This is a genomic window from Saccharopolyspora sp. NPDC045941, from assembly GCF_056431445.1.
Genome location: NZ_JBWKKU010000008.1, coordinates 1 through 57,671 on the forward strand (window position 1 = coordinate 1; position 57,671 = coordinate 57,671).

The 57,671-nt window shown below is 67.4% G+C and carries 37 protein-coding genes (1 of these 37 running past the window's edge); 21 read left to right on the top strand and 16 right to left on the bottom strand.

What is annotated here, in order from left to right; translation table 11 throughout:
• The 6 genes from lepB to AC07FN_RS08375 form a co-directional block, all read right to left on the bottom strand.
• The coding region (gene lepB / locus AC07FN_RS08350; protein ID WP_478395009.1) for a signal peptidase I at positions 1-363 on the bottom strand (363 nt) is incomplete at its 3' end.
• Entirely contained in the window at positions 360-497 is a 138-nt protein-coding gene (locus AC07FN_RS08355) for a hypothetical protein (protein WP_478395010.1), read from the bottom strand. The genes lepB and AC07FN_RS08355, both read right to left, overlap by 4 nt.
• Before the next feature lie 412 nt (positions 498-909).
• On the bottom strand, positions 910-1,068 hold the full coding sequence (locus AC07FN_RS08360) for a hypothetical protein (RefSeq protein ID WP_010694616.1): 159 nt from the start codon (positions 1,066-1,068) through the stop codon (positions 910-912).
• A complete protein-coding gene (locus tag AC07FN_RS08365) occupies positions 1,069-1,899 on the bottom strand; it encodes a class E sortase (protein WP_478395011.1) in 831 nt (276 codons plus the stop codon). It abuts the gene before it with no gap.
• Positions 1,900-2,043: 144 nt separating this feature from the next.
• Positions 2,044-2,583: a DUF2020 domain-containing protein gene (locus AC07FN_RS08370; RefSeq protein ID WP_478395012.1), complete on the bottom strand. Its 540-nt coding sequence runs from the start codon at positions 2,581-2,583 to the stop codon at positions 2,044-2,046.
• A 230-nt stretch (positions 2,584-2,813) separates the two neighbouring features.
• Positions 2,814-3,965: a Dyp-type peroxidase gene (locus AC07FN_RS08375; RefSeq protein WP_478395013.1), complete on the bottom strand. Its 1,152-nt coding sequence runs from the start codon at positions 3,963-3,965 to the stop codon at positions 2,814-2,816.
• A gap of 60 nt (positions 3,966-4,025) precedes the next feature.
• On the opposite strand from AC07FN_RS08375, the gene AC07FN_RS08380 reads away from it, so the two are divergent.
• Positions 4,026-5,369, top strand: coding sequence for a right-handed parallel beta-helix repeat-containing protein (locus AC07FN_RS08380; RefSeq protein WP_478395014.1), 1,344 nt, complete (start codon positions 4,026-4,028; stop codon positions 5,367-5,369).
• A 7-nt stretch (positions 5,370-5,376) separates the two neighbouring features.
• On the opposite strand, the gene AC07FN_RS08385 is transcribed toward AC07FN_RS08380, so the two are convergent.
• On the bottom strand, positions 5,377-6,090 hold the full coding sequence (locus tag AC07FN_RS08385) for a hypothetical protein (protein WP_478395015.1): 714 nt from the start codon (positions 6,088-6,090) through the stop codon (positions 5,377-5,379).
• Positions 6,091-6,418: 328 nt separating this feature from the next.
• On the opposite strand from AC07FN_RS08385, the gene AC07FN_RS08390 reads away from it, so the two are divergent.
• Positions 6,419-8,845: an SdrD B-like domain-containing protein gene (locus tag AC07FN_RS08390; protein ID WP_478395016.1), complete on the top strand. Its 2,427-nt coding sequence runs from the start codon at positions 6,419-6,421 to the stop codon at positions 8,843-8,845.
• Positions 8,846-8,993: 148 nt separating this feature from the next.
• Here the strand turns inward: AC07FN_RS08390 and AC07FN_RS08395 are convergent, their stop codons facing one another.
• Positions 8,994-9,572, bottom strand: coding sequence for a DUF4232 domain-containing protein (locus tag AC07FN_RS08395; protein WP_478395017.1), 579 nt, complete (start codon positions 9,570-9,572; stop codon positions 8,994-8,996).
• 502 nt (positions 9,573-10,074) lie between these two features.
• On the opposite strand from AC07FN_RS08395, the gene AC07FN_RS08400 reads away from it, so the two are divergent.
• Positions 10,075-10,599, top strand: coding sequence for a hypothetical protein (locus AC07FN_RS08400; RefSeq protein ID WP_478395018.1), 525 nt, complete (start codon positions 10,075-10,077; stop codon positions 10,597-10,599).
• Positions 10,600-10,788: 189 nt separating this feature from the next.
• Here AC07FN_RS08400 and guaD read toward each other — a convergent pair whose 3' ends face one another.
• Positions 10,789-12,150 carry a guanine deaminase gene (gene guaD / locus AC07FN_RS08405; protein ID WP_478395019.1) on the bottom strand — a complete coding sequence of 454 codons (1,362 nt, stop codon included), beginning with the start codon at positions 12,148-12,150 and terminating at the stop codon, positions 10,789-10,791.
• A gap of 1,026 nt (positions 12,151-13,176) precedes the next feature.
• Between guaD and AC07FN_RS08410 the strand changes: the two genes are divergently transcribed.
• The 4 genes from AC07FN_RS08410 (at position 13,177) to AC07FN_RS08425 (ending at position 35,367) form a co-directional block, all read left to right on the top strand.
• Positions 13,177-13,500, top strand: coding sequence for a hypothetical protein (locus AC07FN_RS08410; RefSeq protein ID WP_478395020.1), 324 nt, complete (start codon positions 13,177-13,179; stop codon positions 13,498-13,500).
• Positions 13,501-13,596: 96 nt separating this feature from the next.
• Positions 13,597-33,546: a scabin-related ADP-ribosyltransferase gene (locus tag AC07FN_RS08415; RefSeq protein WP_478395021.1), complete on the top strand. Its 19,950-nt coding sequence runs from the start codon at positions 13,597-13,599 to the stop codon at positions 33,544-33,546.
• A 296-nt stretch (positions 33,547-33,842) separates the two neighbouring features.
• Positions 33,843-35,132: a YrhB domain-containing protein gene (locus AC07FN_RS08420; RefSeq protein WP_478395022.1), complete on the top strand. Its 1,290-nt coding sequence runs from the start codon at positions 33,843-33,845 to the stop codon at positions 35,130-35,132.
• Between the two features lie 70 nt (positions 35,133-35,202).
• The gene (locus AC07FN_RS08425; protein WP_478395023.1) at positions 35,203-35,367 is read left to right on the top strand and encodes a hypothetical protein; all 165 of its coding nucleotides are present in this window, start codon (positions 35,203-35,205) and stop codon (positions 35,365-35,367) included.
• Between the two features lie 36 nt (positions 35,368-35,403).
• Here AC07FN_RS08425 and AC07FN_RS08430 read toward each other — a convergent pair whose 3' ends face one another.
• Positions 35,404-36,159: a GntR family transcriptional regulator gene (locus AC07FN_RS08430; protein WP_478395024.1), complete on the bottom strand. Its 756-nt coding sequence runs from the start codon at positions 36,157-36,159 to the stop codon at positions 35,404-35,406.
• Here AC07FN_RS08430 and AC07FN_RS08435 point away from each other — a divergent pair.
• The 3 genes from AC07FN_RS08435 to AC07FN_RS08445 are packed head-to-tail and all read left to right on the top strand — an operon-like array spanning position 36,159 to position 40,289.
• Positions 36,159-37,484: an MFS transporter gene (locus AC07FN_RS08435; protein WP_478395025.1), complete on the top strand. Its 1,326-nt coding sequence runs from the start codon at positions 36,159-36,161 to the stop codon at positions 37,482-37,484. The two genes, AC07FN_RS08430 and AC07FN_RS08435, sit on opposite strands and share 1 nt — an antisense overlap.
• Positions 37,484-39,109 (top strand): N-acyl-D-amino-acid deacylase family protein, encoded by a 1,626-nt coding sequence (locus AC07FN_RS08440; RefSeq protein WP_478395026.1) that lies wholly within the window; start codon positions 37,484-37,486, stop codon positions 39,107-39,109. The genes AC07FN_RS08435 and AC07FN_RS08440 overlap by 1 nt, the downstream gene beginning before the upstream one ends.
• Before the next feature lie 40 nt (positions 39,110-39,149).
• On the top strand, positions 39,150-40,289 hold the full coding sequence (locus AC07FN_RS08445) for a mandelate racemase/muconate lactonizing enzyme family protein (RefSeq protein ID WP_478395027.1): 1,140 nt from the start codon (positions 39,150-39,152) through the stop codon (positions 40,287-40,289).
• Between the two features lie 339 nt (positions 40,290-40,628).
• Here AC07FN_RS08445 and AC07FN_RS08450 read toward each other — a convergent pair whose 3' ends face one another.
• The gene (locus tag AC07FN_RS08450; protein ID WP_478395028.1) at positions 40,629-41,549 is read right to left on the bottom strand and encodes a LysR family transcriptional regulator; all 921 of its coding nucleotides are present in this window, start codon (positions 41,547-41,549) and stop codon (positions 40,629-40,631) included.
• Positions 41,550-41,666: 117 nt separating this feature from the next.
• Here AC07FN_RS08450 and AC07FN_RS08455 point away from each other — a divergent pair, with 117 nt between their 5' ends.
• Complete coding sequence (locus tag AC07FN_RS08455) at positions 41,667-42,995, top strand: MFS transporter (protein WP_478395029.1); 1,329 nt, start codon at positions 41,667-41,669, stop codon at positions 42,993-42,995.
• Between the two features lie 200 nt (positions 42,996-43,195).
• Positions 43,196-44,707 carry an amidohydrolase gene (locus tag AC07FN_RS08460; RefSeq protein WP_478395030.1) on the top strand — a complete coding sequence of 504 codons (1,512 nt, stop codon included), beginning with the start codon at positions 43,196-43,198 and terminating at the stop codon, positions 44,705-44,707.
• Positions 44,708-44,978: 271 nt separating this feature from the next.
• Here AC07FN_RS08460 and AC07FN_RS08465 read toward each other — a convergent pair whose 3' ends face one another.
• Complete coding sequence (locus AC07FN_RS08465; protein WP_478395031.1) at positions 44,979-45,473, bottom strand: M23 family metallopeptidase; 495 nt, start codon at positions 45,471-45,473, stop codon at positions 44,979-44,981.
• 207 nt (positions 45,474-45,680) lie between these two features.
• Positions 45,681-46,271, bottom strand: a complete 591-nt coding sequence (locus AC07FN_RS08470; protein ID WP_478395032.1) for a M23 family metallopeptidase — start codon at positions 46,269-46,271, stop codon at positions 45,681-45,683.
• A gap of 335 nt (positions 46,272-46,606) precedes the next feature.
• On the opposite strand from AC07FN_RS08470, the gene AC07FN_RS08475 reads away from it, so the two are divergent.
• Together AC07FN_RS08475 and AC07FN_RS08480 are read left to right on the top strand one after the other, a co-directional pair.
• Positions 46,607-47,074, top strand: a complete 468-nt coding sequence (locus AC07FN_RS08475; RefSeq protein ID WP_478395033.1) for a hypothetical protein — start codon at positions 46,607-46,609, stop codon at positions 47,072-47,074.
• Entirely contained in the window at positions 47,074-47,970 is an 897-nt protein-coding gene (locus AC07FN_RS08480) for a TIGR01777 family oxidoreductase (RefSeq protein WP_478395169.1), read from the top strand. Before AC07FN_RS08475 ends, AC07FN_RS08480 begins: the two co-directional genes overlap by 1 nt.
• Before the next feature lie 196 nt (positions 47,971-48,166).
• Here AC07FN_RS08480 and AC07FN_RS08485 read toward each other — a convergent pair whose 3' ends face one another.
• Together AC07FN_RS08485 and AC07FN_RS08490 are read right to left on the bottom strand one after the other, a co-directional pair.
• Entirely contained in the window at positions 48,167-49,003 is an 837-nt protein-coding gene (locus AC07FN_RS08485) for an MBL fold metallo-hydrolase (protein ID WP_478395034.1), read from the bottom strand.
• 37 nt (positions 49,004-49,040) lie between these two features.
• A complete protein-coding gene (locus AC07FN_RS08490) occupies positions 49,041-50,375 on the bottom strand; it encodes an MFS transporter (protein ID WP_478395035.1) in 1,335 nt (444 codons plus the stop codon).
• 258 nt (positions 50,376-50,633) lie between these two features.
• On the opposite strand from AC07FN_RS08490, the gene AC07FN_RS08495 reads away from it, so the two are divergent.
• The 6 genes from AC07FN_RS08495 (at position 50,634) to AC07FN_RS08520 (ending at position 55,808) form a co-directional block, all read left to right on the top strand.
• Positions 50,634-52,109, top strand: a complete 1,476-nt coding sequence (locus tag AC07FN_RS08495) for a 2-hydroxymuconic semialdehyde dehydrogenase (RefSeq protein ID WP_478395036.1) — start codon at positions 50,634-50,636, stop codon at positions 52,107-52,109.
• Positions 52,106-52,918, top strand: coding sequence for a 2-keto-4-pentenoate hydratase (locus AC07FN_RS08500; protein ID WP_478395037.1), 813 nt, complete (start codon positions 52,106-52,108; stop codon positions 52,916-52,918). The genes AC07FN_RS08495 and AC07FN_RS08500 overlap by 4 nt, the downstream gene beginning before the upstream one ends.
• Before the next feature lie 156 nt (positions 52,919-53,074).
• Complete coding sequence (locus AC07FN_RS08505; protein WP_478395038.1) at positions 53,075-53,842, top strand: 2-keto-4-pentenoate hydratase; 768 nt, start codon at positions 53,075-53,077, stop codon at positions 53,840-53,842.
• Positions 53,839-54,252 (top strand): RidA family protein, encoded by a 414-nt coding sequence (locus AC07FN_RS08510; protein ID WP_478395039.1) that lies wholly within the window; start codon positions 53,839-53,841, stop codon positions 54,250-54,252. Before AC07FN_RS08505 ends, AC07FN_RS08510 begins: the two co-directional genes overlap by 4 nt.
• A gap of 12 nt (positions 54,253-54,264) precedes the next feature.
• Positions 54,265-54,786, top strand: a complete 522-nt coding sequence (locus tag AC07FN_RS08515; RefSeq protein ID WP_478395040.1) for a 3-hydroxyanthranilate 3,4-dioxygenase — start codon at positions 54,265-54,267, stop codon at positions 54,784-54,786.
• Between the two features lie 2 nt (positions 54,787-54,788).
• Positions 54,789-55,808: an amidohydrolase family protein gene (locus tag AC07FN_RS08520; RefSeq protein WP_478395041.1), complete on the top strand. Its 1,020-nt coding sequence runs from the start codon at positions 54,789-54,791 to the stop codon at positions 55,806-55,808.
• A 203-nt stretch (positions 55,809-56,011) separates the two neighbouring features.
• Here AC07FN_RS08520 and AC07FN_RS08525 read toward each other — a convergent pair whose 3' ends face one another.
• A complete protein-coding gene (locus AC07FN_RS08525) occupies positions 56,012-56,938 on the bottom strand; it encodes a LysR substrate-binding domain-containing protein (RefSeq protein ID WP_478395042.1) in 927 nt (308 codons plus the stop codon).
• Between the two features lie 628 nt (positions 56,939-57,566).
• On the opposite strand from AC07FN_RS08525, the gene AC07FN_RS08530 reads away from it, so the two are divergent.
• Positions 57,567-57,671, top strand: the beginning of a protein-coding gene (locus AC07FN_RS08530; protein WP_478395043.1) for a S8 family serine peptidase. Its footprint extends 2,148 nt past the window's final position; only the first 105 of its 2,253 coding nucleotides appear in the window; the start codon lies at positions 57,567-57,569; the stop codon falls past the right edge of the window.

The following is a 57,671-nucleotide window of genomic DNA, read 5'->3' on the forward strand; positions in this document are numbered from 1 at the left end:
ACGGTGGACTCGACGGCCAAACCCCCTATGAGAGACTTCGCCAGAAGACCCAAACCGAAGCCTCCGGGTGAAGCCGATCTTCGTCAGCCGCACATCCGCAAACGGCAACCGCCCGGCTTGGTCGCCCCAAGGGTCGTCGTGGCGGACGTAGTCTTCGGAGATCGACGTACCGTTCACCTGAATCCAGCCCTGCTGGTCACAACAGGACACCGTGTCTCCGGCGATCGCGACGACCCTCTTGATGAACGGCCCGTCAAGGGACCAGGACGACCCGTCGAAAACGATGATGTCGCCCCGCTGCACGTCGCGATCAGCGGTCACGGTGATGATCACATCGTCTCCGGACTGCACGGTGTTGCTCATGTCGGAGAAGAGACGGGGTAGATCTCGTAGTCGGCCCAGAACACGATCGATGCCCCGACGTAGACCAGCAGACCAACGGCCATGACCGTCGCAGCCGACGTCCACGAAACCCAGCGGGTGGTAGTGGACCTCATCGAGTGTCGATGGTCGTTCGCCTCGTCCGCCGCGGCCATGCTGACCCGCCTTCTCTCAAAAGCGCCGCACTGGCCGGATCCTCGGCAACCCGACCGCCAGTCGAAGGAAGCACCACGAGAGTGCCGGCCCTGGCGCGGATGACGAAGACGTGGTCTGCACCTGGCGTCTCTCGTAGCTGCGGAACGCCAGACTATCCAATGCCCTCTAGGCGCTTCCCTGCCACCGGAGATGGCTCCAGCGGGATCGGCGTTCTTCACGGCCGGAAGCCCGGAACCTGCTTCCACCTGCATGGATGAGGCATTCGGCAAGGGCAGGCGGAGCATGCCGCGAAGACCAGGGCTAACGCCGGCGGTGGCGGCGGGGCTCATTTCTGGTTCCCGGAGCGCAGGAGTGGCAACAGCCCGAACGCTCCTAGTTCGGGACCGAGACCTGGTTGAACGGGAGCATCGGTTCCAGCCAGGGGAAGACCACGAACAGCAGCAGTGCGATCACTCCCAGGGCCAGGAGCAGCGCGAGCACCAGCTTCGCGCCCAGCGGCCCGGGGAGGTGACGCCAGATCCAGCCGTACATCTATGCCTCCCCGATCGCCTGCAACAACTGGGCATACGTGGCGTCGGCCGTCTTCGGGAACTGGTTGGTCAGCACTGCGTGCACGATCAGCCGTTGCCGGTCGGAGAACTGCGGGTGGCACGTGGTCAGCGTGAGCAGTGCGACCTGCTGTGCGGGCGGCAGGATGTCGAGCGGTTCGTGTGGCACCGGCGCCACGACATCGCCCTCGTTCGGGTTGACGATCTCGCGGCCGTAGGTCTCGCCGTATGGGCCGCCGTCCGCCGCGTTCGTCCGCAGCGTGCCGACATGCGAGCACTGCGGTTGCGCGCCCTTCCCGGCCGACCAGTTCGCGATCTCGTCGGAGTGCGGCAGCACGCGGTAGACGAAGAAGTCGGTCTGCGTCTCCACTACGATCGCGTCGCAGGAGCTCAGCAGGTCCAGGTCGTTGAAGGGCGCACCCTTGCCGACCCGGTGCCCGGCGACCGCGAAGTTGCCTGGTTCGCCGGGCAGCGCGGTGCCCTTGTAGTGCCCCGGCCCGACCTCCAGCACCGCCGCTTCGGTGCCTTCCTGGATGGTGAAGTGGTAGTCGGCGCCGAAGCCCGGGATGTACAGCTTGGCGAACGCTTTGCCGTCGATCAGTTCGGGATGCGGCTGCCGGCCCTGTGCCCAGTCCCCGTCGAGCGTCGTCGTCGCGCCGGCCTGCTTCTTCGCCGAGAAGAAGTCGGTCACGTACAGCTCGTAGACGACGAACAGCAGGACGACCAGCCCAGCGGTGATCAGCAGCTCGCCGAAGGTTCGCACGATCTTCGCGCCGAGTCCCCCCGATGACTTCGGCGCTTCCAGAATCGCCACGTGTGCTCCTTCCTGGAACTCGCCTACGTTAACGTGCCAGATGTGGGGTGTCAGCCACGGATAGTTGTTTTTCTTCGCTTCGAGGTACACGGTCTGCTGCGGCGCTTGGCACACCGGACCCGGGTACTGGTCCTCCCGGCTTACCTAGAGTGCGAGAGCGGCAATCGCTTGCTCGGCAACGGTTCTCGCCTTCACGGTCAGCTTCTGGTTGGTCGTCACGATGATCGCCGCACCGCCTTTTACCACGGCATACACCGCGCCGCCCTCCGCCGGCTGGTAGCCGCCCTGCCAGCCTGCCTGGTCGGTCGCGGGGTTGCTCGTGTCCACCGGCGCCGCCTTGTCGACGAGTGCCTTCGCCACGGCTGGGTCGCCGGAATACACCCGAACGGTGAGTTGAAGCTCCCCGGTGAGCGCATAGAAGAAGCACGCCGGGTGTGGCTTGTCCGCCGAGATCTGGACCTTCGACACGCGCTGCCCGTTCGCGTCGGCCACGAAGGCGTTGGTCAGGTAGGGGCACGGCCCGGCGCCGGTGGGTTGCGGATCGGGCGGGAGTTGGACCGGTGTGGTCGTGGTGATCGGCGCAGTGCTGGTGGTCGGCGTGCTGGTGGGCGCGGACTGGCTTGTCTGCGAGCAGGCCGTTGTGAGGGCGGCTGTGATCCCGAGGGCAAGCATGGTTCGTCGCATGGCCCGCATTCTCCCGACCGAAGACGGGTTGTCGGGCGTGACCCCTCTAGCACTGCGTACCAGAGCCACCCGAGCATAAACGGGTTTCGGTGCCTCACCCGTGATCGCACACGAAATGCGGCGCCTCGATCGACGCCGTGTGCACCTCCGAGAACGCCGCCACGAACTCCCCGCGCCGAGCACCGGCACCTCGGACGAACTTGCACCACTGTCTACTGTGGTCGATCCGTTCAGTGGAACAGCGTGGCGCCAAGCGGGTGTTGTTGGTCGAAACCGGGGAGTATCAGGAAGGTTGCGCTGGCGGTAGTGGTGGTGAATTCCAGCAGTGCGTCGGAATGATCCATTCGGGTCAGGGTGTTGGTGAATGTTCGCATGTCGTTCTGGAAGCTGATGAAAAGCAGGCCGGGGGCGGGTTCGTCGGTGCTGTAGGAACGACGGAGCATGAGGCCGACGCCAACGACGTTGGAGTGCGCTCTGCGGACGTGGGCGTCCGCCGGGATGAGGTAGCGTCCGTCCGGCGTTTTGGCGCCGAGGTTCGGGTCCGAGGCGATGGTGCCACCGGAGAGAGGCACTCCGGTGGCTCGGTACCGACCGAAGACCGCCTCCTGGTCGGCAACGGACAGCTTGGCGAACCGCGGCAGATCGAGTTCCATGCGTCGCAGCACGGCAATGGTGCCGCCGGCGACTGGCGCCGGCCCGGCCAGCCACAGGTCTCGCTGTTCTTGGCCGGCGGTGTGCGGGCCCACGATGCCGTCGATGAAACCGAACAGGTTCCGCGGCGCGGCAAGACCCTGATCTACGGGGATGTTCGAGCCGCGGCGCCCGGACTGCCGCCAGCGTTCGTGCATCCGGTCACCCGCCTGGTCCAAGAGCGCGGCGGCGACCATCGGTAATACCAAGGCATCGCTGGCGCAGATCTGCATCAGCAGGTCACCGCCGCGTGCCTGCGGGGCGAGCTGCTCGCGGGAGAACTCTGGGAGATCCACGGCGCCGGGTAGGGAAGGATCGACCATGCGCACCAGTCGGGGGCCCACTCCGATCGTCACGGTGAGATCGCCCGGCGGTAGGCCCAGCAGTCGTGCATCGGTCCCCGCGGTGAGGGCCAGGATGGCCTGGCCGAGGTCGGCCAGCAATGGGCCGACAGCCACGGCATCGCCGAGGTCGGCCACCACGGCCAGCAGATTGGGCTGGGCCGGCTGCGGGAGCGTGATGCCCGCCTGGTGCTGGCCCGTCGGTGACACCGGCGTGGTTGACGCGGGGGCATCGTGTTGGCCCGACTGGGGGGAGCCCGGTTCGCACCCGGCGGCGAGGCCGGCGGCCATTGCGGTACCGGTGACACCGAGGAACGCGCGGCGTGACGGGCGATGATCGGCTCGGCTCACGTTATGGAGAGTGCCATATCCGCCCTCCCACAGGTGAATCGTCCATGCCAAACTGCGATCATGCCTCGTTTCGGTCTTCGCGTGACAGTCGCGGTGCTGGGTACGCTGCTACTCGTATTGGCCGGCTGCGGCGCCGGCGATGACGGATCGGGCCAGGGCCGACGACCGACCGGTGCGCACGTGACGATCCGAGTGCCGGCTGACGCCCCGACGATCTCGGCTGCGGTGTCCCTCGCTCAGCCCGGTGACCTCGTGTTGGTCGCGCCGGGCGTGTACCAGGAGTCCGTGAAGATCGCCACGGCTCAAATCACCCTTCGTGGCGAGTCTCGGGACAAGGTCATTATCGACGGGCGGTTGCAGCAGCCGAACGGCATCGTCGTCGCCGCACCCGGGGTGGCCGTGGAGAACCTGACCGTGGAGAACAACACGCAGAACGGGGTTCTGGTCACCGGTTCGGCGAAAGCGGTCGCCGGATTGCCGGGGACGAGCGGCGGTTACGACACCGGCGACGAGCCCGTCACCTTCCTGAAGTCGTTCTTGGTTTCCCATGTGACCGCGACCCGCAACGGGCTGTACGGCATCTACGCGTTCTCCGCGCAGAACGGCGTCATCGAGCACTCGTATACGTCAGGTTCGGCTGACTCGGGGATCTATGTCGGGCAGTGCAAGCCGTGCAACATCGTGGTGCGGGACAACATTGCCGAACTCAACGCGGTCGGTTACGAAGGCACCAACGCCAGTGGCGAGATGTACGTGGTCGGCAACCGCTTTGTCGGTAACCGCGTCGGACTCACCATCAACTCCGACCACCAGGAGAAGCTGCTCCCGCAGCGGGGTTCCGTCGTCGCCGGCAACCTGGTCGCGGACAACCAGCAGACGTCGACCCCCGAGCAGGCCGACGGCGGGTGGGGCATCGGCATCGGCATCGATGGCGGCAGCGAGAATCAGTTCAGCCGCAACCGAATCGCCGGCAATATCAACGCCGGGATGGTGATCACCGCAACCGCGGACCTACCACCGGACGGAAACCAGGTCGTGGAAAACACCTTTGCCGCCAACGGCATCGACGTCGGCTGGACGTTTCCCACCGCCACGCAGGGACGGGGTAACTGCCTGCACGCCAATGATCTGCGCACGACGGTGCCCGCTCAGCTCGTGACGACCGCGTCCTGCCCGGTTCCTGCCCAGTCGCCCACGCCGTCCGGCACGTGGGTGATGCCGAAGGCACCCGGCGGCATCCCGTTCACCGATGTGGCTGCGCCTGATGCACAGCCACAGTTCCCGAATGCCACCACGACCGGCGCCACGGCTGTTCCGGCCGTTCCGGCGCTACCGGACACCGCAAGCATCCCGCTGCCCTCAGCGTCACTGCTCGCAGGCAGTGCGCTGGTGCAGACATCCTGAGCGGCGGCTACGGTGGCGGGCTGACTCCGGGGACCGGCTGAACCGGAACATATTTCTCGGTGTCGAAATCGATGACCACCGGCTGCGGTTCGGAAGCCACCTTGACCTGAACCCGGTACATGGTGCCGTCCGAGCCGATCCAGTAGCGCACGGTGCCCGCCGTACCGGGCTTGGCGCCGGCGTCCGGCCCGGTCATGACATCCACCTGGTGGCCGTCCAGCTGGTCCTGGCCAATCCAGGTGGCGCCGTTCTGCGGCAGTAGTGCGGCGTTGTCAGGCCGGTCGCTGCCGAGACTGAGCGCGATGGCCAACGAGGTGTCCAGCGCACTGCCGGTCGTTTGCAGCGGACGGCCGTACCAATCCGACCCGGGCGGCGATGCCGGTGCTTCCGCCGGGGCGTTCGCCATCGGGTGGACGAGCACGGTCGCGGGCGTCCATTCGATCAGCCCGTCGCTGGACGTATCGCGCCCGGTGCCGTGCACCACGCCGTAACCGAGTTCGGTGCGGTAGTCGATGGATCCCGTGATGACCAGCCCGCCAGCGCTACTCGGCACGGTGATCGTCACCCCGCGGCCCCCCGCTTGGTAATTGCGAAACCGCGTGATCGCCAGCCGGTTCGCCTCATCCGAGGTCAATGCACGTGGACCGGTAGGCCCTGAACCGGGGCCGGTGATCAGAAACGCGACCACCGCGGCACCCGCGATGCCCAGGGCGGCCAGCACCCACCGCGGCCGCAGCCATCGGCGTCGGCCGGCCGCGCGCCGCGGGAGACCTTGCCGGATTCTCATGCTCCGCACGCGGCGCGACGCTAACAGGTCCGCCGATGCGTCGCTAAATCACCTATCTTGGCAGCCGCACGGCTTTCTGGTTATATATAGCAGTTCGGGATGATCTCTCGGGGTAGATCGGCTGTCACCTGGGCTATGAAGCGGTTGTTGGTTGTTCAGCCCGAAGAGGGCTTGTTCATCATGACAAGGGGCAGCGATAGCTATGAGCCGAGCCGGTAGAGGATCGGGCCGGACAGCCGGAAAGCGGCTGGTGCGGTTGGGCTTGAGCATTCTGTTGTTGGTAGCCAGCGCGACAGGTTCGATGGTGGGGGCGGCCGGGGCTTCGGCAAGTGACGGCACGCTGACGGTTCAGGTTCTGCGAGATTTCTTCGGCACGGGCGTGATCAACACGGCAATGGACGTGCCGCAGCAAGGGATGAAGGTTGATGTTGCCGACCCGGCCGGCCATCGCGTATCCGGCACCACGGATTCCACCGGAAAAGTCGTGGTGTCGCCGTCGACCGTGCTGACCGGCGGCCAGTACCGCGTCGATGTCACCATCCCTGCGCCGTTCAGCGATTATCTGCAGGCGGCACCGGCCTCGACGGCGCCGAACCACTTCGACAGCTTCACCACGTTCGTCGACGTGTCGGCCGGCAAGAACGCCTCGGTGATCACCGGGGTCTGGAACGCGGCCGACTACGCACTGCCGGATTCGCGGTACTTCGTGCCGATCCAGAATGGCGCTGGTGGCACGGACACCCGGTCTTTGGTGGCGTTCGGGACGAACCGCCGGGGCACGTGTCCCAGCGAGGTGGCGTGCCCGACCACGCTCACCACGCAATCCCAGGTGGGCACGACGTTCGGGCTGGCCTACGACAGGTACCGGCAGCGGCTGTTCCAGAGCGAGTTCGCCCGGCGGCACGCCCCGTACGGGCCGGATGGTGGTGGTGCGATCTACACCGTGCCGGCCGACGGTGGGGGCGCGCCAACCTTGTTCGCGAAGGTGCCGGGCGCCGTGGTGACGCCGCACGACACCGCCAACATGAACAAGGACGCCGGGTTCACCAACGCGCCGGGTAAAGAGAGCATCGGCAGCATCGCCCTGTCGGAGGACGGGTCGACTCTGTACGCGGTGAACCTGCTGACCCGGACCCTGGTGAGCTTCAACGCGACCGGGGCCACCGCATCGGTCCCCGAAGCGATGGTGCCGATTCCGGACCCGGGCTGCGCGGCGCCCACCGACTGGCGGCCGTTCGGCCTTGAAACGCACAACAACACGCTCTACGTCGGTGGCGTGTGTTCCGCGGAGAGCACGCAGAACCGGGCGGACCTGAAGGCTGTTGTCTACACCTACGACGGCAAGCGATTCACCACGGTGCTGACCCAGCCGCTTGCTGCCGAGCGCGGTGCCGTCTTCGCCGGTAGCCCGAGCGCGGGACAGAACAACCACTGGAACCCGTGGAACACCAACCTGTTGACCTGGGACGAATTCCGCCTGGGCGGCGCCTTCATCAATCCGCAGCCGGAGTTGGCCAGCCTCGCCTTCGCCCGGGACGGTTCGATGATCCTGGGTTTCCGCGACCGGTTCATGGACGTTCTCAGCGCGAGGGGGCTGGACCCTCGGCCGGGCAACAACACCCCGGAACTCGGCATGTCCGGTGGTGACATCAACATGGCCTGCGCCAATCCCGCCGGTGGATACTCGTGGGAAGGCACCGGGAACTGCCCCAACCACGCGAAAACCGCCACTGACGGAGGGCAGGGCGATGGTGTCGTCGAATACTTCCCGGGTGAATTCTTTTCCGGCGGGCACCAGGAAACCGCGCTGGGCTCGGTGGCCTACATTCCGCAGCAGCAATGGGTCATCAGCACGGAGTTCGACCCGACCGTCAACATCGAAACCAGCGGAACCGGTTACCACAACATCAGGACCGGTGAGGGTCCCGGCAACAACCCGGCCGCCAACGCCTACGAGTTCGTCGGTCGGGCGGAGAACGGATTCGGCAAGGCCGGTGGGCTCGGCGATATCGCGTATGCGGCGGCGAATGCGCCGATCCAGATCGGCAACCTGGTGTGGTTCGACGGCGAGCACAACGGGATCCAGGACCCCGGACAGGTGCCGCTGCCGGGTGCGACGATCAACCTGTTGGACGCCAGCGGCAAGCAGGTCGCCACGACCGAGACCGATGCCGCCGGCGAGTACTACTTCGGTGGGGTCGGCGCCGCCTACGAGCTCACGCCGGGTGCGAAGTACACGGTGCAGTTCGACGTGTGCACCGCGAACACCAGCAAGGTGCCAAGCCAGCCGCCGGCAACCGAGCTGCGGTTCACGCTCCCATTGGTCGGTGAGGACCGGGCACATGACTCCAATGTGATCCCGCCGACCACCGGGCAGCTGTGCAACGGATACGCACCTGTCACGGCGCCCGCCAACCCAGGAGGGGTCGATCACACGATCGACGCCGCCGTGTACATCCCACAGGAACCGCCGCCGACGCCGACGCCGCCGACAACGCCGACGCCGACGCCACCGGCCTCCACACCTCCGATGCCTACCACGCCGCCCTCATCCAACACGCGGACGGACTCGCTGGCCGACACCGGTGTTTCCAGCCTGCCTGAGATGATCTTCCTCGGTGTAGTGCTCCTCGGGGCGGGCGCGGCATTCGTGTTCATGAGCCGGAAGCGTCGCGCCAAGCGACACTGAAACACGGGTGGTCTGCCCGCCTGCGATCCACCACTGGTGCGGGCGGGCAGACCACACCTGGTTGAGCTCTGTCAGGCTCGGCCTTCGAACGGTGCACCCGGTGGACTGCCCGGTTCCGAGGAAGCGCCGCTCCGCGGGGCTTCGCGGGTCAGTCCTCCTGCCAGCTGCTGATCGTGGCCTCGCCGCCGCACAGGTCGAAGACTCCGTCGTTGGGCTCGATGGTCTTCGGCTCGCCGTTGTTCATCTTCAGGCTCACGGCCCAGACCCGGTTGCAGGCCGGCCCGTCGGGACCGCCCTGGTCGGCCGGCCACTCGACGTCCGCAGCGGCCGACTGACCGGGCTTGAGGATGACCGGGCCGCCCGTGCCCGGCTGGCCGTGGTTGATCTGGAGACCGTCGGACGGGGTTCCCTCCCGGTCCATGAACGTGATGTCCGGGAAGTCGTCGGTCAGGGTGCAGTCGGCCTCGCCGGCGTTCGTGACCTTCAGGTGGGCGTTCACGTGGCCGGTCGAAGAGAGCTCGAAAGACGGCGTCATGTTGTCGATTTCGCAGGGCCCCTGATCGTCAGGGCTTTCGCCGCCCTGCGAGTTCGAGCCGGCGGAGGTGCCACCCTGCGCACTGTCCAGGCGCGGGGCCGGCGGCGTCTGCTGGGCCGAGCCGCATGCGCTGAGAGAAAGTGCGAGGGCCGCGGCGGCGGTCAGGGTGGTCCCGATGGTGCGCAGGTTCATGTCACTGTCCTTAAAAGATCTGGTCTGCAACCTTTTTTCAATGACAGAGACGTGCGACCCCCCGGGTGGTTGCTTCTAACGAGTGTGACCGCAGACATACACGGACAACGTGGTCCCGGGGGGCGTGAGCGCTTCATGCCGTCGTGGTCCGGGGGCGGTACGTCCACTTCTTGGCGACCAGCCGACGGTGCCAGCGCAGGGCCGTGTCCGGTGTGGCCAGACGTGTTCACGCTGAACCGCCCATTGGACTTGCGCTGTCTGGTCCCGGAAGTTGGCCGCCTCGTGACCTGCGGTGATCGACGGGCGGCGGCAGAGTCTTTGTCCCGGACTGTCCCGGACGGCCGGAGATCTTGAAACGACGCTGATCAGACAGTTGCCTTGGTGACGCCGGCGAGAACCGACCGACCTGCGCAACCGCAGGCCCGCAAACGCCGATCTCGGTGTGGTCGTGCCAGAACGTCGAGCCGGCAATCCACTCACGACCAGGAACAGGAGCAATCCGATGCGAACCAGTCACCAGGACGACGAGATCTCCACCGAGCCGAAAACCTGGACAAGGCGCATTGCCGCGCCACTCATCGCTGCTGCTGCCGCACTGGCAGCCGCCGGACTCACCGCAGCACCCGCCAACGCCGATGCGCACGGTGTCGAACCGATCCCCGCCTTCACGATCGATGCCGGCAAAGAGGGCACCGGCCTGTCCTTCCCGGTGCCGGTTCCCTCCGGATACCTCGCACACAGCGTGGTGGGCGACGGGAACAAGATCTCCAGGGAGTTCGCTGCCTACTCGATCGCCACCGGAGCCGGCGGACTGCGCGGCCAGATCTGCAACTGGCGGATCGACTTCGAATACAAGGCCAAGGGAAAGAAGTACAAGACCATCAAGGGCAGGACGAACGCCAGCTGTGACCTGATCGGAAGTTCGGTCGTCGTGTCACCGGGCAAGGTCAAATACGGCGAGGCGTGCGCTGTCCTGTACGTCGAGGGGAAGCGACGCGGCGCGCAATGCCACCACATCACCAAGTGAGCCAAGAAGGCGGACAAGGCTGAGGCGGCCACCGTCGTCATGCGCAACCGCCCGGCCTTGTAGGCCCTTTGCGCGCAAGATCCCGTGAGTGCTTTTGGGCGTTGTCACGCCCGAAAGCACTCACGGGACGCACGGTGTCGTGTTACGAGCCCGAGCGTTGCACCAGTCCGCCCGGCACCACTCGGCGAATCAATTCGCGGGCAGGGAGATTTCGTTGATGCTGCTGTACTTCTGCTGGCCCAGCACGTAGGTCGCGCGGACCGTTCGCTCGTCACCGAGGGTCATGAGCGCGAACAGGCGCTCCTGGAAGTCCGCGGAGATCTCGGTCCGCCGCTTCAGCACCGGCGTGGCCGCCCAGTCCAGGACGACGAAGTCGGCTTCCTTGCCGGTCTGGAAGTTCCCGATGCGGTCTTCGAAGTACAGTGCCTCCGCGCCACCGAGAGTGGCGAGGTAGAAGCCGCGCATGGCGGACAGCTTCTGCTGTTGGAGGGCCAGAACCTTGTACGCCTCGTTCAACGTGGCCAGCATCGAGTAGCTGGTGCCCGCCCCGATGTCCGTGCCGAGCCCGACTCGAACCCCGGCGGCGCGCGCCGCGTCGAGGTTGAACAGGCCGCTGCCGAGGAACAGGTTCGACGTCGGGCAGAACGCGATGGTCGAGCCGCTCTGCGACAACCTCGTGCGATCCTGGTCGTCGATGTAGATGCTGTGCGCGTACAGCGACCGGTTCCCCAGCATCCCGAACCGGTCGTAGACGTCGATGTAGGAACGGCCGCCGAAGAGTTCCTTGACGGTCTCGACCTCCTCCTTGTTCTCCGCGGCGTGCGTCTGCAACCACAGGTCCGGAATCTCCTGGTAGACCCGGCCGACCATCTGCAGCAGGCCCTCCGTCGAAGACGGCGCGAACCGCGGCGTGATCGAGTAGGTCGACCGGCCCTTGCCGTGCCAGCGGCCGATGAGCTCGCGGGTGTCGGCCTCGGCCTGCTCGACGTTGGGATCCTTGAGGTCCGGCGGCGCGAAGGGCTCGCGGTCCATGAGGACCTTGCCGGAGAGCATCCGCATCGCTCGTTTCTCGGCCTCCTCGAAGAACGCGTCCACGGACGCCTTGTGCACTGTCGGATGCACGGTCGCCGTGGTGGTACCCGAGGCGAGTAACGTGTCCAAGAAGAGGCCCGAGATCATGCGGGAGTGGTCGATGTCGGCGAACGCCTTCTCGGCCGGGAAGACGTACTTCTCCAGCCATTGCAGCAACTGCTCGCCGTAGCTGGCGATCACGTCCACCTGGCTGGCGTGGATGTGCGTGTCCACGAATCCCGGCACGATCAGCTTGCCCCGGTGGTCGACGGGGGTGCCGTCGCCGAGTTCCGGCGGTACCTCGCCCTCCGGGCCGACCCATTCCACTCGGCCGTCGGCGCCGACGACCAAGGCACCGGGATCGAACAACTGCCAGGCGGCAGGATCCGGCTGCGTACCGGGATCGCGCAGGAAGTGGAGCACGGTCCCGTAGTGGATGCTCCGCCCTGGCGCGGCTTCCCTCGGCGTCGCGTACGCCACTGTTCTCGTTCCGACGCCAAGCGCCGCGGGTACCGCCACCGCACCCAGTCCGGCTAGGAAGCCTCGGCGCCGCAGCCGGGGAAAGGGAAAACTGCGATGGGTATGCGATTCCTGGTTCGACATGTCCGCGCCTTTCATTCGACCGTCGCTCGCTTCGGCGTTCGCGCGCGCATGACGGCACGGCGAATGCCGGAGGTTCTGCGTGAGCTCGCAGAACCTCGCGTGGCCCGACTGCCGGGAAATCGGACACGGGGGGATGGCGCCGGTGGTTCGACGCCGTTCGTCCTTCCGGAGCGGCATCCGGCCGCCCCGAACAATGACTTCAACATTTTGTTGCAAGGCGGCACGTTAGTTGATCGCCCCAACGATCGTCAAACACGGGTCCCGTGTTCCCACCAATGGTCCGAATGCGATGCGCGGAGGCTGCCGATCGACGCGAATTCGGGTCCCCCGCGTTGAATCGAAAGGAGCAGCCGAAATCGGTTCGTCCGGCCGCTCGCGCACCGCCGAAGCGGCCGGACGGCGCGCAATTTCCCGGGGAAATCGACGTCAAACCGGGTTTTGGGCGACCACCTCGGGCGGCTTCGGGTCATCCGCAGTGCGCACCGGCGGCTAGCCCTGCGCTGCGCTGGCACCGGGAGTTGAGCTTGGCGGTCAGCACGGCGTTCACCGGCTCACCCGGTACCTGGCGAGGATGGCGGCTTCGCGCATGCCGGCTGTGGCTGGCCTGGCGGGTTGGCGCGGGTGGTGCCGGCGGTTGGTGGGGGTTGGCTTCGGTCGGGCGAGAGGGCGGTCCGGGCAGAGTTGGTGCCCGGAGGGCTCCTGGTCGGCTCATGTCGGTGAGGAGTCGGTCTTCGTGTCCTTGACTTGATTCGGAGTGCGTTCAGGAGGCCGGATTGTCTGAAGTGGATCGTCGCAGTGTGGAGATTTTGCGGGAGGAGTACGAACGCCGAGTCACCGATCTGGCTGAGACGCAGCGGCGGGTGAATGAGGTCTCGGCGACCGCGGGCGTCCGCGCGTCGTGAGTTGTCGGTCGCGATCGGTCCGCGGGGCGTGATCATCGAGTTGAAGTTCCTGTCCAGCGCGTATCGCCGGTTGGCGAAGAACGAGTTGTCGGAGTTGGTGACTCGTGCGATCTCCGATGCCCGGGACGAGCTGAACGACCAGCTGGCGGAGATCATGACGCCGATGATGCCTCCCGGGGTCGATGTGAAAGCCATCCTGAATGGGGAGATTGGCGCCGAGAAGCTGGCCCCGGACGAGTCCAGGCTGCCGCCGCTGCTCAGGGAGCGGCTGAACCGGCGCCGAGGACCGGCCGCCGGCCCGCTTTCGCGTGCTGGACGGGGTTGAGGGGCTTGCGCGCCTGGGGAAGCGGTATCCGGGTCGGATTCGACTGCGGGCGTGCGCGGAGGAACGAGGAGTCCGAATCGGATGGTGTGGTGAGCGATGGGTGAGATTCAGATTCCCGATGATGGTCTCTGGGCGCCTATTTACTATTCGATGTACGGGTTCGTCGGTAACAAGCCGCCGTTGGTGAGGTCGAATGACATGTACGCGTTGTCCCGGGAGATGCGGGACAACGCGGATGTCTATGTGGACGCGACGGCGAATGTCAATTCGTTGGCGTCTGGTGTGCGGGCGAATCTTGAGGGTGAGACCGCGGCGGCGTTCGATGATCATGTTCGGGGGTTGACCGCTCCGGTTCAGGCGCAGGTGGCGGCGTTGCGGTACGCGGCGGACATGGTGGACAGGTTCGGGTTGAACGGGGAGGAGGCGGAGTACGACATCCTCCTCCAGCTGACGTTTTTCGCGTCCACGATTCTCGGGCTTTACCTGAGTGGGTTGTACGCGTTGGTTCCGGAGTGGATCGCGGCTGGGCGTGACGCCATTGGCAAGATCATCGCGGCGGCGAAGCAGCAGGCCGCGACGTTGTCCGGGCAGTTGCGGATGGCGTGGGAGCCTCTTGAGGAGTTCGTTCAGGAGACGTTCCAGGCATTTTTGCCGCAGGGGATCACGACGGCGAACGGTAACCGCAAGCACGGTTACGACGCGGACGACATGCTCTTGGAGGGCGCTGTCGGGGCCAAGGCGGCGTTCAACGCGATGATTTTGCATCGTCTGGCGAAGCTGAACAGGCACACGGACGATTTCGTGCGCAAGCCGGTCGGGGCGGGGCAGCTCGATGCGGCTGCGGAGTTGCCGGCGGAGGGGATCGTCATCACGGCGATCGGCGGTGATTTCGATGCGTTCGGTACCTATATCTCGAGTGTCTCGATGGGCACGATCGAGAAGGACGCGCAGATCAGGTCGCGTGGGTGGCAGAACAACCGGAATACGAACAACTCGCCGGCGGGAGGGTCGGACAAGTCGCCGCCGCCTTCCTACGACCCGGACGGTAAGGGTCTGCCCGGTGGCGAGGACATCCCCGGCGGGGGGCCGGATTCGAAGGTGCCGCCGGTTGGGTCGGACTCCAAGGTCCCGCCGGTCGGGTCGGATTCGAAGGTGCCGCCGGTCGGGTCGGACTCCAAGGCCCCGCCGGTCGGGTCGGATTCGAAGGCACCCGCGGATTCTCCGGACGGGAAGCCTTCCGATGTCCCGCCGCCCCCGTACTCGCCGCGTGGTGAGGCGCCGCCGTCCAATGAGGTGTGGGGGAACGAACAGCCTCCGCCCGCCTACCAGTCCCCGGCCGGGGAACCGCCGCCTGCGTACTCGCCGCCGCCCGCGTACCAGCCCCCGGCCGCGGAGCAGCCTGCGGGCTCCCCACCACCTGGTTCGGTTCCGCCACCGGCGGGTGTGTCGCCTGTGGGGTCTCCGCCTGCGGGCTCCCCGCCGCCTGCTTCGGTTCCGCCTGCGGGTTCGCCGCCGCCTGGTTCGGTTCCGCCGCCTGCGGGCGTTTCGCCGGTGGTGTCTCCGCCGCCGGGCGTCGGTGGGGAAACGCCGCCTGCGGGCGTCGAAGCAGGGCCGGTTTCGGTGGAGCAACCGGCTGGGCAGCCGCCGGTTACCGGCGGGCCGCAGGATGTCGGCTCGAATCAGGGTTTGCCTGGTTTCGACACGACGACGCCACCGGGTAACGCGCCGCAGGGCGTGGATCCGGCGGTCGGTGACCAGAATCCCCAGGCCCAGCAACCGTCCGCCGAGCAGCCGCCGGTGCGGCACACGCCCGTCGAGCAGCCGCCCGCCCAGCACCCGGGGGACGAGCAGTCCCCGAACCAGCAGTCGCCGAGCCAGCAGTCCCCGAGCCAGCAGTCGCCGAATCAGCAGTCGCCCGGCCAGAACCTGGGGCAGCAGTCCCCGAATCAGCAGGTTCCGGGTGAGCAGTCGCCGGAGCAGTCGACGCCAGGCCAGCAGAACGCTGGTCAGCGCAGCTTCGATCAGAACGCGGTGTCGCTCGAGCGCGACCAGCCGCGAGCGGACCAGCAGGAGCAGAGCGGAAACGGGGCCGCGCAGCTCCGCCCGACCGGCCAGCAGACCGGGCCGGGGCAACCCGCAGGGACGCCGAGTGCCACGTCCACGCCGTCCAGTCAGGCCGGCAACTCGCAGGCACCCTCGAACACCGTCGGCGCGCCGAGCACCTCGTCCCAGGACGTGTCCCGGGACAAGTCCGGCCAGCCGGCCGTGGGCGATCAGGACGTCCCGTCCCGGCTTGCGACGCAGCTTGCCTACGAAGCGCCAACAGGTGGGACGTCGACCGGGAACCAGCCCCTGACTCAGCGCGACGGGCCGTCCACTGTGTCCTCCGGTAGCGAGCCGAGGACGAGTTCGACCACGCCCGGCAGGGCCGGAACGCCGAAGAGCAGCAGTGAACCGGAACCGGTGGTGGCGCCGGCACAGCCGGTGGTGCCGGTGGAAGGCCCGCCCGTTGGTGAAGGTTTCGCGGATGTCCAGCGGCCTGCCCAGCCCGCCTTGACGCAGGACGCTGTGAAGTCCGAGAAGGACACCACGCCGAGCGAAGACCACTCCGGCAACAGCGAAACCGCCCCCGCCTCCAGCGAAAGCCACGACACTTCCACAGACGACGATGTCGTTGAGCTGACGAGCACGCTCGAGAAATTCAGTCGTGACGACAGCAATCAGGAGAGCAATCAGGACAACAACCAGGACGGCGATCAGGACATGGCCGTCTTCGGGGCCGACCGGCGCCGAGCGGATCCGTTCGATCGGCGGGGCCCGTACAGTCGGCACTTCCCGAGTGGTTGGGGTGGTGAGTCGTCGGCGGTGTCGGGTGAGGCGCCGGTGCGTCCGGACGTGGTGTCGGCGGAGACGTTCGAGGATGACCCTGCGGGCGCGGATGCGTTCCGGGACCAGCATTTGCCGCATTTGCTGGATGTGAATGCCAGGAATGTGGGTGTCGAGGGTGGCGACACGAACTGCCTGGATGCGTCTCTTCAGGCGATCAACGCGGATTCGCATCCTGAGCGGGCCGGGGAGTTCAAGGCCGAGCTGAGCGGGCTGGTGGACCCGAACCGCGTCGCGGAGTCGGGCTTGCCGCCGTTGTCCTGGCAGGGGCGGGGGCAGCAGGGTTACGACAAGGTGATCGACTATGTGGCCGGTCGGAAGAACGACGGTCCGCATGGTCTGGTGTACGTGTATTTCGGCAATGGCAAGGGACATTTCGTCTCCGTCCATAGGCGCCGTGGCAAGATCGTGTTTTACGACGGCCAGGGCAAGAAGATTGCGACGCTGGGCAACCCGGTCCAGGTGTGGCTCTCGAAGGTGACTTCGCGCAAGGTGCTCAAGCATGTGGTTTCGCCGGTGGGCACCAAGGCTCCTGGGAGGACCGGGAACCAGGCGCGCCCCGCCCAGCCGCGTTCAGCGCCTCTCGAGCACATCAAGAACCTGGCCGAAAACTACCCAGCGGACATCATTCAGGCGGACAGTGCCGAAATGGACCGGCACCCGGCGGAGTCGAACGACGTGGCCCTCCGCGACGGCCCGAACATGATCTGGCTGACTCCGGCGCTAGCCCGGGCATGGCTGGCCGAAAACGACATCACCTATCCCCAGGACAGTGGCATACCGCTGGCCATCACGAAGTACACCGCCCCCCCGCCGGATCCGCTGAAGGTGGGTCCTGCCCGGAGTTACAACGTCGACCAGGCACAGCTCTTCTACGAAACGGTTCGGAATCTGGCGGACCAGCACCAGCAGGCCGAGTGGCATGACGTCTTGATCGCGATGGATGAGCTGGCGGGTCGGATCGCCGCCGATCAGCCGGACGAGTGCATCTATGTGGGTATCGGCCGCAGTCCGGCTCCGGTCGTCGCCGCTCTCCAGTCCCGGGGCCACGACGCGGTGTCCATTCCGCTGTCGTCCTTCCGGCCGTCGCCACCGCAAGACTCGGTTCTGTACGGGCCCTTCCAGACCGCCGGCCGCGAATCCACGTCCGAGCGCTACAGCGAACCGACGCCCGAGCAAGCGAGCATGTTCGGAAGGCATTTCGCCGAGTTCCTGGGGCATCTGCCCAAGGGCCGTAAGGTGGTGCTGTTGGACTTCACCCAGTCCGGGCGTTCGCTGATCGCGGCGCTGTGGTTCCTCCAGAAGTACCTGGACGACCAGGCCAATGGTTCCGGCCCGGTGGTGAGCGCGGTCGCGATGTACGCGCCCGATCAGGAAGAGAAACTGCTCGCCATCGTCGCCGGCATCGCTGACAACGCTGCTTTCAACCGGGCGATACGCAAGCTGTGGTTGGACCAGTTCGTGGTCATGCCGCTCAACTCGAAACTCCTGGGCGATCGCGCCGATCTGGTGGTGCAGGCGTTCGAAAACCAGAGGTTCGACGACCAGGCCGAGTACGGTAAGTACGATATCCTGAGCGCGAACCCGGACGATCCCATGCCGCGGCGAGACGACCGCCAGGAGGGCTTCCGGAAGCTGCGGGCCGACATGGACAAAGCCCGTGGGACCGAGGGCACCCCTCCCGGCCTCGGTGGTGCGCCGCCGCGCCCGCCAGGCATGGGCGGTGCGCCATCCTCGGTGTTCTTGCGGCCGTTGCGGCATTTGCGTCATTTGCGGAATGTGAATGCCAGGAATGTGGGTGTCGGGGGTGGCGACACGAACGGTCCGGATGCGCCTCGTCAGGCGATCAACGCGGATTTGCATCCTGAGTGGGCCGGGGGCCTACAGCGGATCTCCGAAGTGGCCAAGAACTTCCCAATGGACATCATTCAGGCGACCAGTGCCGAAATGGACCGGCACCCGGCAGAGTTGAACAACGTCGTCCTCCGCGACGGCCCGAACACGATCCAGCTGACTCCGGAGCTAGCCCGGGCATGGCTGGCCGAAAACGGCATCACCTATCCCCGCGATGGTGGCATACCGCTGGCCGTCGCGCTTTACACCGCCGGCAGGGCGGACCCGGATTACGCGCCTCGCCAGGAATACAGGCTCGACGTCGACGAGGCACAGCGCTTCGACGATGCACAGCGCTTCTACGAAACGGTTCGGAATCTGGCGGACCAGCACGAGCAGGCCGAGCGGCGGCACGTCTTGACCGGGATGGATGAGCTGGCGGGTCGGATCGCCGCCAACTATCCGCCGGACGAGTGCATCTATGTGGGTATCGGCCGCAGTCCGGCTCCGGTCATCGCCGCTCTCCAGTCCCGGGGCCACGATGCGGTGTCCATTCCGCTGTCGTCATTCCGGCCGTCGCCACCGCAAGACTCGGTTCTGTACGGGCCCTTCCAGGCCCCCGGCTCCGGCGAACCCGTGGAGTACTACTACGAACCGACGCCCGAGCAAATGAGCATGTTCGGAAGGCATTTCGCCGAGTTCCTGGGGCATCTGCCCAAGGGCCGTAAGGTGGTGCTGTTGGACTTCACCCAGTCCGGGCGTTCGCTGATCGCGGCGCAGTGGTTCCTCCAGAAGTACCTTGGTTCCGGCCGGGTGGTGTGCGCGGTCGCGATGTACTCGCCCAGGGGGAGACAGAGACTGCGCGAAACCCTCGCCCGCATCGCTAACAACGCTGCTTTCGACCCGGAGGAACGCGAGCAGTGGTTGGACCGGTTCAAGATCCTGCCGATCGCCGATCTGGTGCTGGAGGCGTTCGAGAAGGAGACGTTCAAGGATCAGGCCGAGTACGGTAAGTACAAGATCCTGAGCGCGAACCCGGACGATCCCATGCCGCGGCGAGACGACCGCCAGGAGGGCTTCCGGAAGCTGCGGGCCGACATGGACAAAGCCCGTGGGACCGAGGGCACCCCTCCCGGCCTTGGTGGTGCGCCGCCGCGCCCGCCGGGCATGGGCGGTGCGTTGCCGACCACCGTCCTCGCGTCCGAGCCGACGGGCCAGGACGCCCAGCGCGGGCCGGACACCGCCGCGATCATCGCGGATGTGCGCGCCGCCGCGGACGGCGGCAATCCGCACACCGAAGGCTCGCTTTCCATCCAGCACCACATCACGTCCGACCAGGCTCGCGAGCTGATCGAGGACGCTGCGCGCGAGCACGTGCGCTCGACCGCCGAGACCGGATCACCGGCGTCCTCGGGATCGCTGTCCAGGCGGTACGGCATCGAGCCCGGCCGGGCCTACGAGCTGATCGAAGACGTGGCGGCGCAGGACGTGCGTTCGGCCGCCGACGAGGGTTCGCCCTACTCCTTCCGCGACGTGCCCGGCAGGTACGCCCTCAACGAACAGCAGTCCCTCGACCTGATCGAGGCGGTCGCGGTGGCGGATGTGCGCGCTGCCGCCGACGCGGGCCATCCCTTCACCGAGGAGTCGCTGACCACCAAGTTCGACCTGAACGCTGCGGCCACCGAACACACCACGTCGAACGCGCGCGATCTGATCGCGAACGCCGCGGTGTCCGAAATGCGCGAGACCCCGGCAGGATCGAGCGTCTCCGTCGCGGCCGTAGCCGGAAAGTACGGCGTCGATCCGGAGATCGTCGGCGACTGGGTCAATGCCGCCGCAGTGTTGGACGCGCGGGCCGGTGCGCACACCAACCAGCCGGTCACCGCCAGGGCCCTGGTCGAGAAGTACGACCTCACGCGGAGGCAGGCTGAGACGTGCCTGTCCGTAGCCGCGCTCGCGGACATCCGGGACGTTGTGGAGGCCGGCGGTTCGGTCGATGTCGACGCGTTGGCCCGCGGCTACGGCAGGAGCCACCAGTGGGTGGAGCGGTGCAAGGCCGCGGATCTCACCTGGCAGGGCCCGGAAGCGAGTCCTGAGTTCTTCCTGCGGCCGCGAGTCATCCTGCCGGCCCAGGCCGCCGGGACTGCCGAACTGAGGGCGCGTGCCGAAATCCGCAGCGCGGCTGACAGCGGCCGACCGCGCAGCGCCGAGGAACTGGCCGACCAGTTCGGCGGAAGCCATCAGCGGGCGCAGGACCAGATCGACGCCGTCGCGCACGCCAATCTGATCGAGGCGCTGGGGCGCGGCGAACGGTACGACGCCGAGGCGTTGGCCACGAGGTACGGCATGAGCCGCACGTGGGCGCACCAGCAGATCACCGACGCGAGCACCATCGAGCGCGCCAGGATTCGGGACGCCGCCGCCTACCTGCGGGCCACTTCCAAGATGTCGGACGTCGCTGCCGTATCGCAGCAGTTCGAGATCAGTGCCACGTCCGCCCTCTCCGCGATCATCGCCGCCGCTCCCGATCTCGCCCGCAATGCCGATATCGGCACCGTGCAAGCGGAGCGCATGATCAGGTCCATCGCGTTCGACGATGTGCGGGATGCTGCCCGGGACGGGAGGCCGCGCACCGCGGTGGAGTTGGGGCAGCGGTTCGGCAAGTCCGGTCGGTGGGGTTTCGATGTGATCGGTGCTGTGGTGCGGGCCGATGCGTCGGATGGCCGGTCGGATGTCGATGGTCTGGCCGCGCGGTATGGCATTGGTCGTCGGGCGGTGGAGTTCTACACCGGCGTGGGTGCGGCGTTCGAGTATGCGCGTGCGGCGCACCGCAGCGGTGATGTCTGTACCGTCGCGGATCTTGTCGGCAGGTTCGGGATCGGTGAGGCGGAGGCCCGGGCTCAGATCGAGGCCGCCGATGTGGCCGATGCGCGAGAGGTGCGCGACTGGATCCTGCTCGAGAACGGCCGGGAGGAATCGGCCGCGGAACTGGAGATTCTCCGACGTGACGGGAGTGGCTACTCGCTCGGTGCGTTGATGGAGAGGACCGGCCTGGACCGCGAGCGGGCCTTCCGCGTCCTGGGCGTCGCCCTGGTTTCGGATCTGAGCAGCGGGAACGTCGACCGGAGGAGTTCGCCGGCGGTCACCGCCGAGCGGTTCGGGATCACCGAGGCGGAGGCCGGGCACCTGATCGACACCGCCGCGGAGGCCGAGAGCCGGGACAGCGTGAAGTTGCTAGGACGCGCGGAATCCGCCGCGGACCTCGCCGAGAAGTACGGCAGGACACCGGAGTGGGCAGCCGACCGTCTCGAAGCCGCCTACCTCAGCGACCTGCGTTACGAGGCAATGCGGCGGACCAGTGAAGTCCGGCCGTACACTGCCAACCGCGCACATCGGCTGGCGGCCAGGTACGACGTGAGCCAGGACAGGTACCTGGAGCTGGGCAACGGTGTGGCGCGGGCCGATGTTCGCGAGGCCGCGGAGCGGCGGGAGCCGTTCACCGGTGCGGAGTTGGCGCAGCGGTATTTCCACGTCGAGCGGTGGGGCGAGGATCAGGTTCTGGATGTCGCGCGAGACGATGCGCGGGATGCGGTGCGCCGTGGTGAGCCGTTCGGTGTTGATGATCTGGCCCGGAAGTACGCGATCAGCGTCGAGAAGGCCGAGCAGGTGCTGGTGGCGGCGGCGTTCGCGGATGCGCATGCGGCGCGTGATCGTGGTGAGCCGCATGCGGTCGAGCCGTTCGCGCAGCGGTATGGCATCGACGCTGAGACGGTGGAGAAGCATGTCGATGCCGTCATGCGGATCGATGTGCGCGATGCCGCGGACCGCAAGGACCCGTACACCGCCCAGGCGCTAGGCGAGAAGTACGAGGTGGATCCCGAGCGGGCGTTCGGGCAGATCGAGGCCGCCGGGATGGAATATCTGGCCGATGCGGCGGATGTCCACAGGTCGTTCCACGCGTTCCAGATCGTCGAGAGGCTGGGGCAGGACGAGGAGTGGGCCGAGAACTTCCAGCTCGCTGCGGTACGGGCCGATATCCGCGCGGCCGCCGACCGTCACGAACCGCTTACCGAAGGAGACGTTTCGGGTCGGCACATGGTCGAGTCCGAGGAGATCCCGCAACTGATCAACGAGGCCGTGCAGGCTGATGCGCGGGAGGCAGCGGATCGCAACGAGCCGTACACCGAGGAGGACCTGGCCACCAGGCACGGCATCGACCCCGCCCGGGCGACCGAGGCGATTCACGCCGCCGCGCGGGCCGGTGTGCGCGACGGTGTGGACAACCGTGGTTTCCGCTTCGACGCGCAGTTGGTTGCCGGGGCGTACCGCATCAGCCCCTACGCGGCCGGGCGGGTGTTGTCGGTTGTGGCTCGCGCTCATGCGCGTGAGACCCGCGATGGCGCGGAGCCAGTCAGCGCGCAGGAGCTGCAGGACTGGTACGGGATCGCTCCGGGCGAGGCGCGGCGTTTCATCTACGAGGCCCGGAACCTCCAAGAGGATTCCGACGCGGAGTCGATGCTGGAAGAAGACGAGCACCAGGCCCTGTTGGCTGTCCAGCAGGCTGCTCAGCAAGCCCAGAATGCCGTCCAGCAGGCTCAGCAGGCTGCTCAGCAGGCTCAGCAGATTGCCCAGCAGGACCAACAGTCTGCCCAGCAGGCCCAGGATGCTGTCCAGGTGGCCCAGCAGGCTGCTCAGCAGGCTCAGCAGGCTTTTCAGCAGGCCCAGCCGGCCCAGCAGGCTGTCCAGCAGGCCCAGCAGGCCTTGCAAGCCGGGCAGGCTTTCCAACAGCTTCAGCAAGCTTTCCAGCAGGCTCAGCAGGCTATCCAGCAGGCTCAGCAGGCCGCCCAGCAGGCTCAGCAGGCCGCCGAGCAGGCTCAGCAGGCTGCCGAGCAGGCCCAGCAGGCCGCCCAGTCGGCTCCGGCTCACACCGTTGACCAGGGTGGTGTGGCGCACTTCGATGAGGGGCATGTCGCGGATTCGGATGACAGCGACTACAACTCGGAGTCCGATGACGAAGCGCTGACTGTTCTTTCTGCGGCGAATCAGGAGTTCCTGGATGCTCATCCTGATTTGTGGGGTGTGAACGGTCCGCGGTACACGGCCGGGCTGGAGGGTTATACGGAGAACTGTGCGGCGTCGTTAGTCGCGGCGGAGCGGACGCTGGTACGCAACCTGGAGAACTCCAACGGCGAGAATGCCGGTACCGCCACGGATCTTCCGCTCGACGCCATCCCCGCACGCCCCAGCGACATGACGCCGTTGAGCCGGCTTGAGCAGGACCTGAACGCGCACGCTGTGAAGGCGTCCTATGAGGACGTCGTGACGCACATGGGTGGCCATGAGGGTGAGGTGTGGGGCTCGGCAATCCTGCGGGAGGGCGATGGTCCTGGGCACGCCATCCTGGTTCAGCGGACTCCGGATGGCCGTGTCCGCTTCGTCGACCAGCACCAGGCGATCATTCCCGAGGTGGATCCGCGCAGCGTGGCCGGATTCCTGCCGCTGAGCCGTCTGGGCTCGACTCCGATGAGCGGCGAGCGGACGGGGATGGACCCGGACCTGCCGATCGGGATGCCCGGTGGGCTGTTCGGAAGGATCGGCCGTCTTGGCGGGCGTGATCGGGCCGATGGCGCGTCGGGTGGCTCTGGTCGCCGGAGCGGCGGCGGTAACACCTCGCCGCGCACGAGTGATCTGGCGAAACGCCATGATATCGGCGACGAGCAGGCATTCGGCTTCATCATCGACGCGGTGTTCCGGGACGTGCGAGAGGGCGCGAGAGACGGCCGCATCGACGACGACGTCGTTCCCGCCCTGGCGGGCAAGCATGGGATCAGCCGGCAGCGGGTGCAGGGCGTGGTCGAGTCCGTGGCGATCGAAAAGGTGCGCGAGGCCGCCGAAGCCGAGCACCCGCTCACCGAGCGTGACCTGACCGACAAGTTCCCTGTTTTCGAGTACGAGGCAGCGGACCTGATCAAGGCCGCCGTCATGGCCGATCTGCGCGAGGCGGTCGACCAGGGGCGCCGGTACACAGACAATGAGGTGGCCAGCAGGTTCGGCAAGGATCCCCGGTACGCCGTCGATCGCGAGTGGGCCGCCGACATCGTGCAGATGGCGGCGCTGGCGGATGTGCGTGAGGTGGTGGCTTGCGGTGGCCGGCCCTACCCGGCCACCGAGCTGGCGGCGCGGTACGGCAGGACGCCCGAGTGGGCCCGCAAGACGATCGCGCTGGAGGCGGCGCTGCGGAACCACCCCTGGGAAGCCAGGTACTCCAGGTACAAAATCCCTGAATTCGGCCTGGTTCGGGGCGATGCGGAAGGTGTCGACCCGAAGCCTGCGGGGGATCCGGAGCTGCGGGCGCGGGCAGAGGTGCGTGCAAGGGCACGGGGGCCTCGCCCGTACACCGCCAGGGAGTTGGGGGCGAAGTACGGGCGGTCACCGGAGTGGGCGTTGGCTCAGATCAACGCGGCCGCGCACGTCGATGTGGTCGAGGCGATGGGGCGTCGGCAGCGCTACACCGTGAAGGCGTTGGCTGCCAAGTACGGCATGTCCCCCGAATGGGCGCGCACCCGGATCCTGCATGCACCGGTCATGGAGCAGGTCGGCGGTCGTGCCGCGCGGCACGCGCCCCGGAAGGCGGCCGACCGCGGAAACCCGGTCACCGCACGGAAGTTGGCCGATTGGTACGGCATCAGCCTGACGAAGGCTGAGGCGTCGATCGACAATGCCGCGAGGGGCGACATCCTTCGTCGGCCTCGTACCAACCCGTTCACCGAGGACGAGTTGGCCGGCAAGTACGGCAAGGACCGCGAGTGGGCCCGTGACCAGATCGACGCCGCCGTGCGCAGCGCGATCACCGCCATGGTGACGAACCGCGAGTACTACCCGGACGTGTTGACGCGGCAGTTCAACATCGATGCCCCGCGACTCCGGAGCGCGATCGGTGCCCTTGTCCGCGCCGAACTTCGGAGGTCGACGATGCTCGACCGTCAGTTGCCCACCGAGATGATCTCCACGCAGTACCACCTCAGCGCCGACGAAGTCGCGCGCGAGGTCGACGCCGCCGCGGAAGAGGACGTGCAGGCGGCCGTCGCCGAAGACGTCCCCTTCACCGAGGATGAACTGGCTGAGCTGTACCGGAAGGACCGCGACTGGGCGCTCGCGCGGATGAGCGCCGCCGGTGGGACCAGTGGTTGGGCGCTTGAGGCGATCGAGCGAATCGGCGCCGCAGCCGATACGCGTGCGTCTGCGGGTGAGGACGCCGCGTCCAGTGCGGTCCGCCTGGCCAGGCAGTACGACCGCGCCCCCGAAATGTCGAGCGCAGCCACCGATGCGCTCCCGCTCTACACCGTGGAAGCACCTGCGGAAAGCACGCCCCCGCTCTACACCGCGGCAGCACCCGCGGGAAGCACGCATCCGCCCGTCACTTCGGGCCACCCGCCCGCCTACAACGCGGTCGCCTCGGTGCTCACGTCTGCCAATTTTGCGAGCGACAGGGAATCTTCGGATTATGTCTTGCGTCATTTCCCGGACTTGTGGGAGGTGAACGGTCCGCAGTATGCGGCGCGCGAGCCGGGGTACACGCTGAACTGCGGGCCCGCATTGATAGCGGCGGAGCGGACGCTGGCCGAAGGCGAGGTGGACGAGGCCCTTTTCGGTGGCCCGGCAAGGCTCTCGTGGTTGCAGCGACGTTTGCGCACGACTGCCGTGGGGACGTCGTTCCAGCAGGTCGTGGAGCACATGCGGGGCATCCCGCAGGAGAGCCGACTGGAGGGTGTCTGGGCGGCTGTGCTGACCGGGACTCCGGGCGATCAATGGGCGCATGCGGTGCTGGTTCAGCGGGGTTCGGACGGTGTGATCCGGTTCGTCGATCAGCAACAGGCACGCATGGCCGACGCGAAACCGGAGAACGTGTTCGGCTACCTGCCGCTTCCCCGGCTCGGCTCGACCCCGATGCAGGGCACGCCGCTGGACCGGAACCTGCTGGTCGGGGCGCCGAATCTGCTGGTCGGGAACCGGAGCGCCATCAGCGTGGCCGAGGCTCAGGACGTGGCGAGCAGGATCGTCGACCTGCCCGGTGATATCGCCGATCTGGTTCCCGGGTATGAGCGGGTCCTCGCGGAAACCCAATCCGGAGCCGTGCCCGACTTCGCGGCTCTGAGCCGGGATATGGGGCGCGACAAAGCACTCATGGCGTTCGGTGCTGCGGCGATCGTCGAGATGAACAGCAGCAGGTACGACCGGCACCCGTTCACCCCCGGGCAGCTGGGCGCCAGGTACGGCCTGGACGAGGCGGTGGCGACGCCGCTGGTCCATGTGGCCGCGGTGATGGATGTGCAGGACCACGCGGGATCTTGGCGTCCGCTCAACCCCGGCCGGCTGGCCAGGCGGTATGGCTTCGAACCTGCCGATGCCCAGCGCCTGGTGGCCGAGGCGGTGGTCGGAGCCAAACGCAGGTGGGCGCGTGCTCAATCGTTCCGGGCCGGCGCCCCGCACGAAATGTTCGAGTACCTTGCCGGAACGTTCGATGTGCACCGCCAGTGGGTGGTCGACACGCTCCGGACGGCCGTAGTCGCCGATATACGTGCGGCCGCGGAGAACGGCCACCCGCACTCCGCTGCGGACGTGGCCGGGAAGTACGGCCTGACCGAGCAGTTGGCGGCCGACTGGATCGGGGCCGCGGTGCGGGCCGATGCGCGGGAGGCCGTGAACGGTGCCGATGGCTACGTCGTCGGAGATCTCGCTGGGAAGTACGGGATCTCTGATGAGGAAGCGGAGCGGCAACTGGTCGGGGCGGCGCTCACTGACGCGTTCGAGCACCGGGACCGTGCGGACGCGGTGGCGGATTCCCTGGGTTGGTATGGCATCGGTGACGTGTCGATCGATGACCACGTCGATGCCCTTGCGGACCAGGACATCCGGGCCGGCGTGTATGCCGAACGGCCCGTTGCCGTCGATGAGCTTGCCGTGAAGTACGACAGGAATGCCGATTGGGCCCGGCGCCGGGTCGAGACTGTCGCGATCGACTACGTGACCGAAGGCGGGAATCGCGCAAGCTGGGTCACCGCATGGCACCTGAACCGCTGGTTCGATCTCGGTGGGCGTGGCGCGGAGGTGTTGCACCGGGCTCAGCTGGCCGATGTCCGCCGGGCAGCGGACGCCGGCAACCCGTTCAGCATCGCCGACCTCCCTTTCAGCCACAATCTGACTATCGAGGAGGCCGAGCAGTTGGTCGGCGATGCGGCGGTCGACGACGCGAGGGAGGCCGCGAGGGAAGGCCGGCCGTATGTCGCTGAAGGGCTGGCCGAGAAGTACGGCATGTGGCTCTGGAACGACGAGACGTCCCGGAGTGAGCTCGACCTCGGGTGGGGGAACGCCTGTATAGCCGCCGCCGTTCGTGCTGATGCGCGGGGTGGTGGGGGAGCCAGGGTGCTGGCGGCGAAGTACGGGATCAAGCACGTTGCGGCCAAGGCCGAGGTCGGTGCGGCGGCGTTGGCCCATGCGCGGACGGCGGGGCTCAGTGGAGACTCGGTCACGGTTGGCGAACTTGTCAGGGATTTCGATATCAGCGGCGCCGAGGCGGTGCGGCACTTGCGGTCCGCTAGGCACGTTCCGGCGGATTCGGACACCGAACCCGAACGGGAGGTGTTCTCCGACTCGGACGACGATGATTTCGACGGCGGTCCTGTTGGTGGGTTTGTTGGTGGGCCTGTGGGTGGACCGCATCATGGTTCGGCGGGTGGGGTCCGTGTGGAGTCCGATGGCGATGTGTCCATGGTGGACGCGGATGGCGAGTTCGATGGTGGCGATTCCGATTCCGCGTCGGATGGTTCGTCGGTCTTCACTGAGCCTGAAAGGGACGAGTTCGCTTCGCCGGTGGTGATGACGGCTCGCAGTTTTGGCGGGGACGCCGAGGCCGCGGCGGAGTATTTCCGGGTATTTTTCCCCGAGTTCTTGGGGGTGAACGGGCCGCGTGATGAGCGAAGCAATCAGGATCGCCTCCTGAATTGCGTGCTGGTGCTGGCGGCTTCGGATGAGAGGCTGTCGGGTGGCGTGACGGTCGTGGCGGATGCTGGTTGGCCGGAGACGATCGAGTCGCTGGAAGAGCGTTTCGACGCTCGTGCGGTGCAAGCGGATTTCGATGATGTCGTGGCGCACATGAGCCGGTCGTTCGATGACGCGGTGGAGCGCACTGGTCGGCAGCCGGGGAGCATCTGGGGTGCGACGCTGGTGGGGGGCCTGGGAAGGATGGCGCATGCTGTGCTGGTTCGGGTTGGGTCCGATGGTGTGGTCCACTTCGTTGATCCGCAGTTGGAGACGATGGCCGATGCGGGTTTGGACAACGTGATCGGTTTCCTCCCGCTGACCGCCCACGGCTCGACGCCGATGCAGGGCGATCCGATGGACCCGGACCTGTTGGTCGGGGCGCCGAGTCTGCTGGTCGGGAGGTCGGTCGATGACCAGGTCGATGCCCTTGCGGACCGGGACATCCGGGCCGGTGCGGACGCCAACCAGCGCATTGCCGTCGATGACCTTGCCGTGAAGTACGACAGGAATGCCGATTGGGCCCGGCGCCGGGTCGAGACTGTCGCGATCGACTACGTGACCGAAGGCGGGAATCGCGCAAGCTGGGTCACCGCATGGCACCTGAACCGCTGGTTCGATCTCGGTGGGCGTGGCGCGGAGGTGTTGCACCGGGCTCAGCTGGCCGATGTCCGCCGGGCAGCGGACGCCGGCAACCCGTTCAGCATCGCCGACCTCCCTTTCAGCCACAATCTGACTATCGAGGAGGCCGAGCAGTTGGTCGGCGATGCGGCGGTCGACGACGCGAGGGAGGCCGCGAGGGAAGGCCGGCCGTATGTCGCTGAAGGGCTGGCCGAGAAGTACGGCATGTGGCTCTGGAACGACGAGACGTCCCGGAGTGAGCTCGACCTCGGGTGGGGGAACGCCTGTATAGCCGCCGCCGTTCGTGCTGATGCGCGGGGTGGTGGGGGAGCCAGGGTGCTGGCGGCGAAGTACGGGATCAAGCACGTTGCGGCCAAGGCCGAGGTCGGTGCGGCGGCGTTGGCCCATGCGCGGACGGCGGGGCTCAGTGGAGACTCGGTCACGGTTGGCGAACTTGTCAGGGATTTCGATATCAGCGGCGCCGAGGCGGTGCGGCACTTGCGGTCCGCTAGGCACGTTCCGGCGGATTCGGATACCGAACCCGAACCCGACCCCGAACCCGAACCCCTACCGGTAGTAGCCGACTGGGCCGACGTCTGGTTCGCCGACAATCCGGACACCGAACCCGAACCGGAGGCTGCCTGGGCCGACGACGGGTTCGCCGATGATTTCGGTGGTGAGCCTGCCGGTGGGCCTGTGGGTGGGGTCCATGTTGAGCCCGATGGTGATGTGTCCATGGTGGACGTGGGTGGCGGGTTCGATGGTGGTGAGTCCGATTCCGATTCGGATGGTTCGTCGGTGTTCACTGAGCCTGACAGGGACGAGTTCGCTTCGCCGGTGGTGATGACGGTTCGTAGTTTTGGTGGGGACGTCGAGGGCGCGGCGGATTATTTCCGGGTATTTTTCCCCGAGTTCGTGGGGGTGAACAAGCGTGATGAGGGAAGCGAGCGGGATCGCCTCCTGAATTGTGTGCTGGTGCTGGTGGCTTCGGATGAGAGGCTGTCGGGTGGCGTGACGGTCGTGGCGGAGGCTGGTGAGCCGGAGACGATCAGGTCGCTGGAAGGGCGTTTCGGTGCCCCTGCGGTGCGTGCGGATTTCGATGCTGTCGTGAGGCACATGAGCCGGTCGTTCGATGACGCGGTGGAGCGCACTGATGGGCGGCCGGAGCGCATTTGGGGTGCGGCGCTGATGCGGGGCGAGGAAGGCATGGCGCATGCTGTGCTGGTTCGGGTTGGATCCGATGGTGTGGTCCACTTCGTTGATCCGCAGTTGGAGACGATGGCCGATGCGGGCGGAGACAACGTGATCGGTTTCCTGCCGTTGACCGCTCATGGTTCGACGCCGATGCCCGGCGAGCGGACGCGGATGGACCCGGACATGCTGGTCGGCACGCCGGCCGGGGGCTGGTTCGGGCTCGGTGGCATGGCACGGCGCGGGGATTCCGGTGGGGGCTCCTCGCTGCGGGTCGACAGGCTGATGAAAACCCATGGCATCAGCGAGGAACACGCCTTCGACCTGGTGGAGCCCGCGGTATTCCAGGACGTGCGGATGGCCGTGGGAAGTAACCGGAAGGACGAACTCCGGGCACTGACCACGACATACGGGATCAGCCAGGATCGGCTGAACGGCGTGGTCGAGGCCGTGGCGCTGGCGGACGTGCGCCGGGCCGCCGACGCCGGGGACCCGATCACCGAGAGGGCCTTGCGTGGGAAGTACGGCCTTCCCAAGGATGTGGCCGGTCACGTGATCACGGCCGCGATGGTGGCGGATGTGCGCGAGTCGGCGGACAACGGCCGGCGGTACACCAGGGACGAGCTGGCCGCCAAATACCGCATCGAGCCCCGGCTGGCGGAGCGGGTGACCAAGTCCGCGGCGCTGGCGGATGTCCGCGAAGCGGTCGATTGCGGTGGCTGGCCCTACACCGCGACCGAGGTCGCCGCGCGGTACGGCAGAGGTCTCAAGTGGGCGTTCGACGTCCTCGCGCGGGAATCTTCGCTGCGGCTGCACCCCGAGCAAGCCCAGCAGTTCCTGTCCACGAGACTCCCCGAGGTGGGCAGGAGCACCGGAGTTCCGGCGGACGGCCCGTATCCGGCTCCCGCGGGAGAAACGGAAAAGCAGGCACGGTCGGCGGTGCGCGCGGCGGCGGATCGCCGTGCACCATTGAGCGCGGAGGCGCTGGTCGAGCGCTTCGGCCGGACTCCGGAATGGGCTCAGGTTCAGATCAACGCGGCCGCCCACGCCGATGTGGTCGGGGCGATGGGACGCCGGCAGCGCTACACGGTGCAGGACTTGGCCGCGAAGTACGGTATGAGTACCGATTGGGCACGAACCCGGATTCTCGATGCGCCCGTCATCGAGCGGGTCATGGGTCGTGCCGCGCGGCATGCCGCGCGGCGGGGGGCCGAGAAAACACGCCCGGTTACCGCCCGGGGTCTGGCCGCCCGGTACAGCATCAGCCTGGCCAAGGCCGAGGCGTCGATCGCCAATGCGGCGCAGAGGGACCTCCGCGCCGGCGTCGGTAGCTCGCCCATCGGCGATACCGAGCTGGCCCTCCGGTACGACAAGTCCCACGAGTGGGCACGCGACCAGATCGACACCGCTCTGCGCCTCAGGCTCCAACACCTGGCCAGGAAGTCCGCGCCGGACTCCCTTGATGAGGGAATGGCGCGGCTCTTCGGCGTCCCCCGCGAGCGGTACTGGGACGCCTTCGATCACGTCGTGCGAGCCGAGGTGCGGCTTTCCGCGAGCCTGCACAGCAAGGTCCCTACCTCGGACATCGCGTCCCGGTACGGAATCAGGCGCGCTGAGGTCGAGGCCTACATCGACGAGGTGGCAGGCGACGAGGTTGCCGCGACCGCCGCGCTGCGTGCCCGGTACACCGTGGACCAGCTTGCCCAGCGATACGGCAAGAGCAGCGAGTGGGCGCGGGCCCGCGGCGCCGGCGACACCCTGCGATCCGCTGCCGCACGCACCGACGGCAGGCGCTGGGACGATCCGGACGCACCGCCTCCGCGCTACGACGTAGCAACGGGCAATGCCGAACCGGCGTCGGTTCCGGCGGAGCCTCCCGAGTACGACTCCTCGCCGCAATCCACGCCGCACCTGCCCGCCTACGACGAGACGGTGGTCACGGCACGGAACTTCCTGACGACGGACGACTCCCGGAGCCATCTGCAGGTGCAGTTCTCAAGCGTGTGGCGGGTGAACGGGTCGCCGTACCTGCGCAGGCTGCAGGGGTACACGGAGAACTGCCCGGAGGCGCTGCTCGCGACGGAGCGGACGCTGACCAGTGCCCCGGCCGCCAGGTCGGGCCAGAACAGCGATGCACCGTGGGTGCACATCGCGCCGGCCGATCGCCCGCGGCCCGTGCGGTGGTTGGAGCGTCAGCTGGACGCGAACGCCGTGACGGCGACGTTCGGCGACGTCGTGGCGCACATGAACCGGTCGTTCGCCGAGGCTGCGGAGCGCACCAGCCAGCAGCCGGAGAGCGTCTGGGGTGCAGTGCTGGTGCAGGCACGGGGCGGCATGCTGCACGGCGTCATGGTCCAGCGGAGCTGGGACGGGACAGTCAGTTTCGTCGACCAGGCGCGGGGCGTCATGGCGGATGCGACGCAGGACAACGTGGTCGGATTCCTGCCGCTCCCCAGCCTTGACTCGTTGCCGATGGACGGCGTGCGAGTGGACCCCGAACTCATGGTGGGGTCCATGTCCGGGCGCCCGTTCGGACTCCGCCTGGTCGACTGGCCGACGGGTCGCGATAGCGCCGAGGGGGCGTCAGCCGGGGAGCACGCCCCGGATCACGAAATCGGCAACGGCCTGCGCATCCGGACCGGAGCGGTGCCGTTGCCCCCTCCGGAGCCGTATCCCGCGCCGGACGATTTCACCGAGGCCGGGCTACCGGTGCACAGCCGGGCGGCCAACGGCCGCTGGGAGATCAGCGGAGGAGCCGAGTACGGCCCGGATATCGTGTGGCACAGAGGCGCGAACCTGTTCGGCATGCGGGTGGATCGGGTGCCGATGGGCAATTACGTGACCGACGAATACGGCCGCTTGTACACTGCGATGACCGATGTCCCCGTGTTCGAATGGTATGTCGGCTCAACCAGCGGAAGGCCCATCGCCTACAGCCTGTTTCGAGTCACCGACCCACCAGCATCCTCGTCGAGCCTCTCCAGCAGGCCGCCGGTGAATCCGGCGGAAGTCGCGATGCCCGGCACGGTTTTCGGCGAAGCGCCTCGTTATGCGCTGTGGCGGCAAGACGACAACATGCTCTACCACCTGAACAAGAAAACCCCCGAACAAGTGGTGGAGGAAGGTGGACTGCGGCCAAAGGGGCCAGTGACCGGAGCGGACCGTCACCTGGCGGAATACGCGTGCATGGGTCCTACCGACACGAACTTCCTCAGCACTGCGCGGAATCCGTACGCGATGACACGTGTGCGCGATGTCAACCCCACCGTGTCGGCGAGCGGCTACCGATACATGTACTTGATCAATGCGCCCGGCGGGATCGATGTCAATGCCACGCTCGGCATCGCGTCACCTTATCCGGAACAGGAGGAAGTGACTTTTATCGGCGGAGTCCGGTTGGAGTACATAGCTGGTTACCAGGAGGTCGACGACGACCGTCCGGTCGGGCCTGTTCTCCCGATGCCGGGCCGGAGCTAGTGGTCGCGGCCGTCGAGGGTGCAGAACAACAACGCGATCGGTGCGTGCAAGGCGGGATCCGGTTCCACCTCGGTGAACGAGAGCGTGTTCAAGTTCCTGGCGTTCGAGCAGATTTCACCGGCCTCCCGGCGAAGCGCCGTGCCGGTGGGGGTTTTCCCGTATGACGCGTGCGGGCAGGCGCCGAAGCCCGGGATCTTGGCCCATGATGGGCGTGCTCGACGGCTGTTCCAGCAGGCCGGAGCGACCCCCTGGCGGACCAGAGATCGAGCTGCCGGACGAGACATACCGAGGTGACGATGAGCGACGACCCCGCCAACAGGGCAGCGGAGTGGCTGGAACGCATGTACGGGGGTCTGGTCACCCTCATCGATGACCAGCCCCTGCTCGACGGTGAACGGACCCAGCTGTTCGGCTGTGACTACGCGGGCGGCTCTGCCGAGCCGCTGCTGGCCGCCACGATCGCGGTGCCCAAGGACGGCGGGCAGCCGTTCCCGGTCTCCAACGCCGACCCGCTGGACGAGGAGCTGAACGCGGCGCTGGCGATGGATCTCAACCCCGAGCCGTGGCGGTGGCGGGTCAACGCGCGCGGCTGCCTGGTCGCGACGGACGCCGCCGTGGACCGCCGGCCGGCCTCGGCGCTGCCGTGGGCACCGGCGGATGAGGCGCCCGGCTGGTGGGAACGGATGCTGGCCGCGCACTTCCCGGGCGCCGAGGTGTTCACCGCCTCCACGTGGGCGGACGTGACATCGGCGCTGCTGGAGGGCGGTCCGGGCACGCGCACCGCGGTGTGGCTGCGTCGGCAGCTGTCCGGCGCCGAGCTCACCGGCCACCTGCTGTACGGCTTCCAGGACGAGAACCAGGCAGTGTTCCTGGACGGGCAGCGGGGTTCGCTGGCCCGGCTGAACGACGACGAGATCGGTCAGCTCGTGGTCGCGCGGTTCTTCCGCCCGGTGGTGACCGAATCAGCGAACCTCACGGTTCCCTGGGAGGCGCCGGCGTCGAACTTGCAGGCCGCGCTGGACAAGGCGAACAGCTGGCTGGAGCACACCTACCCGGAGCCGGTCGTCGTCGTAGGGCCCGGCGACGAAGACGAAACCGAACGCGGCTGGCTGTTCGCGTGCACCACGCAGCGGTTCCTGGACACCGGCGAGTGGCAGGACCAGATGCTGGACGCCGCGCTGGTGGTGCCCAAGGAAGCAGGCCAGGCACCGTTCGGCCTGCCCAACAATGACCCGTGGTCCTACATGTCCGGATGGGATGCCGGACGAGACGGAATCGGCCGGCCCCCGGCGCCCGGGGCGGCCGCCTGGTACGCGCCGACGATGCGCGAGCTGGGCGCCCCGCTGAGCTCCACCGAGCACCGCAGCTGGGGCGAGGCACTGACGGAGATGGCCGACTCGCCGCAGGATTCGCGGGCGCTGGTGTGGATCCGCCGCCAGGACGCGCGCGGTCGGGAAACCGTCGGCAACCTCTTGGTCGCGGTCAACGATGGTGGCGAGATCCGGCTGGTCGACTCGATGGCGGAGGACGGCCTGCCCACCTTCGACCAGGATCCGTTGGCGGTGCACGTCATCCGCTACCGGTGAGGCCCGGGGAACGCGGATGACCCGATGGCCCTGCGCTTGCCGGGAATGTCATCCATCGAGATCAGGATGCGTGTCGGTACTCGTTCAGGATGCCGCCCAGGCGCGCGTGTGCAGCGAAGCGGTCACCGCCGCGCTCGGCGAGGGCAACGTCGACCAGGCCGAGGCGATCTTTGCCGAGCCGGCGCAGTGCTTCGCCCGGCGGAGGCGATCACCTCGGATTCTCGGCAGACTCTGATGGCCGTCGCAGCGGCACGCCGCTGACGTCGTGCCATCAGTCGAGGTAGGTGCCGATGTGCTCGGTGATCTCGGCCTCGGCGCGTTGCGGGTCGCCGGAGCTGAGGGCGTCGAGGAGTGCGCGATGCTGTTCGACCACGGCGTGCGGGCTGTCATGGTGTGGGGCGTCGCGGAGGAAGTATGCCCGCACCCGAGGCTGGATCGTGCGCCAGATCTGCAGCGACTGCGTGTGCCGCATGGCCGCGATCACGGTCTCGTGGAACGCGACATCGAGGTCCGCGAGACGTCGCGCGTCGAGCGGGTGAGCCGCTGATTCCATTTGCTGAACGATCACCTCGAGCGCAGCGCGGAGCTCCTCGTTCCCCGCCTTCGCCGCATCGCGGAACGCGACTTTCTCGATGACGAGGCGGATCGGCACGAGAATCTCGGAGATCTCCGTCTGGGGGATCTCTGCGACGACGGCACCGCGATAGGAGTGCGAGACGACGAGGCCCTCTTGTTCGAGGACCATGATCGCTTCGCGGACCGGTCCGCGGCTGATGCCGTAGTTCGCTGAGATGTCGCGCTCGACGAGCCTTTCGCCGGCGGCGAGTTCACCCGAGGCGATGCGTTCGCGCAGGTTGCGCAGGACCCAGTCGCGCCTCGACTCGGGTGGCGAAGCAGGCAGTGCGGACATCGTGCAGGACTCCTTGGTCGGGCGTCTCAGCCTAGCAGATGGCCGATGGTTGACCATCTGCCATTTGCGACCTACTGTCAGCGTCTCGTCAGGGAGTCCCATGGAGAGGCTGGGCAATGAAGCTAGGGACATCAGCACGGCAGAGGCGCACGGACACCGGCCATCGAGTACCGGGCAAGGTCACGACCGCGGCGGTGCTGGGAACGGTGCTCGAGTGGTACGACTTTGCGATCTACGGCGCGATGGCCGCTGTCATCGGACGCCTTTTCTTCCCGACGGACGATCCGACGGTCTCGCTGCTGGTGGCCCTCGCCTCGTATGCGGTGGGATTCGTGTGCCGCCCCCTCGGCGCGATCTTCCTGGGTCGTCTCGGCGACCGTGCCGGCCGTCGGAGCATGCTCGCTCTGACGATGGTGATCGTCGGCGTCTCGAGCCTGCTCATCGGTCTGCTCCCGACGTACGCCTCGGTCGGTTTGCTCGCCCCGGCGCTGCTCGTGGCGTTGCGGATGATCCAGGGTCTGGCGGTGGGCGCCGAGTGGACCGGCGGGGCGACGTATCTCCTCGAGCACGCGCGCACTGGTCGGCGTGGGTTGTTCTCAGGCATCGTGCAGGCATCGACGGTTACCGGATTCCTGCTTGGGACGGGCATTGCCACCGTCATCGTCCGAGTCATACCCGAGCAGGCAGTCGACGCGTGGGGGTGGCGCGTCCCGTTCCTCGTCGGCGGCGTCGTCGCGGTGATCGGGCTGTTCGTCCGCCTCAAGCTCGACGAGTCCCCGGCCTACCGAGAGCTCGGCGAAGACGTGCGCTCGCATCAGCAGAGCACGAACGATGTCCCTGCCGCCGACGACGAGTGGCGAACACCAACGCGCCGCAACTGGCTGCTCGTGCTCGGCATCGTCTTCGGCGTGACCCTCTACGGGTACACGGCGACCAGTTTCCCGGCGTTCCTGGCCGGCGTCGACGCCCTTCCCCTGGCGGATGCCCTGACGACCAACGTCGTAGCTCTGCTGATCGAAGTGCCGCTGATCATCGCCGCGGGTGCCCTGTCAGACCGCGTCGGACGCAAGAAGCTGATGGTGGGCGCCATGGCGCTCTTCGCGCTCGGCACCTACCCGGTCTTCGCGCTCGTCGCCAGCGGCACCATCGCCGGTGCCTTCCTCGGCCAGGTCGTCTTCGTCGTCTTGTTCGCCACGGTCTCGGGCCCGATGGCAGCGATGTTCATCGAGTTGTTCCCCACTCGAGTCCGTTCGACCGCGTTCTCCAGCTCGTACAACATCGGCGTGGCGGTCTTCGGTGGCACTGCGCCCTTCGTGAACACGTTCCTCGCGACATCGACCGGTGTCGACGTCGCCCCAGCGTTCTACCTCACCTTCGGGGCGCTGATCTCGCTCGCCTTCCTCAGCCGCGTGCGAGACCGTCACGATCAGGAGCTCCGCTGATGCCCGCGGTCGTCGCTCCCGTCGTCGACCTCGTCCTGCTCGGCGGGAAGCTCGTCGACGGCACGGGCGCACCCGCACGGGTGGCAGACGTCGCTGTCAAGGACGGGCGAGTAGTCGCCGTCGAGAGCGGTCTGCGCGCCGAGGCGGGGCAACGCATCGATGTCACGGGGTTGACCGTTGCCCCCGGCTTCATCGACCCGCACAGTCACAGCGACTGGTCGGTCCTCGGCAACCGCGATGCCCAGAGCACCATCCGCCAGGGCGTGACGACCGAGGTCGTCGGCAACTGCGGCGTCACATACGCGCCCGTCGCTCCGGCTGGCGTCGACGCGGCCCGCAACGCGCTGAGCGCGTACGGGTACGACGGAGAGGTCACGTGGCGCCGCTTCGCAGATCTGCTCGACGTCGTGCATCGTCACGACGGGGGAACATCTCAGAATCTGGCGTGGTTCGTCGGGCACACGGCTCTGCGCGATGCAGCCGCGGTACGCGGTACCGGCGCCGGCGCCGACGGCGTCACGCGGATGGTCCGACACCTTGAGGAGGCGATGGACGCGGGGGCGCTCGGGATGTCGAGCGGCCTGGAGTACGGCTCCGGGCGTGATGCGACCACCGATGAGCTCACCGGCGTCGCCGCCGCGCTCTCCCGGTACGACGGCATCTACGCCAGCCACATCCGCAACCGCGACGCCCACCTCCTCGACGCCGTGGATGAGTTCCTCGCCGTCGCACGGCGCAACAACCTTCGTGCGCAGCTGTCGCATCTCAATGTTCGCCACGACACCGGCGCGTCGCCGGATGCCTGGCAGGAGGCCGTCGGCCGACTCGCCGCCGAGCGGAAGGCGGGGATGGACGTGCTTGCCGACATGACTCCCTACCCGCACGGCATCGGCCTCGCCACCGGCTTGCTGCCGGGATGGATTCTCGCCGACGGTCCTGCCCAGACCGCACGGCTACTGGATGACGCCGAGATTCGGGGTCGGCTGCGTGGCGACTGCGACCGGTACTGGCGGTTCGTGCACAAGGGACAGTGGGACCGCGTCGTCCTCGCGACCAGTCCGGCGACACCGGAACTGGAGGGCTTGTCCTTCCCGCAGATAGCCGGGCACCGGGGACAGGACTGTTGGGACGCGTTCTTCGATGTCCTCCAGGCAGCCGGGGCGGACATGCACGCCGTGCAGCTGATGGGTCGATTGTTCACCCCCGAGCACGTCGCCGAGGCGATTGCCCATCCGCTGTTCTGCCTCGGCGTCGACGGGTTCACCAGCCGCACCGACGGACCTCTCGCCGAACGCACGCGCCACCCGCTCTTCTTCACCGGCCACACCCATTACATCGCGCACCACGTCCTGCGGGCCGGCACCCTCACCCTCGAGGAGGCACTGCGGAAGATGACCTCGATGGTCGCCGACCGCTTCGCACTGCACGGGCGTGGGCGCGTCCAAGTGGGAGCGCACGCCGATCTCGCCGTGCTCGATCTCAAGGCTCTCGCAGCCCAGGACACGTTCGCGTTCACCGGGCGCTACGCGGCTGGGGTACCCCACGTGATCGTCAACGGCCGGCTCGTCGTCCACGACGGACAGCACCTCGGCACCCGTGCAGGGCAGTACCTGCCGCGAAGCTGACCACGCATCAGAACACCACTACACCGCGAAAAGGGAAACAGTGAAGATCATCGAGGTCAGGGCCACCGGACTGCGCGGCGCGACACCTGAAGGAGGCTGGCAAGAGGAGCTGATGCAGGACGATGTGGTGCACACCCTCGTCACCGTCCACGCCGAGGACGGATTGGTCGGCATCGGCAGCGTCTTCACCAGCGAGAACTTGGTGCGGGGCGCGCTTGAGGTGCTGCGTCCCCTGATCATTGGTTCCAACGCGCTGGAGCCCGAGCGCACCAGTGAGCGGCTGCACCGCAGCACGTTCTGGATGGGGCGTGGTGGATCGATCACACACGCCATCAGTGGCATCGACACCGCGCTGTGGGACATCCTGGGCAAGGTCACCGGCCAACCGGTTGGCCGTCTCCTCGGCGGCCGCTATCGCGAGCGTGTCCGCCCGTACGCCTCCCTGCTCATGGACCAGCCCGAACCGCTGCGCGACCACCTGCTCCAACTGCGGAACGCCGGCTGGACGGCGTTCAAGATCGGCTGGGGGCCGTTCGGCCGCACCGATGAGCGCCTCGACGAGCGCATCGTCGCGGCCGCACGCGACGCCATCGGACCCGACGCGATGCTCATGGTCGACGCCGGCGCCAGCGACAGCGCCTGGACCCAGGGATACAAGTGGGCACTGCGCACCGCACACATGTTGCGCGACTACGACGTCGCCTGGTTCGAGGAACCCCTGCCTCCGGACGCGCTCGACGACTACACACACCTGCGCCGCCTCGCCCTCGTCGCGATCTCCGGCGGAGAAGTGCTGACTCGCCGGCAGTCGTTCCACCCGTGGATCGAGGCCGGCGCGCTCGACATCGTGCAGCCCGACGTCACCAAGGTCGGCGGCACCAGCGAGCTGCGGCGCATCGGGTGGGCGGCCCACGATCACGGTGTCAAGCTCATCCCTCACGGCTGGAACACCGCCGTCGGCCTCGCGACCGATCTCCAGCTCGCGTCCGCGCTGCCCGACACGGACCTCGTCGAGTACGTCACCGGATCGCCGTACATCGACGACCTCACCGCTCGGCCCTGGCAACTCGACGACGACGGCATGCTCGCCATCCCTGACGAACCCGGCCTCGGCATCGACCTCGACCCCGGCAAGCTCGCCCAGTACACCGACGCCGCCCACCTGCTGGGCGCAGCATGACGCACCCGGTCCGCACATCAGGCAGGAGAGCACGAATCGACCTGGTTCTGGTGGACATCACTGATTGACTGAGTACTCCAGCACGAAGCTCTCCGTTCTTGGAGCAGGCCGACCACGGCCGACCCGGCTTGCCCGCAGGCACCCCGGCCAGGGAAGCGCCAGCGGGCGCCGGTCCAGGGAGCGCGTTGTACTGCGCTGAACGGTAGTGAGTTGCACCGTTCGTCCTGCGGTTTCTCGTTTTTCGCAGGTCACTGTCTCCTGTGGACGGCATTCGGGTGGCGCGGAATCGTCGGCGGGCACGCCGTGGGAAGGTCTCGTGGTAAGGGCAACCTCGGGCTGTTACTCCGAGCGGTCGGCCGGTGCGTTCTCGAAGAGACGGATGCGTGCGAGCACTTCTCGGTGGAACCGGGAGACCGAGTCGACGAGCGCGGCTACCTGTGCGCCGGCCCAGTGGGTCCTGTCCCAGCCGGCGTACAGGGTCACGGAGAGCAGGCTCTCGCCCACCCGGATGGCGACCGGGCTGAGTCCGAAAATCGCTTTGTCGGTGAGCACGGCGATCCCGTGGCCCGAGGCTGCCAAGGCACGGGCCACGACGGTTGTCGAAACCACTCGCGGCTCGTTGTAGACCAGACCCTCGCGTGCGGCAGCCGCGTCGAGCGCCAGTCGACCCGCGTTGACGGGATGCATCAGGATCAGTTGCTCGTGGACGAGCTCGGTCAGCTCGACTTCGCCGATTCGCGCCAGCGGGTGGGTTGGTGGCACCAGTGCGAGCACGGGGGCGTGACCCACGACGCGTGATTCCATCGATCCGGGTGGCGGGATGGGCGCGACGCCGAGATCGGCATCTCCGCGCGCAACGACGTCGTACACGCTGCGCGCGTCGCGTTCGAGGATGTCGCGAATTGACGAGGCGGCGCCTCGGTCGGCGAGGTAGGGCGCCAGGAAGTCGGCGATCGTGGTCGGGGGTGCGGCGACGGTCAACGGCACGTCGTGCCCCTGGGTCATGGTCCTGACCGCGCTCAGCGTGCGGTCGGCCCGGGCCACCAGGTCACGGGCGAGGGGCAGGAAGCGCTCCCCGGCGGCGGTGAGCTTTCGCGGCCCGGGCGTGCGTGAGAAGAGTTCCACTCCCAGGCTGCGTTCGAGGTTGCGCAGTTGGCGGGAGAGCGAAGGCTGTGCGATTCGGACATCGCGCGCGGCCGCCGTGATGGAGCCTTGGTCGACCACTGCCAGGAAGTACCGCAGAACTCTGATCTCCACCATGCCTCCGAGGTATGGGCAGCGATGTTAACGGGCATTAGACGGCTATGCCAGATGCGCCCAGAATCAGATCCCGTTCCGGTCACCGAGCCTCAACGCTCTCGTCGTCGAGGAGACGGCATGTCCAGTTCTTCTGATCTCCGCGCAGCCCGCCGGGCGGGCCTCGGATCGTTCATCGGCACCGCGATCGAGTGGTACGACTTCTTCATCTTCGGAACCGCTGCGGCGCTCGTCTTCGGGGAGGTCTTCTTCCCCACGGCGTCACCGGTAGCCGGTCTGCTCGCGTCCTTCGCGACCTTCTGGACGGGTTTCCTGGCCCGGCCGCTGGGAGGCGTGGTCTTCGGTCATCTCGGCGATCGGATCGGCCGCAAGAAGACGCTCGTCACCACGCTGGTCCTCATGGGCGTCTCCAGTACCGCCATCGGTCTGGTGCCCAGCTATGCCTCGATCGGGATGGCTGCCCCGGCCCTCCTCATCCTGCTCCGATTGGTGCAGGGCCTGGCGCTCGGCGGTGAATGGGGAGGAGCTGTGCTGATCGCGGCTGAGCACGCGCCACCGAGCCGTCGAATCCTCTTCGGCGCCTTCGCCCAGCAGGGCTCGCCGGCGGGTGGCCTGCTGGCGACCCTGGTCTTCCTGGGCGTGAGCCGGCTGTCAGCCGAGGACTTCGCCGCCTGGGGGTGGCGTGTCCCGTTCCTCGTGTCTGCGGTCTTGCTGGTGGTGGGCCTGGTGATCAGGCTGACCGTGGCCGAGTCGCCGGAGTTCTTGGCGGCCAAGCGACGCGGCGAGATCGTCAAGGCGCCGGCGGCCGAAGTGCTGCGGACGGCCCCGGCCGCAGTCCTGTTGGGAATCGGGGCATCGGCTATCGGGATCGGCGCAGCGTACTTCCTGAACGCGTTCCTGATCGCTTGGACCACGACCGAGCTCGGCGTGACCCGGGAGACGATCTTGTCGGCCCTGCTGGTGGGCACCGTCATCCAGTTCTGCGCGCAACCGGTGGCAGCGCTGATCGCGCACCGCGTCGGCGCCACGCGGTTCATGATCGTGGCCCTGGCGGCGAGCGCCCTCCTCACCCCGGTCTTCTACCTGCTCGTCAGCACGGGTGACGGGAGCAAGATCGTCATCGGCATCGTCGTCATCAACATCGTCGCGCCGGCCTACTTCGCCGTCCTCGCCGGCTTCCTCACGCACGCGTTCCCCGCCAGGATCCGGTACACCGGAATCTCGTTGGCCTACCAGCTTTCCGCAACGGTGATCGGCGGCTCGGTCCCGCTCATCGCGCAGTCCCTGCTCTCCAGCGGCGGGATCGGCCTGGTCGTCGCCTACCACGTCGGGCTGATCGTCTTGACCTTGGTGTGCGTGGCAGCGCTGGGCCGCAGGACCGCGAAGTCCCAAGGCGTTGCGGATCTGCCGGACAACTCGGACCTTCGCGCCAGCGATGCGCCCGCATGAGACTCGGTGCGACAACCCCTACGCGCCAGTAGACGTGAACACGCCGGCAGGCGCGGTCCCAGCTTTCTCAGCACCGAAAACCTGGAAGGAATCGCATGCATTCGTCAGCCGAGCCGCGCATCTTCCGTGCGCGTCGGGTCATCACGCCGTCCTCCCCATCCGCTGACGCGGTCGCAGTGCTCGGGGACAGAATCGTTGCGGTGGGCGATGCGGCCGACCTTCGGCGGTCGCTGCCTCTCGCGCGGCTCGTGGATCTGGGCGACGCAGTTGTCACCCCTGGCTTCAACGACGCGCACGTGCACCTGTCGATGGCCGCCGACAGCGAGCTCCAGGTCGACGTGTCCCCCGCGGAGGTGTCCTCCCTCGCGGAGCTGACCGCGAAGGTCGGGGCCGCTGCAAGGCGCGACCCGGTGGACGGCTGGGTCCAAGCCTTCGGCTACGACGATGCGCGGATGGCCGAGGGGCGCCGACTTACCCGTTGGGACCTGGACGAGGTCACCGGTGATGTCCCGGCGATCGTGCTGCACGTCGCCTGTCACTGGGGTGTGGTCAACTCGGCAGCGCTGGCCGCAGGCGGCATCACCGATGAGTCGCTACCTCCGAGTGGTGGCGAGTACGGCCGCGACGCGACCGGGCGGCTCGACGGCGTCCTCTACGAACGCGCGTTGAACGAATTCGCCTACGGTCACGTCGATGCGGCGGGGGGTCCAGTCGTACCGCAGTCCCGGTTCGACGACCGCGTAGAGGCGCTTGGACGCGTGGTGCGCCGCTGGCACGCGGCCGGCGTGACATCGGTGTGCGACGCACTCGTGGGGCCAGACGACATCCGCCTCTTCGCCGCGGCGCGGGAGCAGGGGCTGCTGACGATGAGGGTCGGGTTCCTCCTGGCCGCGGAGCACTACGACACCTTGCGCCGGCTCGGCCTTCGTTCGGGCTTCGGGGACGCCGGGCTTCGGTTCGTCGGCGTCAAGACCTTCGCCGATGGCGCGGTCGGCGGCCGGACGTGCCTGCTCGACGAGCCGCACCACGGCACTGGCGATCACGGCATCCAGGTGCTCACGCGGGAGGAACTCGCCGGCATCGTCCGGGCGGTGCACGGCGATGGCAACCGGGTCTGCGTCCACGCCAATGGGGACAGGGCGATCCGGCTCGTGCTCGACGAACTCGAACGCGCCCACCGGGAAATGCCGAAACCTGGTCTGCGGCACCGCATCGAGCACTGCAGCCTGGTGGACGACGACATCCTCGGCCGGATCCGAGCCCTGTCCGCGATCGCTGTGCCGTTCGGCAACTACGTTCACCAGCACGGCGGGCACTTGATCGATTGGTACGGCGAGGCCCGGGTGGAGCGGATGTTCGCCCACCGCTCCTTCCTGGACGCCGGCATCACCGTCGCCGGTTCGTCCGACTATCCGTGCGGTCCGGTGGAACCCCTCCTGGCGGTGCAGAGCATGGTCACGCGGACCGGCTGGGATGGGTCGGTTGTCGGCGCGGGGCAGCGGGTCTCTCCGGCCGAGGCGCTGTCGGTCTACACAACGGGATCAGCGGCCAGCACCGGTGAGGAAGGGCTGAAGGGCTCACTGGTCGTCGGTCAGCTCGCCGATTTCGCGGTGCTCGAAGACGACCCGCTCGAGGTGCCCCACGACCAGATCTCGGAGATCGCAGTCCGGGCCACCTACGTCGGTGGTGCGGAGGTCTACGCGCGCGAATGAAGATCCGATCGTCGCCCGGATCACCGGAGTCACGATCGCCCAGGTCGGACCGGATGACCGCATTCTCGACCAGGAAGGGCAATTCCATGCATCCGGTCCGAAGAGGACAGCGCCGCTCGACGAGCCTGCGCCGACCTTCCGGTTGACGCCTCCACGCGTAAGACGGGGGTTGACCTCGTTCGAGATCAACCCCCGCCGTTGCGTGCTCGTTCAGTTCAGATCCTGTTGGGCCGCAAGGAGGTGCAACAGGATCGCGTCCGCGTTCAGCCGGTCAGGCTCGGGCGTTCACGCTCACCGGCGACGTGCCGGTGCCGGGCGTCTGCCCCTGCACCGTGGCGGGAATGCCTACGCGGGTGTTGCAGTCGATCACCTGGAAGTGCAGGTGTGGATCAGTCGACGCTCCAGTGCTCCCCGACAAGCCGATGACCCGCCCCTGCGGAACCTGGTCGCCGGTGTTGTAGATCGCCTTGTTGAGGTGCGCGTAGTGGGTGCACTGGCCGTTCGGGTGCTGGATGATGACCTCGATGCCGTTCTGCCAGTACGGCGACCAGTCCGACGCGAGGATGGTCCCGCCCTGGGCGGCTGACACCTCGTAGTTGGCGGGAAGACCGAAGTCCCAGGCGTACTCGTTGTACGGGCCGACGTGCGAGAAGGTGCCCTCCGGCCCCTGGGTCACCACGTACGACTCACCAGCGGGATAGGGCAGGGCGTAGCCGTCCGCGGCCGAAGCCGGCGTCGCACTCCCCAACATGAACGTTGCGCCCATGAACACCGGCGCGACAGCGCCGACAATTCTCCTGAATGAATTTTTCCGGTTCACCACGTCATTACCTTTCGAAAAGAACGGACTGCACGAACAAGCCGGCCGCGATGACGAATTGCTCCGGGGTCGCAGGAGGACTCCAGTTCCACTTCGGAGCTACTGATCGTCGCCGGCAGCGGCATGCGCCTGGCGGCGCACTGGAGATGTGGATCAGGCGGGCAAGCCCAAAGAGGACCACACCACGAACGGGTCCACATCGTCGCAGGGGCCGATGGGCGAGGCGCCCCAGTTGCCGTGCGAGGCGCGGTAATGGACGTGCGAGAAGGTGAGTCCGTCCGCCGTCGTCCCGACCTGCGCCCACACATCACCTTCTTCGAAGGTGCGGCCAACAGGCAGCTGGGAACCGTCCAGCAGGTGGCCCATGGTCATCGTCATGTCGATCGACGGGAAGTAGACCTGGATCCAGCGGTGATATCCGCCGGCGTCATAACCGGTGCCTACGACCTGGCCCGATCCCCAAGCGTGGATGTTGGTTCCGGTGGGGGCTGAGATGTCGAGGCCCTTGTGGCGCTGATCGCCATTGCAGCCGAACTGGTAACCGGGAACGTAGAGGTTGTACGCGGCTTCGGTTGCGCCGTTCGGCACACCCCACCAGGTGTTGTCGGGCAGTCCGGTCGCCTGCGCGGAGGCGACGGTCGCGGTGGTCGTCATGTTCGGGGCGGCGGCGGCGAGGCCGACTCCTGCAAAGGTACCGATTGCAAGAGTCGAGGCGATCGCGGCCGCCCTGAGTAAATTGTTCACGAACGGGACAATATGGCGGTCAATAACCTACTGCAACTAGCTATTAAGTGATCCCGATCACATTTCATTGCCAACAGGTAACGGATCTGAGCTCGGTTCCCTGGCAATAATCCCAGATTAAACATTGTGGACTCGTCGGCCGGATGCGACGCAGGCTCGGTTCGGCCGACCGGAACGTGGCGCAAAACCGGAACCGGCACCGACTCGTACCGCCCACCCGGGCCGGAGAACCCTCCCCCTGGTGCGGCGGGTCCGTGACCACTTCGGTGCGACCGGGATACTTCGGTCCGGCTCAACCGGCTACGTGAGATCGGCCGAATGATTAGTCTTCGGGAATGTCCACCTCCGTGGGAGCGTTAGCCGCGATCCTCGTTCTGGTTCATCTGACCCTCGCCGCTGTGTGGCTGGGATCGATGGTGTACAGCCTGGTGGTGGTTCAGCCGCGGGTGGCGCGGTTCTTTCCCGACGAGCATCGACGTGAGGATTTCCTGCTCGAGTTGGCGAGCGGGAACCGGTGGCCGGTGGCGGGCATGATCTGCACCCTCCTGCTGACCACCTCCGCCCTTGCCGCTCTCGTGCCGCAGCGGATGGTCGCCTACGGCGCCGTCGCCGTGCTGTACGCGGCTGCCGGTGCGGTGTTCTGCAACGTTTCGTGGCGGCATTGGCCTGCACGGGTCTTCGCCTCCGCCAACGAGTTGGCGGGGTTTCGCCGGCGGCTGCGGTGGCAGGCGTGGATCATGTTGGGGCTGGTCAGCACCGCGTTCGTCGTCGCGTTGGCCGCTAGTGCGGGGACGGTGGCGTGATGCTCGTGGTCATGGCGGGAGCTGGCGGGCTGATCGGAACGGCACTGCGCCGATCACTGGAAAGCGATGGCCACACGGTCCGGAGGCTCGTGCGGCGGCAGCCGGCGTCGCCGGATGAAGTGCGGTGGGACCCGGTTGCCGAGCCCAGGCCGGCATGGGTCGCGGGAGCCGAGGTCATCGTCAATCTGGCCGGTGCACCTCTGGGTGGGCAGCGCTGGACGCGAGGGTACAAGTCCCTGCTACTGCGCAGCCGGATCGATAGTGCTCGCACGCTTGCGGTCGCGGCAGCGGCGGCGCATCGACCACCTCCGGTGATGCTCTCGGCTTCCGGCATTCGGTTTTACGGCGTCGACCGTGGTGACGAGGTGCTGGGCGAGTCCGCGGGTGGTGTGGCGGACGGTTTCCTCCCCGCGGTCACACGCGCCTGGGAGGAGGCGACCAGCCCGGCGAGTGCTGCGGGAATCGCCGTATGCCACTTGCGACTTGGCCTGGTGGTCTCCCGTTGCGGCGGATTCCTGCCCCGGCTGCTGCCCATGTTCCGAGCGGGGCTGGGGGCCACCTTGGGCAGCGGGAGCGAGTTCTGGAGCTACGCATCACTCGCCGACGCGGTCCGCGCGATCCGGTTTCTCATGGACCGTCCAGGAGTCGAAGGGCCTTACAACATCGCCGTGCCGAACCCGATCCGAAGCCGGGCATTCACCCGCGCGTTGGCGAGCGCGATCGGGAAGCAAGCGTTGCTGCGTGTCCCTACCGGATTGCTTCGGGTAGCCATGGGTCAGGTGGCTCCCGAGGTCATGGGCAGCTTGCGGGTCGTCCCTACCCGCCTGACCGAAGCGGGTTTCGAGAGCCGGCACCCGGACATCGCCTCCGTCTTGGATGACGCGTTGCACCACTGACGCATCCTGGCGCCACCTGGCGCAACTGCCGCATCGGCGCCAACACGACCGACTCGAGCCTGACTGACGGGATCCGCCAGTGGGCGGGTGACATTCGACCGCAACGACGGATGGTTCGGACACCCGGACCCGCCACGGGCTCCTGCCAAATGCCCCGAAGGTTGTCAGGAGCCCGAACCGCGTTGGCTGTGGCGCTCTACTCGACGGGAATCCGCATCAGGTCCCGGGCGACGAGGATCTCGCCGTCGAAGTGGTGGCTCGCCTGCCTGATCCATTCGTCCTCGTCGAGGTCGTACGGGATGAGGTGCCAGAGGACGAGGGTGCGCACACCCGCCTGCTTCGCGATCTTCCCGGCGCTTTCGGCATCGGTGTGCGCGCGGGCGAAGTGCCGCTGCAACTCGGCGACCCCGGCGTTCGTGCCCGCGAGCAGCCGGTCGAGGTGGTTCGGCGAGTACACCTCGTGCACGAGGACGTCGGCGCCCCTGGCGAGTTCCGCGACCTGCTCGGAGGCAGCGGTGTCGCCGGACACGACCACCGAGGAGTCGTCGGCGTCGACCCGGTAGGCGAAGGCGGGCATCGGCGGATGCAGCGCCGTGCCGGCGGTGACGGTCATCGTCGGCGTGGTGATGACGACCCCGGGTTCCGCCACTTCGCGGGTGCGCAACAGTCCGGCGAGCTTCGGCCTGCCGAGCAGCTCGCGATGCTCGATGTCGGGCCTGCCGGCCTCCAGGAGCAGTTCGACCATTCGCGCCAGCGGCGGCGGTCCGCACACGTCGACGGGGCTGACCAGGCCCGCGGTCCACGCCAGGTGGAGCAGGGCCCCGAGATCCGCGTTGTGATCGACGTGGTGGTGCGTCACGAGCACGGATCGAAGGTTCCGCAGGCGGAGGCCCGCCGCCACCAGCTGCCGCGCGACGCCGTTTCCGCAGTCGATCACGTGGATGTCGTCGCCGCGCACGATCGCCGTCGCGGGAGCGGATCGTTCGCGGTTCGGCTGCGGTCCGCCGGAGCTGCCCAGGATGACGAGTTCCATCTTCCCTCTTTCCAAAACGGTTGTTCGACGACGTGGTTCAGCGCACCTCGGCCGGAGCGCTCGCTTCGTGGACGGGTGCGGCATCCCGGCGCGGAATCGCGCTCGACGCCACGAGGCTCAGCACGGAGATCGCCAGGAGGTACGCCGTCACCGACCACGACGATCGCGTCGTCGTGAACAGTGCGGAGGCCACCAGCGGCGTGATGCCGCCGCCGAGCAGCGAACCGATCTGATAGCTGATCGATGCACCGGAATATCTGACTTCCACGGGGAAGAACCCCGCGGTCAACGTGCCGATGGGTGCGTTGGTCACGGCCAGGACGAGCCCCATCGACACCATGAACAGCAGGATGACCGGCTCGTTCCCGGTGTCGACGATGGGGAAGAAGGCCAGGCACCAGACGAGGCGGACGACCGATCCGTGCACGAACACGGCCCGCAGGCCGAACCTGTCACCGAGGCGCGCCCAGAACGGCACGGACACCAGCCACGCAGCCGAGCCGAGGATCACGCACCCGAGCACGAACGGCCGGCTCAGGTTCTGCGCAGTCGTGCCGTACGACAGCACGTAGACCATGAAGATGTACGCAGCGGTGCTGTTGCCGACGATGACGAGGGTCGCGTGGACGAGCGGCTTCCAGTGCCGGGAGAAGACGACCGCTGCCGGTGCTCGGTCGACCTGCTTGCGCTGCGCGGTCCGCACGTACTCCGGACTCTCCTGGACGTGCACGCGGAGGTAGAGACCGACGGCCACGAGCGCGATGCTGATCAGGAAGACGATGCGCCATCCCCATTGGACGAATTCCTCCTTCCCGACGACTGCGAGACAGCCGAGGAACGCGCCGTTGGCGAGGATGAGCCCGGCCGGGGTGCCCAGTTGCGGGAACGAGCCGTAGAAACCCTTCCTGTCCTCGGGGGCGTGTTCGAGCGTGAGCACGATGGCCCCGCCCCATTCGCCGCCGAGACCGATTCCCTGGACCAGTCGCAGGAGCACCAGGAGGACCGGAGCCCAGATGCCGACGTCGGCGTAGGTGGGCAGCGCTCCGACCATCGTGGTGGCCAGGCCCATGAGCAGCAGGGACACGATCAGCGTGTTGCGCCGGCCGGCGCGGTCTCCGAAGTGGCCGAAGATCACGCCACCCAACGGCCGAGCCAGGAATCCCGCGGTGAGCGTGCCGAACGCGGCGATGGTGCCCACTGCGGGATCCAGCTCGGGGAAGAACTGGCTGTCGAACACGAGCGCGGCCGCGGTGCCGTAGAGGAAGAAGTCGTACCACTCGATGGTGCTGCCGATCGCCGATGCCCAGGCGACCTTCCGCGCTGAGCCGTTCCGCGATGTCGAGCGGCCGGGATCTGTTGTTGCCGAACACATCTCCAGGAACCTCCGTGGTGACGAGCCGGGATCAGGGAGCGTCGCCGGGTCGCGTCGAGGATGTGCCGAGGATCCGGCGGAAGCGAATGCCCATCTCGTCCGGGGCCATGTGGTGGATGCATAGCTGCAGGTCGCGACGATGTCGTCGGAGCGCCCGGGGCTGCCGTGGCGGCTTGACCCCCGGCTATGCGGACTGGGTATGGCTCGCGCTGAAAAGCGCATTTGATCGCTATGGGCGCGGCGGTCAGATTGGAACGCATGACGGCACAGCACGGGCTCTGGACGCGCAACTTCGTCGACGGGCAGTTCGTCGAACCCGACACGGATCGGGGTTTCGAGCAGGTCGATCCGGCGACGGGGCGGCTGATCGCCCGCGTGCACGAGGCGGATGCCGCGCTCGTCGATCGCGCGGTCCAGGCCGCTCGCCGGGCCCTGGCCAACGGTTGGGCGGACACCCCGGTGCGCGAGCGGGCCGCGTTGCTGCGCCGTGCCGCCGACCGGATCGAGGAACGGTTCGAGGAGTTCGTCGCCGCGGAAGTCGCCGACACCGGCAAGCCCGTCACGCAGGCGCGAGAGCTGGACGTCGCACGCGCGTTGACCAACTTCCGGACCTTCGCCGACGTGGTGGCCGCGGCGGGACTGGAATCCTTCCTCACCGATCTGGCGGGCGGCGGGCAGGCGCTCAACTACGCGGTGCGCAAGCCGCTGGGCGTGGTTGCGGTGATCGTGCCGTGGAACTTGCCGCTGTTGCTGCTGACCTGGAAGGTCGCGCCGGCGCTGGCGTGCGGCAACGCGGTCGTGGTCAAGCCGAGCGAGGAGACCCCCGCCACGGCGACGCTGCTGGCCGAGGTCCTCGCCGAGGTCGGACTGCCGCCGGGCGTCTACAACGTGGTGCACGGCTTCGGCCAGGACTCCGCAGGCGAGCACCTCGTCACGCACCCCGGCATCGACGGCGTGACCTTCACCGGATCATCGGCTACCGGGTCGCACGTGATGAAGGCGGTTGCGCCACGGGTGCGTCCGGTGTCCTTCGAACTCGGCGGGAAGAACGCCGCGATCGTGTTCGACGACGTCGATTTCGACGAGGCGTTGACCGGGTTGACCAAGTCGGTGTTCACCAACACCGGTCAGGTTTGCCTGTGCACCGAAAGGGTTTACGTCCAGCGAGGCGTTTTTGACGACATCGCTGCCGGGCTGGTCGAGCGCGCCCAAGGGCTGCGGCTGGGTCCGCCGGAGGACCCGCAGACCACCACCGGCCCGTTGATCTCGCACGCGCACCGCAAGAAGGTGCTCGACTACTTCGCACTGGCCGAACAGGACGGCGCCACCGTGCTCACCGGCGGCGGGGTGCCCGCGCTCGGCACCGGACTCGGCGGGGGATCGTGGATCGAGCCGACCATCTGGACCGGGCTGACCAATGCCCATCGTCCCGTGCGGGAGGAGATCTTCGGCCCGGTGGCCGCGCTGATCCCCTTCAGCGCCGAGGAGGAAGCGATCGCGCTGGCCAACGACACCGACTACGGTCTCGCGGCTTCGGTGTGGACGAACGACCTGCGCCGTGGACATCGGGTCGCGCAACGGATGAACGTCGGCATGTCCTGGATCAACACCTGGTTCCTGCGCGATCTCCGGTCGCCCTTCGGCGGTGTCGGCCTTTCCGGCATCGGCCGCGAAGGTGGCGAATCCTCCCTCCACTTCTACACCGAACCGACGAATGTGTGCGTGCAGCTATGACAGTCCTCCATGCCGCGACCGACAACCGGATCGACGCGGCCGCAACGCGGTTGATCGCCGCGGCCGAAACCCGGACCCCGTGTTCGCCGGTCCGCGACCTGGTCGGCGACACCGATGTCGACGCCGCTTACCAGGTGCAGCGCCGGGTGGTCGATGCCAAGGTCGACGCCGGTGCCCGGGTGGTGGGGGCCAAGATCGGTCTCACGGCCGCGGCCGTGCAGCAGCAGTTCGGCGTGTTCCAGCCGGACTTCGGCGTGCTGCTCGACGACATGGTGTTCGCCCACGCGCAGCCGTTGCCGAGAAGTCGTTTCCTCCAACCACGAGCGGAGGGGGAGATCGCCTTCGTCCTCGGTCGGGGAATCGATTTTCCCGGCGCGACCGTCGCGGACGTGCTGCGGGCGACCGAATTCGTGCTTCCCGCGATCGAGATCGTGGACTCGCGGATCGCGAACTGGGATCTGACCATCACCGACACCGTGGCCGACAACGCGTCGAGCGGAGCTGTCGTGCTCGGAACCACGCCGTTTCCGTTGCTGGGCAAGGACCTGTCGCAGGTGGGCATGACGCTTGAGCGCGAGGGGGAGCCGGTCTCGTTCGGTGCCGGACACGCCTGCCTCGGATCGCCGGTTGTGGCCGTGGCGTGGCTGGCCCGCGAGCTGGTCCGGCGAGAACAGCCGCTGCGCGCGGGCGACGTGGTCATGTCCGGTGCGGTCGGCCCCGTGGTGCCGATCCACGAGCCGGGGCGGTTCCGGCTGAAGCTGGACGGGTTGGGCGAGGTCGAGGCCGTGATCGAAGAGGAAGGCGATTGAGCATCGACGCCGGCAGCATCCCGGTGGCCGTCACCGGATCCGGCAACATCGGAACGGATCTGATGTTCAAGGTCGTGCGGGCCAGGAGGACGTGATCGTCGACATCGCGCTCGATCTCGCCGCGCGGCGCGACGCAGCAGCAGTGGGGAGCAACGAATGATCTCTACCGAGCAGGTCGAGGCATTGGCCGATCGACTGCACGCCGCGGAGGCGAACCGCCAGGCCACGCCGAGTCTCGCGGACGACCACGAGTTCGGCATCGAGGAGGCCTACGCGATCCAGGCCGCGCTGATCGCCCGCCGGGAGGCGCGAGGTGAACGAGTGGTCGGAGTGAAGCTCGGCTTCACCAGCAAGGCCAAGATGGCTCAGATGGGCGTCTCCGACGTGATCGTGGGCAGGCTCACCGATGCCATGCGCATCGCGGACGGTGCCGACGTCGACCTCTCCCGCTTCATTCACCCGAAGATCGAGCCCGAGGTCGCCTACCGGCTGAGCCGCGACGTCGACGTGGACGACCCGACGGCGGACATCGAGTCCTGTGTGGACGCTCTCGCCCCCGCGCTGGAGATCATCGATTCCCGCTACCGGGATTTCCGGTTCACCTACACCGACGTGGTCGCCGACAACACCTCGGCCTCGGCTCATGCGGTGGGGCCCTGGCGTCCGCTCGAAGACGTGTCGAACCGCGCCGTGAAACTGCGGGTGGGGAACACCGAGGTGGTCGGTTCGACCGCCGCCGTTCTCGGGAACCCTGTCCGCGCGTTGCACGCCTTGCTGGACATGTGCCGCCGTCGCCGGATCCCCCTGCGGGCAGGACAGGTCGTGCTCGCAGGGGCGGCGACCGCGGCAGCAACGCTCACGGCGGGAGTCGCGGAATGCCGGGTTGCGGGAATCGGATCGGTATCGGTGGAAGGACGAGCATGAACACCGCACGCGTTGTCGAAGGACGTGCCACACCGCGGGGACGTTTTCCGCACGTGAAGGTCGTCGGGGACCTGATCTTCGTCTCCGGCACGAGCTCCAGGCGACCGGACAACACGTTCGCCGGCGTCGAGGTGGACGAATTCGGCACGACCGACCTGGACATCCGCGAGCAGACGAGAGCCGTGATCGAGAACATCCGCGAGATCCTGCGCGACGTCGGGGCGGATCTCTCCGATATCGCACAGATCACCACGTTCCTGGTCTCCATGAACGACTTCGGCGGATACAACGAGATCTACGGCGAGTACTTCGACGAGCAGGGCCCCACCCGCACGACGGTGGCCGTGCACCAATTGCCGCACCCGCACCTGCTGATCGAGATCCAGGCCATCGCGCGCCGGAAGCAATGAGGAGAGATCGCTATGACGAGACTGCCGCAGACCATCAACTTCCAAGAGTGGATCGAGGAGCACGAACACCTGCTCAAGCCGCCGGTGAACAACCGCACGATGGCGCTCGGAAAGGACTTCATCGTTCAGATCGTCGGCGGCCCGAACCAGCGGACGGATTACCACTTCGACCCGTACGAGGAATGGTTCTTCCAGATCAAGGGAGACATGCACGTCGATGTCATGACCGAGGACGGGAAGGAGACGGTGCACATCCGGGAGGGCGAGACCTGGCTGCTTCCTGGAAACGTCCCGCACTCGCCGCAGCGGCCCGACCCGGACTCGATCGGGCTGGTCATCGAACGGGTTCGAGAGGAAGGAACGCTCGAACGCTTCCAGTGGTACTGCCTCGAATGCGACTCGTTGCTCCACGAGATCGAGTTGCAGGTCCGGGACATCGTCGAGGACCTGCCTCCGGTGTTCGCCGAGTTCTACGCCGACGAGACGGCGCGGACCTGCCGGAAGTGCGGCGCGCTGCACCCGGGTAGGGGCTGATCGTGGACGGCATCATCGATGTGCACAGCCACTACGTCCCGAACGGGTGGCCGGATCTGACGACCGAAGCCGGCCCGGGTGCGCCATGGCTGAAGGTCGAATCGGAGTCCGAAGCGGTGATCATGATGGGGACCAAGGAGTTCCGCCGGATCCAGGCCGACTGCTGGGATGCCGGGAGGAGGCTGGCCGACATGGACGCCGACGGCGTGCAGGCGCAAGTGGTCTCTCCGACCCCGGCGTTCTTCAACTACGGCCGCACCGGTGCGCAAGCCGCGAAGATCTCCCGCATCTTCAACGACCTGGCCCTGGACATCGTCGCGCCCGCGCCTGACCGGCTCATCCCGTTCTGCCAAGTTCCCCTGCAGGACACCGACGCGGCCTGCAGGGAACTGGAACGCTGCGTGGCGAACGGGCACCGCGGCGTCGAGATCGGCAACCACGTCGGAGATCTCGACCTGGACAGCGAAGGCGTCGTCACGTTCCTGCAGCACTGCGCCTCGTTGAACGTTCCGGTTTTCGTGCACCCGTGGGACATGGCCAGCTCGCCGCGGCTGGACCGCTGGATGGCGCAATGGCTCACGGCGATGCCCGCCGAGACGCACCTGTCCATCCTCGCGTTGATCCTCGGCGGCGTCTTCGACAGGATCGACGACAGCCTGAAGATCTGCTTCGCGCACGGCGGCGGTTCCTTCGCGTTCTGGCTCGGCCGGATGGAGAACGCCTGGCACGGCCGCAACGACATCATCGGCACGTCGGAATTCCCGCCGACGCACTACCTGGACCGGTTCTCCGTCGATTCGGTGGTGTTCGACGAGCGCGCGCTCCGGTTGCTGGTCGACACGCTGGGCGCGGACGGAGTCATGGTGGGCAGCGACTACCCGTACCCACTGGGCGAGCGCCCGGTGGGGGACGTCGTGCGCAAGAGCGCGTTCCTCGACGACGTGGCGCGGGAACAGATCGTCAGGCAGAACGCCGAGCGATTCCTCGGGATTTCCCGGAAGATCAGCTCGACGGCGGGGTAGTCGGACACGAGATCCGATTCTGCGCCGCCGTACCGCGCGGGCTGCAACATCCGGAAGAACCTGGTCTTTGCAACATGTCCTTCCGGATCCCGCTCGCGATACCAGTCGCCCGCCGCGGCGTCCATACTGGACAAGTGCCTACTGCGGAATCGGATTCTCAAATGGGCACACGTGGGTCGTTGAGGCAATCGCAGGGGTGGGGCCTACTTGTCGGCCATGGTCGCCGACACGCTGCGCAGTTCCGTCACCAACGCGAGGCTGGACGGGCTCAGCCGCCGTTCGGCCGAGAGGGTGATCCCCACGCTGTGGCCGACGTGCTCCAGCGCGACAGGCAGGGTGGTCAGCCGCATATCGTCGCGCGGGATCAGCGTCGGCAGGGCCGCGATGACATCGGTTTCGAGCAGCAGGTGGCGCACGGTGAGGAACGAGGTGCACTCGACGCGGTTCTCCGGCAGGGGCACGCCGTGCCTGGTGAAGAACTCCTCCAGTTCGCGGCGCAGGGCCGTCTCGACTCCCGGCAGGATCCACGGGTAGTCCAGCAGCTCACCCAGGCCCAGTTCGCGCTTGGCGGTGAGCGGGTGCTCCGCGCGGACGACGAGCTGGACCGACTCGTGGTAGAGCGGCGTGCGGGTCACCGATTCGCTGCTCGGCGCGGTCAGGCGCCCGATCATCAGGTCGATCCGCCCGGCTTCGAGCTCGATCAGCAGGCTTTCCGGGGTGCCCTCCCGCACCACGACGGTGAGCAGCGGCCGTGCTGCTTTCAGCCTGGCGATCGCCGCCGGCAGCAGCACGTTCGATCCGGCCAGGTGGGTGCCGACGACCACCGTGCCCCGGGATGCGTCGGCGAGCTCACCGATGTGGCGGCTGGCCTGGTTGAGTTGGGCGAGCACAGCGCGGGCGTGCTCGGTGAACGCCTCGCCGTACACGGTCGGCGTCACGCCCCGCGGGCCCCGCTCGTAGAGCTGCACCCCGAGGATCTCCTCGAGTTCGTGCAGACTCCTGGTCGCCACCGGTTGCGTAACGTGCAGCGCAGCCGCCGCGCCCACCACGCTCCGCTGCTTGCTCAAGGCGTCCATGAGGACGAGGTGTCGAAGCTTGAGCCGGCCGTCGAGGAGTCGGGGCAAATCCATCAGAAGTCCTACCGGAGGCAGCGGGATCAGTGGCGGCGCCGCCTGCCGCGCAATGCCCGGAGTCGACGAATGCGTCGACTATGTATGCCTGAAAGGCTATGCGTCAAGGGTTCGGTCGCGCGTCGCGGATATCGCAGAGGACGCGCAGGCGGCGGTACCGGTGCAGCAGCGTGATGTCCTGTTCGGCCACCTATCGGTACACGCTCGGTCCGGTGCCTGGCGGATCGGGGACGGATTCCCTTGGAGCGTACGAGCTTTCGGTGCTTGTCGTAGTAGCAGACGCGGTGGCCGGTCATCTCGGCCTGCAAGCGGCCTTGACCGGGCAGGAAACCACCTCGCCCGGTCAACGCCAACCCGATTCGTCCTCTTTGGACATCGTATCGCGAAGTGGGCCAGCCTCGACCACCTCGTTGACCGTCTGCCGCGCCGACGATGTCTGCGTGGGCGCAGCCAGCCCGAACACGGTGTCATCCGGAAGCCGCGAATCCGTGGCCAGGGTCCACAGGTGGCGGCGACCAGTACCCCTGGAACCGGCACGACCTCCACCCTGTGGCTCCCGCGTGGACACCAACCAGATCTTCATACCGTCCAATGAAGTTCTGCACATGTCGTGGTTAGCGTCGGCCCAGTGACTACTCTCGCGATCTCCCTCCGGCGGGCCCGAACAGCCGTTCCGCTCGTGCTCGTCGCCGTTCTGGGCACGGCAACTCTCGTCACCGCCCCGACTGGAGCG

What these genes read in the sequence shown, in the direction of transcription:
- AC07FN_RS08355 (WP_478395010.1), bottom strand. Translation starts at nt 497, where the DNA reads ATGAGGTCCACTACCACCCGCTGGGTTTCGTGGACGTCGGCTGCGACG.
- AC07FN_RS08360 (WP_010694616.1), bottom strand. Translation starts at nt 1,068, where the DNA reads ATGTACGGCTGGATCTGGCGTCACCTCCCCGGGCCGCTGGGCGCGAAG.
- AC07FN_RS08370 (WP_478395012.1), bottom strand. Translation starts at nt 2,583, where the DNA reads ATGCGACGAACCATGCTTGCCCTCGGGATCACAGCCGCCCTCACAACG.
- AC07FN_RS08380 (WP_478395014.1), top strand. Translation starts at nt 4,026, where the DNA reads ATGCCTCGTTTCGGTCTTCGCGTGACAGTCGCGGTGCTGGGTACGCTG.
- AC07FN_RS08395 (WP_478395017.1), bottom strand. Translation starts at nt 9,572, where the DNA reads ATGAACCTGCGCACCATCGGGACCACCCTGACCGCCGCCGCGGCCCTC.
- AC07FN_RS08400 (WP_478395018.1), top strand. Translation starts at nt 10,075, where the DNA reads ATGCGAACCAGTCACCAGGACGACGAGATCTCCACCGAGCCGAAAACC.
- AC07FN_RS08415 (WP_478395021.1), top strand. Translation starts at nt 13,597, where the DNA reads ATGGGTGAGATTCAGATTCCCGATGATGGTCTCTGGGCGCCTATTTAC.
- AC07FN_RS08420 (WP_478395022.1), top strand. Translation starts at nt 33,843, where the DNA reads ATGAGCGACGACCCCGCCAACAGGGCAGCGGAGTGGCTGGAACGCATG.
- AC07FN_RS08435 (WP_478395025.1), top strand. Translation starts at nt 36,159, where the DNA reads ATGAAGCTAGGGACATCAGCACGGCAGAGGCGCACGGACACCGGCCAT.
- AC07FN_RS08440 (WP_478395026.1), top strand. Translation starts at nt 37,484, where the DNA reads ATGCCCGCGGTCGTCGCTCCCGTCGTCGACCTCGTCCTGCTCGGCGGG.
- AC07FN_RS08450 (WP_478395028.1), bottom strand. Translation starts at nt 41,549, where the DNA reads ATGGTGGAGATCAGAGTTCTGCGGTACTTCCTGGCAGTGGTCGACCAA.
- AC07FN_RS08455 (WP_478395029.1), top strand. Translation starts at nt 41,667, where the DNA reads ATGTCCAGTTCTTCTGATCTCCGCGCAGCCCGCCGGGCGGGCCTCGGA.
- AC07FN_RS08465 (WP_478395031.1), bottom strand. Translation starts at nt 45,473, where the DNA reads ATGGGCGCAACGTTCATGTTGGGGAGTGCGACGCCGGCTTCGGCCGCG.
- AC07FN_RS08475 (WP_478395033.1), top strand. Translation starts at nt 46,607, where the DNA reads ATGTCCACCTCCGTGGGAGCGTTAGCCGCGATCCTCGTTCTGGTTCAT.
- AC07FN_RS08480 (WP_478395169.1), top strand. Translation starts at nt 47,074, where the DNA reads ATGCTCGTGGTCATGGCGGGAGCTGGCGGGCTGATCGGAACGGCACTG.
- AC07FN_RS08485 (WP_478395034.1), bottom strand. Translation starts at nt 49,003, where the DNA reads ATGGAACTCGTCATCCTGGGCAGCTCCGGCGGACCGCAGCCGAACCGC.
- AC07FN_RS08490 (WP_478395035.1), bottom strand. Translation starts at nt 50,375, where the DNA reads ATGTGTTCGGCAACAACAGATCCCGGCCGCTCGACATCGCGGAACGGC.
- AC07FN_RS08495 (WP_478395036.1), top strand. Translation starts at nt 50,634, where the DNA reads ATGACGGCACAGCACGGGCTCTGGACGCGCAACTTCGTCGACGGGCAG.
- AC07FN_RS08500 (WP_478395037.1), top strand. Translation starts at nt 52,106, where the DNA reads ATGACAGTCCTCCATGCCGCGACCGACAACCGGATCGACGCGGCCGCA.
- AC07FN_RS08505 (WP_478395038.1), top strand. Translation starts at nt 53,075, where the DNA reads ATGATCTCTACCGAGCAGGTCGAGGCATTGGCCGATCGACTGCACGCC.
- AC07FN_RS08510 (WP_478395039.1), top strand. Translation starts at nt 53,839, where the DNA reads ATGAACACCGCACGCGTTGTCGAAGGACGTGCCACACCGCGGGGACGT.
- AC07FN_RS08515 (WP_478395040.1), top strand. Translation starts at nt 54,265, where the DNA reads ATGACGAGACTGCCGCAGACCATCAACTTCCAAGAGTGGATCGAGGAG.
- AC07FN_RS08525 (WP_478395042.1), bottom strand. Translation starts at nt 56,938, where the DNA reads ATGGATTTGCCCCGACTCCTCGACGGCCGGCTCAAGCTTCGACACCTC.